Source organism: Actinoallomurus liliacearum, assembly GCF_039542035.1.
Taxonomy (GTDB): domain Bacteria; phylum Actinomycetota; class Actinomycetes; order Streptosporangiales; family Streptosporangiaceae; genus Actinoallomurus; species Actinoallomurus liliacearum.
In genome coordinates, this window is record NZ_BAABHJ010000005.1 from 1 (window position 1) to 55,129 (window position 55,129).

Here is a 55,129-nt window from a genome sequence, read left to right on the forward strand (position 1 = left end):
CCGGACACTTACATAGATCAGGAAAGCCCGCCAGAATTGCTCTGGCGGGCTTTCCTGCGTTTAACGGCAGATCAGGCAGGCGTTTCGTGGTGTCTACCCAGGCGGGACGATTTCCCGCCTGGGTAGACACCACCGAGGGACAGGGCCCCCAGGTAGGTGACTCGTACGGGTTGCCCATCCTGTCCCCGGCGCGGCCGGTCGGGCCGTATCGGCGACCTCCTCGCTCTGCGGAGGACTAGTTTCCGTACTGCTTGGTCTCGGGGCGCTCGAGCATCAGGCCGTGTGCGGGCCGGTCGGCGACGGGGCGATGGCGGACACCCCTCGGTACGACGAACAAGTCACCCCGCGTGAGGGTGACCGGCTCCCGCCCCTCCACCTCGATGCGGAAGCTGCCGTCCCAGCACAGGAACAGTTCGTCCTCGTCGTGCTGGTGCCAGGGGAACTCGCCCTCGAACCGGGCTACGCGCACCACGGCGTCGTTCGCCGTCACCAGGTCCTGCGGCTGGTAGGGGCCCGGCAGGCCGGCGATGACCTCGTCGATCGACACCGGGCTCGTCTCGTTCTGCGTTGTCATGCCTCCCATCCTTCAGCCGTACGGGACCCGGCCACAGCGCCAATCCGGGACAATTGGCGCTGAGATGGAGCCAGATGAGCTGGTCGAACGGCTGGGGCGCTGGTCGGCCGGGCGCGGGCCGCTGTACGTACTCCTCGCGGCCCGGCTGCGCCGGCTGATCGACGACGGCGAACTGCCGTCCGACACCCGGTTGCCGCCCGAGCGCGCCTTCGCGGCCGCGCTCGCGGTGGGTCGGAACACGGTCGTCGCGGCGTACGAGCTGCTGCGGACGGAAGGGCGGATCGTACGGCGGCAGGGGAGCGGCACCCGCGTCGCCGGATTCGCCCCGTCGGCGCCGCCCGGCACGACCGGCGCGCCGGTCTTCCTGCACCTGCTGGAGCCGCGGGACGGCGTGATCCTGCTGGCCTGCGCCGCACCGGACTCCCCACTACCAGAACTCGCGGCGGCGTACGGAGGGATCGCCCCCGCGCTCGCGGAGATCAGCGGCGACATCGGCTACCACCCGGCGGGGAACCTGGGACTCCGGCGGGCCGTCGCCGAACGGTACGCGCGGCGCGGGGCGTCCACGGAGCCGGAACAGATCCTGGTCACCAACGGCGGCCAGCAGGCGCTGTCCCTGCTCGCCCGCGCGTTCGTACGGCCCGGCGACCGCGTCCTCGTCGAGGCCCCCACGTACCCCGGCGCGTTTGAGGCGCTCCGCGACGAGGCGGCCGTGCCCCGTACCCTGCCGCCCGGGCTCGACGGCCTCGAGGCGGCCGTGCGCGAGCACCGCCTCCCCGCGCAGCTCGCCGCCGAACTGCTGCCCCACCTGGACACGGTGGTCCGGCGCCGGGCCGCCGAGCGCCGGGTCCGCCACGACCACCTGCGCGCGGAACTGGCCCGGCGCCTTCCCTCCTGGGAGGCGCAGCCGGTCCGCGGTGGCCAGACCCTGCGGATACGCCTGCCGTACGGCGACGGCGCCTCCTTCCGGCGGCCCGCCGGTGGCGGGCCGCACGGCGGCCACGACCTGTCGTTGATGTGAAGGAAGTCGTCCGGGTAGGTCACGCGCCAGTCGGCGGAAGAATCCGTCCCACGGGTGGTCGTTGTCGCCGTCGGCCCCGCCGCGGTCGTGGACCGGGTCGTCGACGTCGTGCGCCGCCGGGCGGTCGGTGGCGTGCGCCGTGGCGCCGGCGATCCACCCGGCCGTGAGAGCGACCGTGATCGTGGCGGCGATCCCGATGGTCAGGCACCGAAGCGCGGCAGACGGCTGTGTTCTTCGTCATTTCCGTCATGGCGCAGCGGTGAGCACGAGGGAATCGGCTGCTTATGGAATGGCGTGACGGAACATGTTTAGATGCGTAGTTGTCCATTTACCGCTTTCTGCGGACAACACGGCTGCCCGGTCGTCCAAGGGATGCCGCCGGGATCGTCCGAATCCCGGGTGACCAGTACGGAAAGGGGATCGGTCGTATGGGCCGCCCGCCCAGGAAGGTGAGTCCGAACGCCGGTCCGGCGGCCCGGTTCGCGCTCGAACTACGGGCGCTCCGCGAACAGGCGGGGAACCTGCCGTACTGGAAAATGGCGCGTCGCTGCCAGGCGTCGAAGAGCGCGCTGGCCGAAGCGGCCGCGGGCCGGCAGATACCGTCCGAGCGGGTGCTGGACGCGTACGTGAGCGTCTGCGGCGGAGACCTGAACAAGTGGCGCGCCCGCCGCGTCGAGGCGCTCGAAGAACTGGAGGCGGCGGCCCGGCCCGGAACGGCCCTGCTCCCGGCCGGCGACCGGTCACCGGTCGGCGAACCCGGCGACGCGTCGGACTCCGCGGACGGCGAGGAGACGTCGCTACCGGCCCTGCGGCGGCCGGCGAGCGTCGCCGCACCGGCCGGCGCGGGCTCCGTCGCCGCCGCCGACATCATCGACGCCGACGTGGTCGAGGACTCGATCCTCAGCCGCGTCCGGGCATCGATCGCCGGGCACGCCGCCGTCTACCTCGCGGGCCTCGCCCTCCTGGTCGCCGTCGGTACGAGCGCTGCCGTGCTGCTGACGCGGCCGGCCTCGAAGACGGCGATCGTCCGGCCGGGTGTCTCCTCGCCCGCTCCGGCCCGGCTAGCGGCGGCCGGCGGCGGCGCGCCGGCCTCGGCGAGCCCGTCCGCGAGCCCCGATCCCAGCGCCAGCGGCTCGCCCGTCCTGCCGCCCGTCCTGCCGCCCGTCACCGCGCCGACCGACCCGGCGAGCGCCTCGCCGTCGGCGCCCCGGACCGGCCGTACGGACAGCGGCCGGACTCGTCCCACGACCGGAAGGGCCGACGGCACGTCGCACCCGTACAAGGTGACCGGCGCGGACAGCGACGGCCTGGCGGTCCAGACCGAACCGCACGTGAACCACGTCCTCCACTACGTGCCGAACGGCACCACCCTGCACGTCGTCTGCCAGACCAACCACGGCGACTGGGTCAAGGAGGACGACCGCTGGCAGTACGGGCGGCACTTCACCACCTGGGACCGGCTCGCCGACGGCACCTGGGTCTACGACTGGTACATGACCACGCCGCGCGTCGACGCCAGCGGCTACTCGCCGGGCATCTCGCCCTGTCCGGGCGGCTGAACCCGCGCTCGCCCGGCGTCAGACGCGCGGCGTGAATCGGGACAGGTCGTAGATGCCCAGCTCCTTCTCGATCCCGGCGACGCGGTCGACGACCCCGGTGAAGCCCGCGGCGCCGAAGCGGCGGTGCTCCTCGTCCTCGAATCGCTCGCCCATCTCGGCGAACTCCCGGGCCGGCATGATGTCGCGGAACGTCGGGAACACCACCGTGTCCTCGCGGGCCTCGTGCGGCGAGTACATCCGGTCGAAGGACCTCATGGCGTCGATGACCCGGTCGCGGGTACGCGCGTCCGTCAGGCCCTGGGCGGTGGCGCCGGCCAGGATCCGCCGGGTGAGGATCCGGCCCTTGTCGTGCTGGGTCGTCAGCACGCTCACCGTGCCGACCAGCCTCCCGGCCTTCCGCAGGCGCGGGAAGACGAACCTCTCCTCGAGGTGCTCGTGGTACTGCTCGATGAACGTACGGATGATGTCGGCGGAGTCGTGCAGTGCCTCCGGTGGGAGACGCGTCCCGGCGCGCAGCCGCCGCTCCGCCTCCTGGTAGATCAGCAGGATCCGCTTCAGGACACCGTGCTCGCGCATGAGGTCCTCGGTCGGCGGCACCTCCTCCGCGGGAGCCGCGACCGCCGCCGTATGAGCGCCGCCCGCCGAGACCAGCACACCCCCCGCCGTCACCGCGGACAGCCGCAACAGCCGCCGCCGCTCCCACACGGACTCGACCCTGGCCATAAGCCGCCCATACCCATCCGGACCAGGGCGAACGCGTCGATGAGCGGGGTGGTCGCTCGCCGGCGCGTTGTGGTGTCGGGGATACGAGGCGGTCGGCCGCAGGACTGCTCGAGTTCCTTGCCCGCGCTGATGAGGCCGGAGTTGTCGGGGAGTTGCGGGTTGCCGCCGGCCGCCTGCTCAACCTGACCTGTCGGGAAGTCGATCAGGCTAGGACGTCGGTGGCGCGGTGGTCGCGGTCGACTCCGTCGATGAGCAGGATGACGCCTCGGGAGTTGTCCGCGCGCAGCGGGATGATCTCGCGGTAGGCGGCGGAGCCGTACCAGGCCTGGGCCGCCTGCAGGTCGGGGAACTCGATGACGATGAGGTCGCCCGACCAGTCGCCCTCCCGTACGTCGGGCTTGGCGCCGTGGATGATGAACCGCCCGCCGTACGGCTCCAGGGTCGCGTCGATCCGCTCGAGGTACTCGACGATCCCCGGGCCGACGTCGTGCAGGTGTCCGATGGCGTATCCGGCCATGATTCCTCCAGGTCCCTTGCTCGCGGAACGGGATCCGCTTTCGTTGACGACGTCAGTCTGCTGGTCGCCGCGACGCTCGGCGATTACGCGACAGGTAATGCGACGTCTTACGCGTTCGGTATCGGGTTCGCGACGGTGACTCGGTCAGGCCGGCCGGCGTGAGCCGCCGTCGGCAAGGGCGTTCGTGTTCCCCCCGACAAAGATCCATCGAAGGTCGGATCATGGGAGAATCCCGGTCGGTCCCGGTGCGGCTCGCGCGGCGAGCGCGGCCGGGGCGGTATCTCGGGAGGGCCGGCGGTCGGCGGCCTCCCGACGCGCCGACCAGGAGGAACCCATGTCCGAACCGTACGGCCAGCCGCCCTCGCCCAACTGGCAGCCGTCCAGCCCGGTGCCGCCGCCCGGAGCGCACGGACCGGGGCCCGCGCCGTACGGGACGCAGCCTCCACCTCCCGGCCCCGGAATGGCCGGCCCGCAGGCCCCGTACGGCCAGCCGGGAGCGCAGGCGCCGTACGGGCAGCCCGGAGCGCAGGCGCCGTACGGGCAACCGGGAGCGCAGGCCCCGTATGGGCAGCCCGGAGCGCAGGCTCCGTACCCGCCGTCAGGCCCGTACCAGCCCGGCCCGTACGGTGCGCCGCCGTTCGGCGGGCCGACGCCCGCCCAGCGCCGGAAGCGCGCGCTGCTGGTCGTGCCGATCGCGCTCGTCCTCCTGATCGGGTTGATCGTGGTCAGCCGGCTGTCGTCGCACAGCGACGACGTGGCCGTCGGGGACTGCGTCGAGCGGGTGACGAGCGGGGCGACCCAGAGCCGCGACGACAAGATCAAGAAGGTCGGCTGCACGGACGCGAACGCCGGCTACAAGGTCGTCGGCAAGGTCGAGCACGTGTCGAAGATCAGCCTGGACATCAAGGAGAACCTCTCCGGCAACGGCAAGGGGATCTGCGGCCAGTTCCCGACCGCGACCGTCCGTTTCTGGAAGGGCACCAGCAAGGACGGCTACGTGCTCTGCATGGCCCCGAACCAGCACTGAGCGCCTCCCGGCGGGCCGCGGCGAGGGGCGGCCCCGCCGGGCGGTCGTGGGGTCCATCACTCAAAGTTCCGGTAACGCGTACTGAAAGGCGTTGGTGCGGCAGAATCTGACTACTGTCCGCGAGAATGGAGTCACGCATGGAAGCCGAACCTCCGAGTACCCCGTCCTCCAGTGGCTCCCACCCGTGTGTGGTCCGGCCCGATGTCGAGCTCCTGGAGGAGGTGCTGGACCAGCTGGAGGTGAGCTCGTTCCGGGACACCCGGGGCCGCCTGGGCACGCGCTGGCCCTGCTTCAGCCTCTTCTTCACCATCCATGACGAGGACGAGGTCTTCTCCGCCCGCACGATCTACGACCACTTCTTCAGCGTTGAGGACAAGCCGACGCTCTGCGCGGTCCTCGACGAGTGGAATCGCGACACCACGGGGCTGAAGGGCTATACCGCCACCGACGACGACGGCAGTGTGATCATCGTCAGTGAGGCGATGATGCGCACCGACGGCGGCGTGACCCGTGAGCAGTTCGCCGCGTCGGCGACCATCTGGCTCGGGCTGGCCGGGTCGTTCCACCTCTGGCTGACGCAGCGGCTCTCGCTCGCCGGTCTCGCCGGCGAGCCCCTCTGAGGCCACCGGCCGTTCGGTTCCGCTTCCCCCGGAGACATGATCATCGGGCCTATTGTTGATCATGAAGGATCGGGGCATCCGGTCCGTTCGGCGACGAGTCGGTGTGGATGGGAGCGGTATGGACGGGATGAAGAGGATCGCCGCGGCGGGGCTGGGGATCGGCGTGGCCCTGACGGCCTCGGCGGTCGTGGCCAGCGCGGCGCAGGCGCAGACCCTGGCGCAGCCGTACACGCCGGAGCAGATCTGCGGGTCCGGCTTCCAGGTGATCGAGTCGCAGCCGCTGGGCAAGGCCGGTGAGGCGCGCGTCTACTTCCTCAACAACGGGCCGACCAACTGCGTGGTGACGCTCAAGCAGGGGGCGTACGTCGGCAACTCCGTCAAGATCTCGGCCCGCCTGCAGATCGTGGGCGGGAGCACGCAGACCGACGGCCCCGCGGCGTTCAAGTACTACGCCGGACCGCTGAAGGCGGATCCGCAGGGCGGATGCATGGTCTACGGCGGCACCTACGGCTCCTACAGCTACACGTCCCCGTCCACCTGCGGCTGACCTTCCGCTTCGACGACCCGAGGGTCGACCGGCCACCCGGCCCGGTCGGCCCTTTTTTCGTGCCATCGCGGGTATTAGGTTGCTTAGGGCAACCAAGTGGGTTTATAGTTGCTTCAGGCAAGCAAATGATGCCCTACCTCCCCTCCCGACCGGCGGCGCACCGAGGCCCTGACCGGCGGTGGTGAGACCCCACGATCTCCCGCGCGGACGCGATCGCGCGGTCGCCGTACGAACGACCCCCACACCCGTAGGTGGGGGCGAAAGGAATTTGATGACAACCGCAGCACCGGCCGAGGCGCGGGTGACCGGCCACGGATCGGACGCCCCGATGTCGCATCGGCAGATCATGGAAGCGCTGTCCGGTCTGTTGCTCGGCCTGTTCGTCGCGATCCTGTCGTCGACCGTCGTGTCGAACGCGCTTCCGACGATCACCGCCGACCTGCACGCGAGCCAGACCGCCTACACCTGGGTGATCACCGCCACCCTGCTCGCGACCACGATCTCCACCCCCATCTGGGGCAAGCTCGCGGACCTGATGAGCAAGAAGCTGCTCATCCAGCTCGGCCTGCTGGTGTACGTCATCGGGTCGGCGATCGCCGGCCTGTCGCAGAACTCCGGGATGCTCATCGCCGCCCGCGTGGTGCAGGGTCTCGGCGCCGGCGGCCTGACCGCCCTGGCCCAGACGATCATGGCGGTCATGATCGCGCCGCGTGAGCGCGGCCGTTACTCCGGCTACATGGGCGCGGTGTTCGCGCTGGCCACGATCGGCGGCCCGCTGATCGGCGGCGTCATCGTCGACACGTCCTGGCTGGGCTGGCGCTGGTGCTTCTACGTCGGCGTGCCGTTCGCGGTCCTCGCCCTCATCGTCCTGCAGAAGACCCTGCACCTGCCGACCACCAAGCGGAAGGTCAAGGTCGACTGGCTCGGCGCCACACTGCTCGCCGCCGCCGTGTCCCTCCTGCTGATCTGGGTCTCCTTCGCCGGGACCAAGTACGACTGGCTGTCCTGGCAGACCGCCGTCATGGTCGGCGGCGCCCTGGTCCTCGCCGTGATCTTCGTGGTCGCCGAGAACATGGCCGCCGAGCCGATCGTGCCGCTGCCGCTGTTCCGCAACCCCACCATGAGCCTGGCGGTGGTGGCGAGCCTGTTCATCGGTGTCGCGATGTTCGGCGCGACCACCTTCCTCAGCCAGTACTTCCAGCTCGCCCGTGGCGACTCGCCGACGAAGGCCGGCCTCATGACCCTGCCGATGATCGCGGGTCTGGCCCTGGCGTCGACCATCAGCGGCCGGATCATCACCCGCACCGGCCGGTACAAGGGCTTCATGATCGCCGGCGGCATCCTCATGACCGCCGGGTACGGCCTCATGAGCGTGCTGCGCCACGACACGGCGTACTGGGAAGTCTCGATCTTCATGTTCTTCATCGGCGTCGGCCTCGGCACGACGATGCAGAACACCGTCCTCGCCGTGCAGAACCAGGTGCGCCTCGAGCAGATGGGCGCGGCCAGCTCCTCCGTCTCGCTGTTCCGTACGCTCGGCGGTGCGGTCGGCGTCTCGGCGCTCGGCGCGCTGCTGTCCAACCGGGTCACCCACTACACGACGGACGGCCTGGCCCGTCTCGGCATCCACCAGGCCGCGTCCAGCGGCGGCGAGGCCATCCCCAACCTGTCCGCGCTGCCCGCCCCGGTCCGCGCGGTCGTCGAGGCGTCCTTCGGCCACGGCATCGGCGACGTGTTCATGTTCGCCGCCCCCTGCGCGTTCGTCGCGCTGCTCGCCATCCTGTTCATCAAGGAGGTGCCGCTGCGCACCTCGCGCACCGAGGAGCAGAAGCCCGAGCCCGCCCCGGCCGCCCCGCGCGGCCAGCACGCCCGGCGTGAGGACTGGCAGCCGGCCGCCGCGACCGCGGCGGTGGCGAACGGCACGACCCGTCCCTTCACCACCCAGCCCGGCGCGGCCCCGGCCGTCGCCGAGTCGGCCGCGGCGCAGTACGGCACGACCGCCTCGGCCGCGCCGATGGCGACCCTGGCCGACGTGACGGCCGCTTCCAACGGGAGCACGCCGACCGGCGGCGGTGTGATCCGCGGCTTCATCCGGAGCCCCGAGGGCAACCCGGTGCCGCACGCCGCGATCACGCTGATCGACGTGCGCGGCCGCCAGATCGGCCGTGCGACGGCGCGGCCGGACGGCCGGTACGAGGTCGGCACCCCCGGCAGCGGCACGTACGTGCTGATCGCGGCGGCCGGTGACCACGACCCGCAGGCCGCCACCCTGGTGACCGGCGACCAGCCGCTCGACTACGACCTGGTCCTCGCCGGCAACGGCGGGCTCACAGGGACCGTGCACGACACGAACGGCTCGCCGATCGGCGGCGCGATGGTCGTCGTGACCGACGTCCGCGGCGAGGTCGTCGCGAGCGGCGTGACCGACGCCGCGGGCGGCTACTCCTTCAACCAGGTCGTCGCCGGGACGTACACCGTCGCGGTCAGCGCCGACGGGCACCGCCCGGCCGCGGTGCTCACCGAGGTCGGCGGCGACGGCGGGACGAAGGTGACCCGGCAGGACGTCGAACTGCAGCCGGGCGTCCGCATCGCGGGCACCGTCCAGGCGCGCGGTCGCGGCCCGCTCGAGGACGCCCGCGTCACCCTGCTCGACGCGGCCGGCAACGTCGTCGCCGTCACCACGACCGGCCCGGACGGGCGCTACTCCTTCGCCGACCTGACCGGCGGGCAGTACACCGTCACCGCGACCGGGTACGCGCCGGCGGCGAGCTCGGTCAGCCTGAACGGTCACGACGTGGACGAACACGACGTATGGCTCGGCCACGCCACCAACTGACCACGATGACCGGGTCGGCCCGCCCCGGCCCGGTCATCGTTCCGACCTGTCATCCTGGAACAGACGGCACGACGGGGACCGCCGGGGCACGAGGAAAGCGAGCGATGACCGAAGCACCAGTCGCGATCAGCGCCGGAAAGGACCAGGCGTACCACGCGCTCGAGCACGAGCTCGGCGTGCTGATGCGCCGCGCGCGAGCGCTGTCGAACGAGTTCATGCGGGAGATCCACCCGGACCTGGACGCCGCCGCGTACGGGCTGCTCGCGGGCCTGCGTGAGTGCGCTCCGGCCCGCCCCAGCGACCTCGCGGAGTACTTCAAGGTCGGCAAGGCCACCATGAGCCGCCAGCTCAAGGTGCTGGAGGAACTCGGCCTGATCGAGCGGCGGCCCGACCCGGGGGACCGGCGGGCGCACCTGTTCGACCTCACCCCTGAGGGGCGCCGGCGGATGGACGCCGTCAGCGCTTCGCGCCAGGACACCTTCCACCGGCTCCTCGCGGCCTGGCCGGTGGAGGACGTCCGCGTCCTGGCCACGATGCTGGCCCGGTTCAACCGGCTCACCGAGACCGCCGTGAAGCCGATCCGGTCGCGGGCCGACGCCGCCTGTGACCCCATCGGGTAAAGGTCCATTAACCCGCGGTTGCCACTAATCTTCGGCGGATGCGGCGAATACTGATCATGTGCACCGTTGCCGGGATGCTCGCGTCGGCCACCGCCTGCGGCGGCGGGTCGAAGGGCGACGACGCGAAGACCGCTTCGGCCAAGCCGACCGACACGGCGGACACCGGCACCGGGAAGACCTCGGAGGAACCGACGTCCAAGCCCGCCGGCGGCACTCACGCGGTCGTCCTGGAGGTGCTCGGCACCGGGGAACTGCCCGGGATCCTCTACAACGCGAAGACCAGCGGCAACGCCACCAACGTGAAGCTGCCGTGGAAGAAGACCGACGAGGTGCCGGCCGGTCACCTGCTGGCCGTCCTCGCCAGCTCGGGCTCGGAGAAGGTGACCTGCAGCATCACGGTCGACGGGAAGGTCGTCGTCAAGAAGACCGGCACGGTCGCCCAGTGCCGCTACACGCTGAAGAAATGAGCGCTCGACGGGCTCTGTACGAACCTCCGGTCGCGGCCTACCGTCTGTTTGGGATCGCTCCAAAAGACGGCGGCTCGCGAATCTGAAGGAGACGGTGTGGCGCAAGCAGTCGGGCAGCTCGGCATCCCCCGCATCCCCGTGTCGTTGCGGTGGGATGGAGAGCCGGCCAGTTCCTACCGGATGACGGACGACGGACTGGAGATCTCCGCCGGCCCGGACACGGACCTGTTCATCGACCCAGAGCGTACGGCCGTGAAGATGAACGCGCCGCACCTTCTCGCCTGCGCGGAGGGTGACTTCCTGCTCAGCGCCCGCGTCCAGGTCGGCTTCGAGTCGACGTTCGACGCGGGCGCGCTGCTCGTGTGGCTCAACGACCGCGCCTGGGCCAAGCTGGCCTTCGAGCTGTCCCCGCAGCGTGAGCCCACGGTGGTGTCCGTGGTGACGCGCGGCACCTCCGACGACTGCAACTCCTTCGTCGTCGACGACGGGCACGTCTGGTTGCGGGTGGCGCGGGTCGGCACCGCGTACGCGTTCCACGCCTCCACCGACGGGGTGTACTGGCGGCTCATCCGCCACTTCGCGCTGTACGCGTCGGAGCGGACGACCCCGTCGTACGGCTTCTCGGCGCAGTCGCCCACGGGGGTCGGCTGCACCGCGGCCTTCGACGCGATCGCCTACGAGCCGAGGCGCCTGATGGAGCTGCGCGACGGCTCCTGAGCCGCCGCCATCCGTCGATCCAGCTCGACGGGGTCGTGTGCGGAGAACATCGTGACGTCACCGCTCCGGGCCAGCTCCCGGAGCCGGTCGACGTTGTGCAGCCGTGTCGTACGGTCCGCCTGGACGAACGTCTGGAAGAGCCGCATGCCCGGCGGGCAGCCGCCCGACTCGACCTGGTCGTGGTGGAAGTAGGCGTCCCCGGCGTGCAGAATCCAGCCGTCGCCGGTGTCGACCGCGACGCCGGCGTGGCCGCGGGTGTGCCCGACCAGCGGGACGAGCAGCAGCCCGCCGGGCAGGCCGCGTACGGACTCGAACCCGTGCCAGCGGTCGCCGCCGTCCTGGTGCTCGACCCAGCGCGGCCGGTGCGACCACACCACGGGCCGGTAGCGCTCGCGCTCGAACCAGGTCACCGGCCGCCGCGCGGCGTCCAGTTCGGCGGCGTACACGTGGACCTCGGCCTCCGGGAAGTCGATCAGCCCGGCCGTGTGGTCGACGTCGAGGTGGGTCAGCACGATGTGGCGTACGTCGGCGGCCGTGTGGCCGAGCGCCGCGATCTGCCGGACGGCGGTCTCCGCGACGTCGAGCCGCGGCCGGCTCATCGCGACGAACGGCCGGCCGAGGATCTCCTTCGGCCGGGCGACGGCCTGCGTCCCGATCCCCGTGTCGACGAGCACGAGGCCCTCGTCGGTCTCGATCAGCAGGCAGTGGCAGACCCACCGCGCCGTCGTCCGGTCACCGCTCTCGTTGAGGAGCCGCCCGCCGAACGGCCGCATCGTGCCGCAGTTCAAATGATGGACACGCACGCGGACCCTCCAGGACGTCGCCGGCAGCCGCCTCATGGTAGGACAGCGTGATCATCCGTGACGATCCCTGAGTCCGGGGATAGGGCGCCTCGTGACGCCCGGCGGAGCCGCCTGGCGGCGGGCACCGAGAGGGCCGCGATGATGCCGAGGGCGATGGCGACGACGTGCTCGCGGCCGGCGAGGTTCGGCAGCAGGGTGACCTCGGTGACCATCGAGGTGAGCAGCACGGTCAGCGCCCGCGGCGCGCGGCGGACGCAGCAGACGTACGCGACGAGGGCGACGACCGCCGCCGACGGGCCGGTGTCGGAGACGTACCGGGAGATCCACGGCAGGCCGACGACGGTGCCCGGTCCGAGGTAGCACATGATCCGGCCGCTGAGCGTGCACAGGAAGGTGGCGGTCAGCGCGACCGTCAGCGTACGGCGTCGGCCGACGCACGCCTCGGCGATCCCGAAGACCGCGAACACCTGCAGCAGCGAGCCCCAGACCGGAAGGTTCGGCGCCGGCGCGTACATCGAGGCGGGTAGCCGGACGATGACGAGGTAGAACGGAGTGGAGGCGGAGACGTCACTGATCAGCCGGAGGACGTAGGTGCCCAGGGCGGAGAAGTGCAGCGACCAGAGGACGAGCACCGCCGCGGCCGAGCCGAACGCCAGCGGCAGCCGGCCACGGCGCAGCCGCGCCAGCGGCTCGGCCGTCAGCCGATGCGCCTCCGCGACCGTGCCCGTGATCCAGGCGGGGCGGGGGCGTCCGGCGCCGTGGCCGGTGCGAAGCCCGCCGACATTGCTCACATCACTACCTCGTGAGGGGGAATCTTGACCGTGGGCTTAATGGTCTCTCCAGGACGGCTTCGCGTCCTCACACCGCAGGCTGATTCTGGCTCCGCCGCGAGGGTGAACGTTCTTCGCGGGGGTCGTTCGATGTGACGACGATCCCGAAATCCGACGGAACTGGATGAAACAGTCAAATTTGGGGAGGAGGGGAACGTGTCAGCCTCTAACGTGTCAACTTCCAGCATGTCAAAATCCACGAAGAACGAGTTCGTCGTCGTCGCCAACCGGCTGCCCGTCGACCGGGTGGTCGATGAGGACGGCGAAGCGTCCTGGCGGCGAAGTCCCGGCGGCCTGGTCACCGCGATCGTCCCCGTCATGCAGCGACGTGGCGGCGCGTGGGTCGGCTGGGTCGGCGCGCCGGACGAGGACCTGGAGCCGTTCAGCGCCGAGGGTCTGGACCTCGTCCCCATTCGCCTGTCCGCGGAGGAGGTCGAGCGGTACTACGAGGGGTTCTCCAACGCCACACTCTGGCCCCTGTACCACGACGTCGTCGCCACCCCGGTCTACAAGCGGACCCTGTGGGACGCGTACGTCCGGGTCAACCGGCGGTTCGCGGAGGCGGCCGCGGAGGTCGCCGCCGAGGGCGCCATCGTCTGGGTGCAGGACTACCAGCTCCAGCTCGTGCCGAAGATGCTCCGGGAGCTGCGCCCCGACCTGCGCATCGGTTTCTTCCTGCACATCCCGTTCCCGCCGATGGAGCTGTTCGTCCAGCTCCCCTGGCGCAAGCAGATCCTCGAGGGCCTGCTCGGCGCGGACCTGGTCGGCTTTCAGACCGCCGACGCCGCCGCCAACTTCTCCCGGCTCTGCAGACGCCTGGTGGGCGCGAAGACCCATCGGAACGAGATCCGCGTCGAGGACCGGGTCGTACGGGCGGAGGCGTTCCCGATCTCGGTGGACGTCAAGGAGCTGATCGACCTGATCGGCCGGCCCGAGGTGCGGCAGCGGGCCGCGGAGATCCGCGAGGACCTCGGCAACCCCGGCACGATCCTGCTCGGCGTCGACCGTCTCGACTACACCAAGGGCATCCGCCAGCGGCTGCAGGCGTTCAGTGAGCTGTTCCGCGACGGCCGGCTGAAGAGCGGCGACGCGGTGTTCGTGCAGATCGCCACGCCGAGCCGGGAACGCGTCGAGCAGTACCGCCTGCTGCGCGACGACATCGAGCTGTTCGTCGGCCGGGCCAACGGCCTCTACTCCGAGCTCGGCGCACCGGTCATCAACTACCTGCACACGTCGTACACGCGCGACGAGTTGGCGGCCCTCTTCCTCGCCGCCGACGTGATGGTCGTGACGCCGCTGCGCGACGGCATGAACCTCGTGGCCAAGGAGTACATCGCCTGCCGCGCGGACCTGCGCGGCAGCCTGGTGCTCAGCGAGTTCGCCGGGGCGGCCGAGGAGATGAAGCGCGCCTTCCTCGTCAACCCGTACGACATCGACGGCATGAAGCAGACGCTGCTGGACGCCATGAAGGCGAGCCCGGCCGAGCAGCACCGCCGAATGCGAGCCCTGCGCAAGCGGGTCATCGAGTACGACGTCGACCGGTGGGCGCACGACTTCCTCGTGTCCCTGGAACGGCCGCACGCGTCCGAACGCCCCGTCGAGGAGGTGGCGTCCGCCGTCTAGCGCCCTCGGCTCAGAGGCGGTCGACGGCGGTGACGTGGACGACCGCGCGGCCGGCCTCGTCGGAGGCGCGCAGGTCGACCTCGGCGCTGATGCCCCAGTCGTGGTGGCCGGCCGGGTCGTCGAAGACCTGCCGGACCCGCCACAGGTCCGTCTCGCGCTCGATCTGCAGGAGCTTCGGCCCGCGCGCGTCCGGCCCGGTCCGGATCTCGTCGTGCTCCTCGAAGTAGGCGTCGAGGGCGTCGGCCCACCGGTCGGCGTCCCAGCCGTCCTCGCCGTCCAGCTCGCCGAGATCGTGGTACCGCTCGAGGGCGGCGAGTTCGACGCGGCGGAACATGGCGTTGCGGACCAGCACCCGGAACGCCCGCTCGTTGGCGGTGACGACGGTGGGCGTCTCCTCGATCCGGGTGTGCTCCTCGGCGGTCTCGGGGTGCTGGAGCTGCTCCCACTCGTCGAGGAGGCTGGAGTCGACCTGGCGGACCAGCTCGCCCAGCCACTCGATCAGGTCCTGCAGGTCCTCGGTCTTCACCGAGTCGGGGACGGTCTGCTGCAGGGCCTTGTACGCGCTGGCGAGGTAGCGCAGCACGATGCCCTCGGTGCGGGCGAGCTGGTAGTAGGCGACGTACTCGGTGAACGTCATCGCCTGCTCGTACATGTCCCGTACGACCGACTTGGGCTCCAGCGGGTAGTCCGCCACCCACGGGTGCCCGCGCCGGTAGATCTCGTACGCGCCGCCCAGGGTCTCCTCCAGCGGCTTGGGATAGGTGATGTTCTGGAGGAGCTCCATCCGCTCCTCGTACTCGACGCCGTCCGCCTTCATCTGCGCGACGGCCTCGCCCTTGGCCTTGTTCTCCTGGGCGGCCAGGATCTGGCGCGGGTTCTCCAGGATCGACTCGATGACCGACAGCACGTCCAGGGCGTACGACGGGGAGGACGGGTCGAGCAGCTCCATCGCGGCCAGCGCGAACGTCGACAGCGGCTGGTTGAGCGCGAAGTCCTCCTGCAGGTCGACGGTGAGGCGGGCGTACCGGCCCTCCTCGTCCGGCTCCTCGAGCTGCTCGACGACGCCGCCGGCCAGCAGGCTGCGGTAGATCGCGATCGCCTGGGAGATGTGGCGGCGCTGCTTCGCTCGGTCCTCGTGGTTGTCGGTGAGCAGCTTCTTCATCGCCTGGAACGCGTTGCCCGGCCGGCCGATGACGCTGAGCAGCATCGCGTGGCTGACCTGGAACCGCGACTGCAGCGGTTCGGGGTCGGCGGCGATGAGCTTGTCGAAGACCCCTTCGTCCCAGCCGACGAAGCCGTCCGGCGCCTTCTTGCGCACGACCTTGCGGCGCTTCTTCGGGTCGTCGCCGGCCTTGGCGAGGGCCTTCTCGTTCTCCACGACGTGCTCGGGGGCCTGCGCCACGACGTACCCGACGACGTCGAACCCGGCGCGGCCCGCCCGCCCGGCGATCTGGTGGAACTCCCGGGCCCGCAACCGCCGCACCCGGCTGCCGTCGTACTTGCTCAGCGCGGTGAACAGGACTGTGCGGATCGGGACGTTGACCCCGACGCCGAGGGTGTCGGTGCCACAGATGACCTTGAGCAGCCCGGCCTGCGCCAGGCGCTCGACCAGGCGGCGGTACTTCGGCAGCATCCCGGCGTGGTGGATGCCGATCCCGTGCCGGACGAGCCGGGACAGCGTCTGGCCGAACTTCGTCGTGAAGCGGAAGTCGCCGATCAGCTTGGCGATCTCCTCCTTCTCGGCCTTGGTGGAGACGTTGATGCTCATCAGCGCCTGCGCGCGCTCGGCGGCCGCGGCCTGCGTGAAGTGCACGACGTAGATCGGGGCCTTCTGGTCCTGCAGCAGCTCCTCGATCGTCTCGTGCAGCGGCGTCACGCGGTACTCGTACTTCAGCGGCACGGGCCGCTGCGCCGAGGTCACGACGGCCGTGGGACGGCCGGTGCGCCGGGTGAGGTCCTCCTCGAACCGTGACACGTCGCCGAGCGTCGCCGACATCAGCAGGAACTGCGCCTGCGGCAGCTCCAGCAGCGGGATCTGCCAGGCCCAGCCGCGGTCGGGCTCGGCGTAGAAGTGGAATTCGTCCATGACGACCTGGCCGATGTCGGCGGCGGCGCCCTCGCGCAGCGCGATGCTGGCCAGCACCTCGGCGGTGCAGCAGACGATGGGCGCGTCGGCGTTGACGCTCGCGTCGCCGGTCATCATGCCGACGTTCTCGCTGCCGAACATGTCGATCAGGTCGAAGAACTTCTCCGACACCAGGGCCTTGATGGGCGCGGTGTAGAAGGTGACCTTGTCCTGGGCGAGCGCGGCGAAGTGCGCCCCGGCCGCGACCAGGCTCTTTCCGGAGCCGGTGGGGGTGTTCAGGATGACGTTCGCGCCCGAGACGATCTCGATGAGCGCCTCCTCCTGCGCGGGGTAGAGCGTGATCCCGCGCTCGGTCACCCACTCGCTGAAGGCTTCGAACACGGCGTCGGGGTCGGACCCCTTGGGCAGACGGTCGATGAGGCGCACAGGTCAATACTGCCCGTCCCCGCCAAATCACGGGACCGCGCCTTGCGCCTGGGGGCTCGTCCGGCTTAAAGTGATATCACTTTGCTACACCGTAGTTAGCACGTTGGAGGAGCTGTGACCGAGGTCGAGATGCCGAGGCCCAAGGTCGGCGAGCGGACCGCCGCCGGAGTTTCGGGCTGGCCCATGCTGGGGGCGGTCATCGTGGCGCCGGCCGCCGCCGTCGCCCTGTTGTTCACCCGCCAGCCCGTCTTGATCGCGCTGGCGATCGTCCTCATCGTCGCCGCGGCCTTCGTGTCCGTCGGGCTGACCGCCGTCGCGCCGGGTGAGGCCCGCGTCGTGCAGCTGCTCGGCCGGTACGTCGGGACGATCCGCACGGACGGCCTGCGCTGGGTCAACCCGCTGACCACCCGGCGGAAGATCTCCACCCGGATCCGCAACCACGAGACCGATCGGACCAAGGTCAACGACGCCGAGGGCAACCCCATCGAGATCTCCGCCGTCGTCGTCTGGAAGGTCGAGGACACCGCCAAGGCGGTGTTCGAGGTCGACGACTTCGAGGAGTTCGTCGCGATCCAGACCGAGACCGCCGTCCGTCACATCGCGGGGATCTACCCGTACGACGCGCACGGCGACGAGCGGCTGTCCCTCCGCGAGAACGCCGACGAGATCACCGGCAGGCTGTCCGAGGAGATCGCCGCACGCGTCGAGTCGGCGGGCGTACGGGTCATCGAGTCGCGCATCACCCGCCTGTCGTACGCCCCCGAGATCGCCCAGGCGATGCTGCGCCGCCAGCAGGCCGGGGCCGTCGTCGCCGCCCGGCAGCGCATCGTCGACGGCGCGGTCGGCATGGTCGAGACCGCGCTCAACCAGCTCGCCGAGCACGACGTGGTCGACCTGGACGAGGAGCGCAAGGCCGCCATGGTCAGCAACCTGCTCGTCGTCCTCTGCGGCGACCGCGACGCCCAGCCCGTCGTCAACACGGGGTCCCTGTACCAGTGACGGAGCGCAAGAAGGTCCTGCTGCGGCTCGACCCGGCCGTCCACGAGGCCCTGGCCCGGTGGGCGGCCGACGAGCTGCGCAGCACCAACGCGCAGATCGAGTTCCTGCTGCGCCGGGCGCTCACCGACGCTGGGCGGATGCCACGTGACGCCACCCGCATGCGAAGACCAGGACGGCCTCCGAAGGAGGAGGAACCATGACCGAACGAAGCGAGGGAATCAATGAGCAGAGCATTTGGTCATGAGGCCGACGAAGGAGGTCTCATGAACCTGCCCCGATCGTTGCCCGCTCGCCTCTACCTGCTCGCCTACGACCTGGACAAGGAGCGGGTGACCGGGCGCACCCAGCTCGGCCTCGTGCTGCGCGCCGCCGCCCTGGCCGACCTCTACCTCGAGCGCCGGCTGGCCGACGAGGACGGCAAGGTCAAGGTCACCGCGGCCCGGCCGACGGGCGATCCGGTCCTCGACGCCGTGCTGCGTCAGATCGCCGACGCCCGGCCCCGGTCCTGGCGGCGCTGGGTCCGCGCCGACGAGCGCCACATCGTCCGCGAGGTGCGCGACCAACTGGAGAAGGAGCGCTGGATCAAGGTCGAGCGGCGCCGGATCCTGCCCGACCGGGTCCGCCTGCGCGAACGCCGTCCGGTCAAGCGGTACGCGGCGGAGGTCAAGGCCGTGCTGCGGCCCGCCGCGCAGCCCGACGACCGCATGACGGCCGCCCTCGTACTGGCCGCCCGCGGCGAGCTGTCGACCGTGCTGAGCCGCCGCGAGCGGCGCGAGCACCGCAAACGCCTGGAGGAGCTCGCCGACCCGCTCTGGCCGATCGCCCGCGCCCTGGAGTACGACCTGCGCCAGAAACGCACCACCATGAGCGGCGCCTGACCCCGCCGCCTTCGACGGTCACCGCTTCCGGCAGCGGAGCTTGACGGCGGCCTCTACGATCTCCGGCATGGCGACGAGACTGGTGCAGATCAATATGAAGGCCCATGACGCCCCCGCGCTCGGCCGGTTCTGGGCGGAGGCGCTCGGCTGGGCCGTCGACAGCGAGGAGCCCGGCTTCACCGGCCTCACACCCGTCGGCTTCGCCTACCCCGACCCCTCCGCCGTCTGCATCGACCTCATCACCCGCCCGGAACCCAAGACGGTCAAGAATCGGGTGCACGTCGATCTGGCCACCACCTCGGCCGCCCACCGGGCGGAGCTGGTCGCGCGCCTCAAGGAGCTCGGCGCGACTCTCGCCGACGTGGGCCAGGGCGACGTCCCCTGGACGGTCCTGGCCGACCCGGAGGGCAACGAGTTCTGCGTCCTGGAACCCCGGCCGATCTACCAGGACACCGGCCCGATCGCCGCGGTGGTCGTCGACTGCGCCGACCCGCGCGCCATGGCCCGCTTCTGGGGCGAGGCGATGGACTGGACCCTGCACGAGGTCACCGACGACCACGCGGTCATGCGCTCCGCCAAGGCCGTCGGCCCCTACCTGGAGTTCGTCCGCACCCCCGAGCCCAAGACCGTGTGGAACCGCGTCCACCTCGACATCTGTCCCTACCCCGGCGACGACATGGTGGGGGAGGAGGCCCGCCTGCGCACCCTGGGCGCCACCGACCCCGACATCGACCAGTCGGACCTCCACTGGAGGGTCCTCGTCGACCCCGAAGGCAACGAGTTCTGCCTCCTCACCCCCCGCTGACCAATCCTGGAATGGTGCTCGCGGGAGCCGCCGATTCTGGATTCGCTGATTCGACCAGTGGGAATGAGCGCGAGCGGAGAATCAGCGACGGGAAAGCGGGGCGCTCAGATGTCCATTCGGAATATCGCCGGGTTCGTCGGAATGGCGGGAATCGTCGTCGGGGTCGCGGCGACCACCGGGCCGGCGGCCGGGGCGGCGGTCCGCCCGGCCGTACGGGCCGTGGCCGGGTGCGACGTGCTGCAGCCGGGGGCGTCCCCGGTGGCGCAGCAGGCGGTGCGGGCGGCGTGCTCGCAGCTCGGTGTCTGGTACAGCTGGGGCGGCGGCCACGGTCCCGTTCCCGGCGCGACGTACGGCCATTACGACGGGCAGGATCCGGCCAGCAAGGACGACGGGAAAAAGCTCGGATTCGACTGCTCGGGATTGGTGCGATACGCCTATTACCGGGCGACCGGCCGCGATATTCTCAACGGCACCGCCGACAATCAATTCCATACCGGGCAGGCCGTCGCGCGATTCTCCCCTGCGCAGGGCGCCGGCCCCCTTCTCCCCGGCGACCTGCTGTTCTGGGGGCGCGGCTGGGTGCACCACGTCGCCATCTATGTCGGGGCCGGCCAGATGGTCGAGGCCTTTCAGTCCGGGACGCACGTCCGGATGACGCCGGTCCGCCTCGGCGGCGACTACGCCGGCGCCGTCCGGGTCAACGGCAGCGGTGGCGGCGGGGGACAGCCCGGCCAGGTGAAGTACTGGGTGAACACCTTCGCCGACGCCGTCGGCTACCGGGAGCCGAACACCGGCGACGCCCAGGGCGTGCTGAACAAGGGGAACAACTACGTCTACTGCAAGGTGTGGGGCGCGCAGGTCGGCAGCGGCGGGCAGTACAACCACTGGTGGCTGCGCACCGACCTCGACCGTACGTACCCCGGCAAGAACGGCCGGGGCGCGTACGTCTCGGCCTACTACCTGTCCCGCTGGGGCAACGACGAGGCCCGCGACGTGAACGGCGGCCCCATCTCCACCTGCTGATCAGCTCTCGCGGGCGGCCCGCATCTCGGCCTTGCGCTTCTGCCACTCGGCGAGGAACCGCGGGAGCTCCTCGTGGATGTAGTCGAAGAACGCCAGCGTCTCGGCGAGTCGTTCGCCGGCGGGGGTGTCGGGGCCCAGCGCCTCGACGCCCTCGCGGATGCTCTTCTGCCAGCGGGGGATGATCCGATCGCGGTTGAGGATCGCCTCGAACCAGATGTCGGCGTCCGAGACGTAGACGTCGCGGCGGGATCCCGGCTCGCGCTCCCGCCGGATCATGTGGACCTGGGAGAGGTAGCGCACCGCGCCCGAGATCGCCGCGGGGCTCACCTGAAGCGTTTCGGAGAGCTCGGCGGCGGTGAGGCGACCGGAGTCCGAGCCGAGTAGGGCCGCGAAGACGCGCGCGGGCATGCGCGGCACACCCGCCTCCACCAGGTCCGAGGCGAACCGCTCGACGAACCGGCGCACGGTTTCGGGGTCCCGCTCGGCCACGCGCTCACGCTCCTCTCAGTCCACGGCCAGTTTATCGAAGGTTCACTCTATTCACGATTTTGTGAAAATAGTGTACGTTCTGAAGGTATGACAGACGCGATATCCGTGTCCGGCCTCGTGAAGACCTTCGGCCGGACGCGTGCGCTGGACGGCCTCGACCTGACCGTCCGTTCCGGCGAGGTGCACGGCTTCCTGGGCCCGAACGGCGCGGGCAAGTCGACGACCATCCGCGTCCTGCTCGGCCTCCTGCGGGCCGACGCGGGGACCGCGCGGCTGCTGGGCGGTGACCCGTGGCGCGACGTCACCGAGCTGCACCGCCGGCTCGCGTACGTCCCCGGCGACGTGGTCCTCTGGCCGAACCTCACCGGCGGCGAGGTCATCGACCTGCTCGGCCGGCTGCGCGGCGGCCACGACCCGGACCGCAAGGCCGAGCTGCTGGAGCGGTTCGAGCTGGACCCGAAGAAGAAGGGCCGGGCGTACTCCAAGGGCAACCGGCAGAAGGTCGCCCTCGTCGCGGCCTTCGCCTCCGACGTCGAGCTCCTGATCCTCGACGAGCCGACCTCCGGCCTCGACCCGCTCATGGAGGAGGTCTTCCAGCGGTGCGTCGAGGAGGAGCGCGAGCGCGGCCGTACGGTGCTGCTGTCCAGCCACATCCTGTCCGAGGTCGAGGCGCTCTGCGACCGGGTGAGCATCATCCGCCGGGGCCGCACCGTCGAGAGCGGCACGCTCGCCGAGCTGCGGCACCTGACCCGCACGTCGATCACGGCCGAGCTGGCGAGCCCGCCCGACGGGCTGGCGACCCTGCCCGGCGTGCACGACCCCGACGTCCAGGGCACCCGCGTCCGGCTCGAGGTCGACACCGACAAGCTCGACGAGGTGCTGAAGCACCTCACCCGGGCCGGCGTCCGCAGCCTCACGAGCACTCCGCCGACCCTGGAGCAGCTGTTCCTCCGCCACTACGAGGACGAGGCGCCCGCGGGGATGGCCCGATGAACGCTCTTGCCGGCACCGGGCAGTTGCTCAAGCTCGGTCTGCGGCGCAGCCGCATCATGCTCGCCGTCTGGGTCTACGCCCTCGTCGCGTACCTGGCGAGCACCGCGTACGGCTTCAAGAAGCTGTACGACACGCCCGCGTCGCTGCGCGACTTCGTCTCCGGCATCAACGGCAACGGCGCGACGGTCGCCATGTACGGCCGGATCCACGTCGCCGGCTCGGTCGGCGGCATCACCGCCTGGCGGATGGCGGCCACCGGCGGCGCGCTCGTCGGCGTGATGAGCGTCCTGCTGGTGGTCAGGCACACGCGGGGGGACGAGGAGGCGGGCCGCCTCGAACTGGTCGGCGCGGGCGCGGTCGGCCGCCGGGCGCCGCTGACCGCCGGCCTGCTCGTCGGGGTGGTCGCGAACCTCGCGCTCGCCCTCGTCTCGACCATCGCGTTGATCGCCTTCGGCCTGCCGGTGGCGGGCTCGCTCGCGACCGGGCTCGCCTGGACGGTCCCGGGCCTGTGCTTCACCGCCGTCGCGGGCGTGACCGCCCAGCTCGCCGAGACGGCCCAGGCGGCGCGCGGCATCGCGCTCGCCGTCGTCGGCGTCGCCTACCTGCTGCGCGCGGTGGGGGACGCCGGCCGCGTCTCCTGGCTGACGTGGCTGTCGCCGATCGGCTGGGCGCAGCAGGTCCGGCCCTACGGCGCGGAGCGGTGGTGGGTCATCGGCCTCGGAGTGGTCGTCGCGGTCGCGGTGGTGTTCGCGGCGTACGCGCTGGTCGAGCGCAGGGACCTGGGCGCCGGTCTGCTGCCGGCCCGGCCGGGCCCGGCCGACGCGGCCCCGTACCTGCGCAGTCCGCTGGCGCTCGCGTGGCGGCTGCACCGGGGCGCGCTGCTCGGCTGGCTGGCCGGGTTCGTCGTGTACGGCGCGGCGATCGGCGCCGTCCTCAGGGGCCTCGGGGACCTGCTCAAGAACAGCTCCGGCGCGGCGGACCTGCTCGCCAAGATGGGCGGGCAGCGTGGCCTGGAGGACTCCTACGTCGGCACGGTCATGGGCGTCCTCGGGCTGATCGCCGCGGCGTACGCCGTGCAGGTGGTGCTGCGGATGCGCACCGAGGAGACCGCGCAGCGCCTCGAACCGCTCCTGGCGACGAGGGTCCGCAGGCTGCGGTGGTCGGTCGGCCACCTGCTGTTCGCGGCGGCGGGGCCGGTCGTGCTGCTCGGTGTCGCCGGCCTGGCGGCGGGGCTGGCCCACGGGCTGCGTACGCACGACCTCGGCACCCAGGTGCCCCGGCTGCTGGGCGCGGCGGTGGTGCAGGCGCCCGCCGCGTGGGTGGCGGCCGCGATCGCGGTGCTGCTGTTCGGCGCGGCGCCCCGGCTCGCGCCGGCCGCCTGGGGCGTGCTCGGCGTCTTCCTGCTCCTCGGCCAGCTGGGGCCGGTCCTCAAGCTCGGCCAGGCGGTGATGGACCTCTCGCCGTTCACGCACGTGCCCAAGCTGCCCGGCGCGGAGCTGACGGCGACGCCGATCCTCGCGCTCACCGCCGTCGCGGTCGCGGTCACCGCCGCCGGTCTCGCGGGCCTCCGCCGCCGCGACATCGGCTGATCACGAGGAGCTGAGAGCGGCGTCCACGATCGCCTGCAGCCGGCGGTGGTGGGCGCCCTTCCAGTAGAGGCGGCCGCATTCCTGGCACTGTGCGTAGCCGTCGTAACTGCGCAGGGTGCCGGGCTGGAGGAGGTGCTCGATGATCTCCTTGGCGACCGGCGCCAGCAGACCGTTGCAGGCGGTGCACCGGGTCCACGGGGCGAGCGGCGGCGCGAACCGGTCCAGGACGTCGCGGAACTGCTCCTCCGGCCGGGCGCCGCGCACGTACGCCCCGAACCACAGCCGCCGGCGGCGGAGCAGGCCGCGGTCCTGCGTCAGCAGGATCCGGTGCTCGCGGCCGGCCAGCTCGACCAGGGCGTCGTCGTCGATGTCGTTGTGGTAGTCCGTGTCCACCCCGACGAGCCGCAGCCGCCGGGCCAGCTTCCCGAGGTGGACGTCGAGGGTGAAGCGGGGCGGCCCCGCGGGCAGGCGCTGCGGGCGGCGTACGGCCCGCACCTGGATCACGTCCCCGTCCCGTGGCCGGTACGACGGCGGCACCGGCCGGTCGGCGACGAGCAGGTCGCCCACCTCGGGCAGCGGAACGCCGGCGGACTCGACCACGTGCCCGAGGGAGGAGGTTCCGTCGAGCGGGGCGAGGACCGTACCGCCGCGGGCGGCGGGTGCGAGGAAGAAACGGAGTTCGGCGGCGAACTCCAGCCGGGCGTGCCCCATGGGTGCTGCTATCCCCGGTCTCGCGCCGGGCATTCGGGCTCCGCGGCCGGGGCGGGCGCCGGAACGGTGAACCGCGCCGGGCGGAACGGCCGGAGCAGCGCCGACTCCTTGCCGTACACCTCCCCGGCCACCAGGTCGCCGAGCAGCGGCGCGAGCGTGATCCCGCTGTGCGTCACGACGGTGTACACCCGAGCGGCGGAGTCCGTGAACCCGGCGACGGTGCGACGGTCGGCGGGCATGGCGCGCTGCCCGACGCGGGTCCGCTCGACCCGCGCGCCCTCCGTCGCGGACAGGGCCTCGGGCAGCCGGGCGAGCAGCTCCGCGCCGACGTCGTCCGGCGGCGGCGTCTCGGGGTCGGCGGCCTCGTCGAGGTCGAGCGCCTGGAGGAGCAGGCGGCCGCCGCCGTCGGGGCGGACGTTCAGGCGGTCGCTCGTGAGCACGCGGCCCAGCCGGGCGGGGACCGGCGTGGTCGTGACGAGGAATCCGTTCGTGACCGTGCCCGAGACCCGTGGGTCGAGCACGGGGACGTCGACGAGCCCGCCCGTCCACCGGCCGGCGCAGCAGACCAGGATGTCGGCGGCGCGGACGCCGCCGTCGGCCAGCGTGACGCTCACCCCGCCCCGGCCCGACGTGATCTCGCGGACGGCGGCGCCGGTCTCCACGCGGGCGCCCCGGTCGCGCGCCTCGCCGAGGAGGCGGGCGAGGAGCACGGCCGGGATCACGTGTCCTTCCTCCGGGAAGAAGACGTAGTCCGTGTCGTCGGGCTGGGCGGCCAGGTCGGGTTCGAGCTCGGCGGCGCGCCGGGCGGTGATCCGCTCGGCCGCGTACTCGCGGTCGCGCAGTCGCTCGACGCGGGCGCTGAGCTCGAGGCGGCGGGTCTCGCCGTTCGCCCACTCGAGGTGCCCGGTGGGGACGAAGCCGTCTCCGCCCAGGGCGTGGTAGGCGTGGACCGCCGTGTGGTTCAGCGCGAAGTAGTCCTCGGGGTCCTTGTCGTTGGCGTTGACCCAGGCGAAGGACGTGCCGGTGGTGCCGGCGCCCGGGAAGCGCTGTTCGAGGACGGTCACCCATGCGCCTCGGCGGGTCAGCCCGGCGGCGACGGCGGCGCCGATGACGCCGGCACCGATCACCAAGACTCGCACGTCGGGCTCCTTCCGTCCCAGGTGACGCGTTCGCTGACCGCGACGGTAGCGAAGTCGGCCTCTCAGGTCAGGGAACGGCTCCGTCCCTGTCGGGTTCTTCACCATCACTTGGACGAAAGAACTTGAGAGTTCAACTAAATCAGGTAGGCTGGGGACGTAAGTTGAGCTTTCAATCATCTGGTCGATCATCTGGAGGGTCACGATGTCCGAACGGATGCCGGTGATCTACCTCAGCCACGGCGCACCGCCGCTCGCGGACGACGCGATCTGGCCCGGCCAGCTCGCCGCCTGGTCAGCCGACCTGCCGCGCCCCGAGGCGATCCTCGTCGTCTCGGCGCACTGGGAGTCGGCGCCGCTCGCCATCGGCGCCACCCGCCCGGTGCCGCTGACGTACGACTTCTGGGGCTTCCCCGAGCACTACTACCAGGTCACCTACCCCGCGCCGGGCGCGCCGGAACTCGCCGACAAGGTCCGCAAGCTCGTGGGCGGCCCGGTCCACGAGGACCCCGAGCGCGGCCTGGACCACGGCGCGTACGTCCCGCTGGTGGAGATGTACCCGGACGCCGACGTCCCGGTCCTGCAGATCTCCATGCCGACGCTGGACCCGGAACGGCTGCTGGCCCTCGGCCGCCGCCTCGCGCCGCTCCGCGACGAGGGCGTGCTGATCGTCGGAAGCGGCTTCTTCACCCACAACCTGCGCGCCCTCAGCATGGACCCGGACCCCGCGAACGCGCCCGGCTGGTCCAAGGAGTTCGACGCGTGGGGACGGGAGACGCTCGCGGCCGGCGACCTCGACGCGCTGCTCGACTTCGAGCACCGGGCGCCGGCCGGCCGGCTCGCGCACCCGCGCACGGAGCACTTCGCGCCGCTGTTCGTCGCCCTCGGCGCCGGCGAGGCCGAGCTGGACACCCAGCGCAGCGTCATCGACGGCTTCTGGCTCGGCATGGCCAAGCGCTCCGTCCAGCTCGGCTAGACCAGGACCCCGGCTAGATCTGGAACAGGCCGTCCGGGTCGTATGCGGCCCGGAGGCCGGCCAGCCGCCGATAGGTCTCCGGGGCGAACGCCGAGCGCAGTTCGTCCTCCTCCAGCGGCCCATAGCTGAAGTTGAGCGAGCGGCCGAGCGCGTCGGCGGCGAACGGCGCGAGGACCTCCTCGTGCAGCGCCCGCGCCTTGTCCTCCTCGCCGGATTCGACGAGGGACAGAACGTTCAGCAGGTAGGCGGCCTCCCGGTGTCCGACGGCGTTCGCGACGCGGGGCGGCCGTGCCAGCGCCCCGCCGAGGTGCCGGAGCCCGACCACGCACATCATCGGGGCCGCCGGGCCTGCCGATCCCGGCAGCGAGGCGAGCGCGGCCGGATCGAGCCCGCGCAGCAGGCGGTTCTGTGACCGGTACGCGTGCGGCCGGTCCGGCTCGGCGAAGACCATGCTCGACTCGGTGTAGGGCAGATCGCGCAGCGTGTCCCGCAGCTGCGGGCCGACGGCGCGCAGCGGCTCGACCAGCTCCCGGCCCTCGGTCTCGGTGCCCAGGTGGGCGATCTGGATGTGCGCCACGTGCCGTCCGCGCAGCTCCTCCGGCACCATCGGCAGGTCCGGATAACACAGCGCCGTCAGGCCCGAGGTCAGCTCCTCCGGCACCGTCTCCGTCCACCGCCGCCAGGCCTCGAACACGTCGGGCACCCGCGCGATGTCGAAGTACAGGCCGCCGCCGAAGAGCCGGGTGATGGGCAGCAGTTCGACCACCATGCCGGTGACCACCCCGAGGCCGCGGCCACCGCCGCGCAGCGCCCAGAACAGGTCCGGTTCGGCGGCCGTGGTGACCGTACGGAGGCGCCCGTCCGCCGTGACCAGGTCGAACCGGCGCACGTGGTCCGCGGCGAACCCGTGCCGGCGCGCCACCAGGCCGACGCCGCCCCCAAGCGTGTAGGAGACCGCCCCGACGCCGGGAAAGCTCCCGGACAGCGGGGCCAGGCCGTACGGCGCCGCCGCCTCGACGACGTCGCGCCAGGTCGCCCCCGCCGCGACGAACGCCGTACGCGCCTTGGGATCCACCCGGACCTCGGACATCCGGCGGGTGCCGATCAGCACTCCGTCCCGCAGCGTGCGGCCCAACCCGTGGCCCGTGGCCTGGACCGCGACGCGCAGACCGCGCGCCGCGGCGTACTCGACCGCGGCCCGTACGTCCTCCGCGCCGGCCGCGCCGACGATCACCGCCGGCCGGTGCGGCCCCAGCCGCTGGTAGCCGAGGCGTTCGCCGTCGTAGCCGTCGCTCTCCGGAAGGTGGACCGGCCCGTGCGCGCGGTCCCGCAGGTGGTCGAGGTCCCCACTCGTCGTCTCGTTCATGCCCGCCACCGTAGGAGGCCTTCCGGACGCATCTTGTCCGGAACGGATGGCAGTCTGAGATCGTGACCGAGACGCGCAAGAATCTGCCCGGCCGGCTGCTGCGCCTGCTGGCGTTGCTGCAGAGCAGACGGGAGTGGTCCGGCGCCGAGCTGGCCGAACGCCTGGGCGTCACCGACCGCACCCTGCGCCGCGACGTCACCCGGCTGCGCGGGCTGGACTATCCGGTGGAGGGCGTGACCGGTACGGCCGGGGGCTACCGGCTGATCTCCGGCCGCAACCTCCCGCCGCTGCTGCTGGACGACGATGAGGCCATCGCGGTCGCGCTCGGCCTGGTGACGGCGGCGGACGGCAGCGTGGCCGGGATCGAGGAGAGCTCCGCTCGGGCGCTCGCCAAGCTTGAACAGGTGTTGCCGGCCCGATTGCGGCCCCGCCTGGCCGCCTTGAGCGACGCCGCCGTCGCCGTACGGCACGGCACCGCGCCGCGTGTGTCTCCTGATGTGCTCGCCGTGATCGCGGCGTGCCGCCGCGACGGGCGGCTGCTCTCCTTCGACTACCGGAACCGCGCGGACGAGGTCGGCGCCCGCCGGGTCGAGCCGCACCATCTCGTCGCCCTGCGGGGATGGTGGTATCTCATCGCGTACGACCCGGAGCGAGCGGACTGGCGCACGTTCCGGGCCGACCGGATCGAGCGACCGACGCCCGCGCACGCCCGGTTCGAGCCGCGCGAGTTGCCGGCGCCGGATCCCGCCGCGTACCTCACCCGCGGCCTCGCCCGTGCCACCTACCGCCATACCGCGCGGATGACGGTCCGGCTGCCCGCCGACGCCGTACGCGCCGGCCGGTTCTTCTCGATCCCCGGCGAGATCGAGGACCGCGGAGCGGACGGGTGCGCGATCCGCCTCAGCGCGGACTCCGTCGATCTGGTGGTGCAGTGCATCGCCGTGATCGCGGCCCTCGGTGCCGAGTTCACCCTCGACGCCCCGCCGGAGATCGCCGATCGGGTGCGGACTCTCGGACGCCGACTGACCCGGTCGTCGGCACCTTCCTCCTGAAACGAGAGATCAGGCATTGACTCTCGGTCGCGGTCGGCCGGAAAGCGCCGGTCAGGACAGGTCGTTCGGTGTGCTCGGCCGTCCGGCGGCAGGAGTGATAGAACGAGCCTATAGGAGCTGTATTTGAGGACTCATTACCTATTAGTAGTGGTGCCCGCCGATTAGCGAGGGATGATGGCAATTACGGCGCCCCTGGCTTAGTGATTCCCGGGCCGTCGTCTTCCGGGCTCTATGCCATTCCAAACCCGAAGGAGGCACGACTGTGGTGAGGAAAGCGTCTGTTAGCGGCCTGGCGGTCGCGGCAGTGGCGAGCGGTCTGCTCATGGCCGCGCCCGCATACGCCCAGACTCGTTCCGCCCCCTCGACCGGCAGTCAGGTCGTCACGGCCACGGCCGGGGAGCTCGTCTCCGCTCTGCCCGGCGACGACGGCCGGCGACGCCGCGAGCGTGAGCGAGAGCGCATGCGCAGGCAGCGCGAGCGCGAGCGCGAGATGCGCCGGGAGGAGCAGATGAGGCGCAGGCACCACGGCCGGCAGTACGGTCGGGAGTACGGCACGGAGCGGACCCGGGGCGGCCTCACGCGGACCGAGCACGGCCGGGAAGAGATCCCCCGCGAACGCGGCACCACCGAGCGGACACGGGTCGGCACGCACGAACGCGGCCGGACCGGCACGCACGAACGCGGCCGGACCGGCATGGAGGAGCGCGGCCGGACCGGCATGGAGGAACGCGGCCGGACCGGCATGGAGGAGCGCGGCCGGACCGGTACCGGCAATATCTCCGGCATCGCGGGCAGCTGAAAGACATACCGATCGATCGATTCGAGGGCACAGGCGATGCCTGTGCCCTCGACCTGCGCGAGCCGATGCCGATCGACGGAACCTATCGGCGTAGCGATCTAAAAAGACGTTACCGGCTCATTGTGGTGTATTCAGGTCATGTAGCAATAATGGCTGGTGTAGGCCTTCCGTGGATGCGATCAAGACGGTCATCACCTCAGAACGTTATGCGCTTTTGGTAAAAGGAGGCTCAACGTGTTGAGGAAAGCGTGGGTCGCTTCCGGCCTCGCCACCGCCGCCACCGCAGGCGCGCTGATGCTGGCGTCGCCCGCGAGCGCACAGAGCGGCGCGATGGCGTCCGCTCACAGCCAGATCGTGGCGATGGCGCAGAGCAACGCCGGCCATGTGTCCGCGTCCGACCACCATCGACGCCATCACTACCGGCATCACCGCCATCACTACCGGCATCACCGCCATCACTACCGGCACCACCGCCACGGCCGCGGCGAGTTCCGCCACGGGCGTGGGGAGTTCCGCCACGGGCGGCGGTAGTTCCGGCCGCGTGTCGAACAGCGACCAGTCGGGATGGGTTCGGGCCGCCGATTCGCTCGGCGGCCCTCGCTCACCCGGCCTGGAAGGCCGTGACGCCGTTCGGGGTGCCCAGGCCCGTAGGGCCGTCGTAGCCGGGCCCCGCCGTGCACAGGTACTCCGGGGTGCACGAGCCGTTGCTGCCGGACGTCACGTCGTGGAGCGCGCCCGCGCGCCCGTACGGGAAGGACGCCGGGTCACTGTCCGCGGGCGGCGTTCCGGCCAGCGCGTACGCCGCGGCGATGATCGGGGCGGAGGCGCTTGTGCCGCCGACGACCAGCCAGCCGCCGACGCCGTACGTGTCGTAGACCGCCACGCCCGTGGCCGGATCGGCGACGGCGGACACGTCGGTGATCGTCCGCCGCTCGCAGCCGGTGTCCCGCTGCCGGCCCGGTTTGGCGGTGAACGCGGAACAGCCGGACCCCGCGCCGCTCCAAGCGACCTCCGTCCACCCGCGCGGCCCGCCCGACCGGCGCAGCGCGGTTCCGCCGACCGCCGTGACCCGCGGTGAGGTCGCCGGGTACATGGTGCCGTACCCGCTGTCCCCCGACGCGGCCGTGATCGCGACCCCGGGGTGGGTGAAGTACGCGGCGTCGTAGCGGGTGGTCGATGCGTCCTCCCGTCCCCCGTAGCTGTTGGAGATGTAGCGCGCGCCCAGGCGCGCGGCCGTGTTGACGCCGGCGCCGAGCGCCTCCATGTCCGGCTCGCTCGCCTCGACGAGGAGGATCCGGCAGTTCGGGCAGGCCGCCGAGACCATGTCCAGGTCCAGGGCCGCCTCCTCACCCCAGCCGACGTCGGCCGCTGGCAACCGGGTACCGCCGTTCTGGTCGACCTTCCGCAGGCAGCCGTTCGCGGTGGTGCAGGGCGGCAGCCGGTACTGCGCCCGGTAGGTGGCCAGGTCCGCCTCCGCCCGCGGGTTGTCGAAGGCCACGACGATGGCGACCGTCTGCCCGCTCCCGCGCGCCGCCGTGGGCAGGCCGTACGCGTGCTGCAGGTCGGCCGGCCCGAGACCGGCCGGGGCCGCGGACAGCATGCCCTGCTGTGGCGCGACGTCGGCGCGTACGAGGGCCAGGCAGGACATGCGGTCGCCGGTGGGGGCACCGCAGGCGGGAACCACCGAAAGCCGGGGGTGGGCCTCCGCCGGGGCGGCGTTCACGGGCTGCGCGGCCAGGACACCCGATGCGGTGAGCGCGGCCGCGAGGGCCGACGAGAGCCGTCGACGCGGCGGGAGAGTGAGCGATGACACCCTGCTATTGACAGCACAGGCGGTGGTTCGGCTTCGATCACCGACGAGCCGCCCTCGTCGATCGGTCGACCATCGTTTACCCGCCCTTGCCCGGACGCTCGGTGATCACCAGCCGTACGCTTTGCGCAGCCGAGAAGAGGAGTCCGATGGTGCCGCGGCCGTTGCATGTGGTGAACGAGGGACTGGCGTTCGCACTTGAGATCGCCGCACTGGCCGTGCTCGCCTGGTGGGGTGCCGACGTCGGCGACGGGGTGGTCCTGAGCGTCCTGCTGGGCGTGGGCGTTCCACTGGTCACCGCCGTGGTCTGGGGGCTCTTCGCCGCGCCGAAGGCCAGGGTCCGGCTGCCGCTGGCCGGCGTCCTGCTCGTCAAGGTCCTCGTGTTCGGCGCCGCCACCGCCGCTCTGTACGCGCTGGACCACGGTGCCCTGGCCCTCGTCGGTGCGGTGATCGTGGTCGCCAACCTGGTGCTCGCGACCCTGGACCGGAACGCCCTGGTGCGGAACCGCGCATAGCCGTCCCGTCCACTGGGGGCCTTCTCTCCGGCCAGGTGGCTATCTGGACTACGTGGAATGCGTAGCGATACGGGGGATTGTCCCGGCGCGGAGATGGGGGTCCCGGGAGCATGCTCGTGGTCATAAGCCCACTCAGATCCACTCAGCGGTAGGCGGAGGGACGATCAAAGGTACGAGAACGATGTGTCAGCGGCAGCCCACGTGCCCGCCCGCAGACGCGGCCAGGTACGTGACCCCCCATCCGAGACGGGACCGGCCCCTCCACGAGGAGTGGGCGACATGAATCGGCCCTTTCTCACCAGCACCCCCATGAGAACCCCTGCGAGTGTGCAGCAGCGGCAGCCCTCGTCGCCGTCGGTCGCACTCGCCCCTGGGAGCGGAGGCGTCCACCGGCGGCATGGGCCCACTGCCGCCGCCCGCCGTGGTGAGCCCACCCGTCCTCCCAAGGGACCGGGGAGCGGTCAGGGCGGCACCGCCTCATGGCCGCTCCCCCCTTCGACCGCCGCGGTTCCACCGGCCCGCCGGCTCGCCGGCGAACAACTGGAGTACTGGGGCCTCGGCCACCACCGTGACACCGCCGAACTGCTGGTCAGCGAGCTCGTCACCAACGCCGTACGCCACGGAAAGGGACAGATCGACCTGACCGTGCACGCGGAGGAGGGCACGCTGCGGTTCGAAGTGCACGATGAGGCCGCCGAGTCGATCGCCCGGGTGCGCCCGGTCGACGAGATCGACGAGGGCGGGCGCGGGCTTCACCTGGTCGGCATGCTGTCCAGCCGCTGGGGAGCCGCGCGTACCGCGACCGGGAAGACCGTCTGGTTCGAACTGCGGACGCACCGGCCGCCTCAGGACACCGATGTCGACAAGTGAGGGAGGTGCCAGCGAATACAACACAGCGATACCCGTTTGATGCCTCGCAAGGATCCGGGGGCCGGAAGGCGGGCCCCCTCGCCAGGACGCTGCCGGCCCCCGGATCCGCCCGCCAGCGGGACGGGTGACCCGGTCGCCAGGACGCTGCCGGCCCCCGGATCCGCCCGCCAGCGGGACGGGTGACCCGGTCGCCAGGACGCTGCCGGCCCCCGGATCCGCTTCACTTCCGTCCGTTCGGGCGTCTCAGTCTGAGGTTTTCCGTTGTCCCATCCAGGCCGCGATCTGGGCACGGGAGTTGAAACCCAGCTTGTTCAGGATGTGCTCGACGTGGCCCTCGGCGGTGCGCTGGGCGATCACCAACTTGGCCGCGATGTCCCTGTTGCTCATGCCCTCCGAGACCAGGTGGGCGATCTCCTCCTCGCGGCGGGTGAGCAGCGAGCCGTCGGAACCGGCGGCCGTGGCGAGCCGCTCGCCCAGTGCGTAGGTGAGGGCCGTGCCGAGCGGCATCACGGCGCCCTCCTCACAGGCCGCCGCGAAGGCGCGGTCGCCCAGGGCCGTCCGCACACAGGAGACGCACTCGTCGTGACAGCCCGCCAGGTGGCCGTACCCGGACGGCGGTGCGCCGATCAGCCGCCAGGTCGTCCGCAGGATGCCCAGCAGCCGGGCGGCCCGCTCGTGGTCCTCTTCGGCCGCGGCGATCCAGGCGAGGACCTCGAAGTCGACCCCCATCCCCAGCGGGTCGTCGAGCTCTCGGTGGAACCGCAGGCTGCGCCTCTCCAGCTCCGCCGCGCGTCGCAGGTCGCCCTGCCGCCGGCTCTCGACGCCCAGCGCCATGGTCACGTACGCCCGGTGCCAGCGCTCGCCGCTCGCCTCACAGACGGCCAGACCCTCCTCCCCGTACGCCATGGCGGACTTGGAATCGCCACGGAAGGAGCAGGCGAGGGAGAGCCAGATCAGCCCCAGCGCCAGACCTTCGCGGTCCCCGGTCGCCCGGTGCGCGGCCACGCCGTCCTCGTAGTACCGGATCGCCGAGTCGGCGTCTCCCGCGTACATCGCGATCATCCCGCAGCACAGCGCGACGTACGCGTTGACGGATCGGCACCCGAGACGATCGGCGATGGTCCTGGCCTCGTGCAGCATGCTCATGGCCTGGCCGCTCTGTCCCTGCATGACGGCCATCCAGGCGTCGGCCCACAGCGCTCCGGCCCGCTCGGCGGTCGGCTCCCTCGCCGCGGCGAGTCCGCGATCCAGCCAGTCGCGTCCCTCGGTGAGGTAGTAGTTGACGATCCAGTGATGACGCAGGCGGGCGGACATCTCCAGGCCGACGGCGCTCTGGCCCGGCGTGGCGAAGGAGTACTCCAGGGCCGCACGCAGGTTGGGATGTTCGGTCCGCAGGCGGGTGAGCCAGGCGACCTGGTCGGGGCCGAACCACTCGCGGTCCGCCCGGGCCACCAGGTCGCGGTAGTGGTCGCGGTGGCGTCGTTGGACGTGGGCCTCGCCGTCGGAGGCGATGAGGCGTTCGTGGCCGTACTGGCGGATGGTCTCCAGGAGGCGGTAGCGGACGGTCTCGGCGTGTTCCTCGCGCAGCAGGACTGATTTGTCGACGAGTCCGATGACGAGGTCGAGGACATCTTGGCGGGCGATGCCGTCACCGGCGCAGACGGATTCGGCGGCTTCGAGGTCCAGGCCGCCGGAGAAGACCGAGACGCGTTCCCACAGGAGGCGTTCGGGCTCGGTGCACAGGCCGTAGCTCCAGTCGATCAGCGCGCGCAGGGTCTGGTGGCGGGGCAGGACGGTGCGCGATCCGCAGGTGAGCAGCCGGAACCGGTCGTCCAGGCGGGCCAGGAGCTGGGTGACCGACAGGGCCCGCAGCCGTACCGCCGCCAACTCGATCGCGAGCGGCAGCGCGTCGAGCCGGCGGCAGATCCGTTCGACCGTCTCGCGGTTGTCCTCGGTGACGATGAAGCCGGGCACGACCGCCTCGGCGCGTTCGGCGAACAGCCGGACGGCGTCGCCGGCGACGACGCCGGTGTCGGGGCTCGTCAGGGCGCGGCCGGTCACCGGGAGGCTGGGCACCGACAGGGTCTGCTCGCTGACGATGCCGAGGGCCTGGCGGCTGGTGGCCAGGATCCGCAGGCGGGGGCACTCGTGCAGCAAGGTCTCGGCCAGCGACGCGGACTCCGGCAGCAGGTGTTCGCAGTTGTCCAGGATCAACAGGCCATGGGCGTCGCGGATGTGGTCGATCAGCACCTCGAGGGCGGGCCGAGTCGAGACGTCATCGATCCGCAGAGCGTCGCACACCGCGGGCAGCAGCAGGTTCCGGTTGTTCAGCTCGGCGAGCTCGACCAGCCACACACCGTCGGGGAAGGACCGGTGGATCAGCATGCCCACGCGGAGGGCCAGCCGGGTCTTGCCGACCCCGCCGACCCCGATCAGCGTGACGAGCCGGGAGACCGACAGGAGTCGTTTGACCTCGGCCACCTCGTGCCGACGTCCCACGAAACTGGTCAGCTCGGCCGGCAGGCGCGGCCTGTGCGGTCGAGACCCGACTCGATCGGAGTTCAGGGCGTTCATCGGAGCCTCCCAGCGGCTCCTGACCGGCCAGACCACGGCAGAAGCTGCGGCTACGCGCAAACACGAGTCTAGCCATCTGAACGGTCGTTAACGCAGAGTCACCGTCAAAACGGCTTTGCACTCCCTGGAGGTCACATGAACCGTCCCCCGGCGATCTCCAGGACGGCGCCCGTCATGTAGCTCGACAGGTCCGAGGCGAGGAACAGCGCGACGTTCGCCACCTCCTCGGGCTCTCCCGCCCGCCCCATCGGGATCTCCCGCATCTTCCCCTCCCAGACGTCCTCGCGCATCGCCTCCGTCATCGCCGTCCTGATCAGTCCGGGCTGGACCGCGTTGACGCGTACGCCCAGGTAGGCGAGCTCCTTGGCGGCGGCCTTGGTCATGCCGACGATGCCCGCCTTGGCGGCGCTGTAGTTGGTCTGGCCGGCCATCCCGACCTTGCCGGAGATCGAGGAGACGTTCACGATCGCACCCCGGCGCTGCTCCCGCATGACGAGCGAGGCGGCGCGGGTGCCGTTCCAGGTGCCCTTGAGGTGAACGTCGATCACGGCGCCGAAGTCCTCCTCCGTCATCTTGCGCATGGTGGCGTCCCGGGTGATGCCCGCGTTGTTCACCATGACGTCCAGCCCGCCGTACTCGGTCACGCACCGGTCGACCAGCGCCGAGACCTCGGCGGCCGAGGTGACGTCGCACGCCACGGCGAGGCCGCCGACCTCTTTGGCCGCCGCCCGAGCGGCGTCCAGGTCACGATCGCCGATCACCACGCGCGCGCCGTTCGCGGCGAACACCCGCGCCGTGGCCAGCCCGATGCCCTGCGCCGCGCCGGTGATCACGGCGCTCCGTCCCTCCAGCAGCCCCACGGATCCTCCTCGAGTCGGGCGACTTCCGCCGTCATGCTCGCACGCCGCTACGGTGGGAGACCGAGGAGGCCTGACCGTGCCCGAGCTGACCGAGGAAGAACGCGCCATCGTCGAGGTCGTCGCCGACTTCGTCGACCGGGAGGTACGCCCGGTCGTCCGCGACCTCGAGCACGCGAACACCTACCCCGAGCGCCTCATCGAGCGGATGAAGGAGCTGGGCGTCTTCGGACTGGCCGTGCCCGAGCCGTACGGCGAGGTCGCCGTTTCCAAGCGGTGCTACGTCCTCGTCACCGAGGAGCTGGCCCGCGGCTGGATGAGCCTGGCCGGGGCCTTCGGCGGCCACACGGTCGTCTCGCACCTGATCAGTGTCTTCGGCACCGAGGAGCAGAAGCGCCGCTACCTGCCCCGCATGGCGACCGGCGAGCTGCGGGCCACCATGGCGCTCACCGAGCCGTCCGGCGGCTCCGACCTCCAGGCGATCACGACCACCGCCCGGCGAGACGGCGATCACTACGTCGTCAACGGCGCGAAGATCTGGATCACCAACGCGCGCCGCGCGGGCCTCATCGCCCTGCTCTGCAAGACCGACCCCGAGGCGACCCCACGACACCGCGGCATCAGCATCCTGCTGGTCGAACCCGGCCCCGGCCTGACCGTCTCCCGCGACCTGCCCAAGCTCGGCTACAAGGGCGTCGAGAGCTGTGAGCTGGCGTTCGACGACCACCGCGCGCCCCTCGACGCCGTGCTCGGCGGCGTGGAGGGCAGCGGATTCGCGCAGATGATGCGGGGCCTGGAGGTCGGCCGCATCCAGGTGGCCGCGCGGGCGCTCGGCGTCGGACGCGCCGCGCTGGAGGACTCCCTGAGGTACGCCCAGGAGCGCGAGGCGTTCGGCCGGCCGATCTGGCAGCACCAGTCGATCGGCAACTACCTGGCCGACATGGCGACCCGGCTGCGGGCCGCTCAGTTGCTCACGCTCGACGCCGCCGACCGCCTGGACAGTGGTGAACGCTGCGACCTCGAGGCCGGAATGGCCAAGCTGTACGCGTCGGAGGCCGCGATGCGCATCGCCCTCGACGCCGTCCGCATTCACGGCGCGGCCGGCTATTCGACGGAGTTCGACGTCGAGCGCTACTTCCGCGACGCGCCGCTCATGATCGTCGGCGAGGGCACCAACGAGATCCAACGAAACGTCATCGTCAAGCAGCTCATCGACCGCCACCGCCTCCACTGACCAGCTTGCGCGCTCCTTCGCACTCCGGACGGTTTCCGTCGTAAGGGACTAAACCAGATGAAAGACGGCGTGGTAAGCCACGTCGTCCCCGTCCAACCAGGAGGCAGCTATGGCCGCCCAGCTCACGATCAAGTCCAGCACCAAGGAGTTCACGGTCGAGGTGGCCACCACCATCCCGCCCGTCGCGCTGGATGTATGGGCGACCACGCCCGAAGGAGAAGCGGACCTGCAGGAGCGCGTGCGCGGAATGCTGGACCGTGCCGGCGTCGAGAGTGCTTCGGCCGTCTTCACGGTGAGGGGCCGGCGGACCTCCGACGGTGGGTGCACCATCGAGGCCGAGGGCACGTTCACCGAGATCCGGGTCACGACCACGATCGACGAGTGAGCGGACCCCGCTGAAGCGGGAGTCTCCTCTCCACCACCAGCGGCCCTCCACCTCCCGGTCACGGGAGGCCGGAGGGCCGTATGCGTTTTCTGGCGCGGCGGTGACTTCGCCGCCGTCGTGGTCACCCTGCCGCCGACGTTGCCGGGCCGATGACCGGTTCGCCGGGTCTGCTACGTCGATACCGACGTCAAAGCCACTGATCGATCGGACCAGATGGCCCAAGGGTCCGATTGAGCCGGCCTTGCACTCGGGGTCGGGCATAACGCTCGGCGAAAGTCCGCGCTGCCGGGTGGTTCATCCTGATAAAGGACCTGCTCCGGGTGGCTTCACCGAGCGTTATGCCCACCCAGTACGAATCGCCGAGTTACCTGGCAGCACGAGAACATACGTCCGGGCTACTACTTGTCTGTTCAGTCGCTTTCCGGGATAGCTGTCTCTTCGGCTTGCGCGGCGTACCCTGGCCGCAGGGTCATCGCTATTCGTTGGGAGCCCCCCATGCCCGAGACTCTTCCCCCTGAGCTGACGCGTGGCGAACGTATCCGTGTCCTTCGTGAACGTCGGGGCATGTCCCGTACGGTGCTCGCCAATCTGGTCGGCCGTGGCCCCGACTGGCTGAAGAAGATCGAGAGGGGCGAGCGGGAGCTACGCGATTACACGCTTCTCGTGCGGCTCGCCGTAGCTCTTCGCGTCAATGACCTGTCCGTAATCACTGGTGGAACGACTCCGGTTCCGGTTGACGCCTCTTCGCGCCTCATGCTGCCGTTCGTCGGTGAGATCCGCGATGCCGTGCGGGGGGCGCTGTTCTCGCCTCCGTCACAGGACGACCCGCCGTCCGTGGACGTACTTCGCGGGCGGGTCTCGGAACTATGGCGGCTGTGGCACTCCTCGCGCTTCCAGCGCTCGGAGGTCGGCCAGATGTTGCCCACTCTCATTCGAGATGCTCAAGTGTCGACGCGGCACTTCGACGGGCCGGACCGACGCAAGGCGTACGCGGTGCTCGCCGACGTCTACCACCTGGCGCAACAGGTGCTTGCATACGCCTGTGAGCCGGAGCTGTACTGGATCATCGTCGACCGTGGCCGTCTCGCTGCCCAGGAAGCGGACGATCCAGTGAGCCTCGCGGGAGCCGCATGGACGTACGGCAACGGGCTCCGAGAGACCTACGCCGAAGAGGCCATTCGCGAGGTGGAGACGGTCGCGACCGCACTCACACCGCTCCTGGAGGAGGGCTCCGACGATCTCCGGGCCATGTACGGTGCGCTGCATCTGCACGCCGCGATCACCTACGCGCGGGACGGAAGAGACGGTGACGCATGGCGTCACTGGGACGAAGCCAAACGCGTCGTCGAGCGGCTTCCCGCTGACTACACGCACGCCTGGACCGTCTTCGGGCGGGCGAACGTCGACATTCACGGGATCTCCGTCGGGGTCGACCTCCGCACACCCGGTGCCGCTCTGCAGCGCTCCGAAGATATGAACCTCGACACGGTCCCGTCCGTGGAGCGCCGGTCGCGTGTCCTCATCGAACTCGCTCGGGCACAGCACCAACGGCATGACCATGCGGGCACCCTGCATTACATGAACCGTGCGCACGCAGCGTCGCCGGAGTCCGTGCGCTACACCCCTCTTGCCCGAGGACTCGTGTCCGACCTGCTACGCGAGGCACGGGGACCGCTCAAGAGCGACGCCGTCGCACTCGCTGACGCGGCGGGGGTGCTTGCGGGGTAGGGGTACACAGTGTCCCCATCTGATAACTCTCGGTTGCCTATCGTTCGGGTATGACACAAACGGGAACACGGCCAGAGCTCTCGGAGGACGCGCACACGGTCGCAGACCGTTTGGCGCGGGCCTGCCGGATGGAGGGGTTAAGCGCCGACGTGCTCGGCCCTACGCGAGTGCGGGCCTGCGTGCCAAAGACGCATGCGGGGCTGACGGAGATCATCAAAATCATGCCCGATGAGGGCGAGGTTCTGTCCTTCTACTGGAGCTGGGGCGAGCGCATCTGCCCGGCCGCCGACATCACCAGGGCGGTTGCCGCGATCAAGCACGTCGTCACCCCACCGCTTCATTCGGCATTCTGATGACGTCACCGGACGAGCTGATGCGCTCCGTGCACAACTTCCACGCCACCATGAACCGGATGCGCCGACCGGGCGTCTCGTGGATCGCCGAGGTCGCACAGCTCAAGATTCTCGTCGGCAAGTATCCAGTCCACGCTCGGGAATTCCTGGCGCATCTGGGCGAACCGGCTGACGGTGACGGAACACCGCTCGGCGCAACAACAGAAAAGGGAAGGACGTGACCGCCGTGGTGCCGGGCCGCGGCCTGTCGGAGTGGACTCGTGCCGGGACCGATATGGACGGTATCCCGCTGTGGCAGTGGAACGGGGAGCCGGTGTATGCCGCGACTCGTGACACGGATCAGCTCATTTTTCTTGGCGCCGCTCTGGCGTGGTTCGACGAGATGAGCGCCGAGGATTTTCATGCGTTCATCTCTTCGGCACCGGTCCCGGCCCACAGCGCGACAACGGACGGCGCCGAAACCGATAGTGAGCGTGCGGCGAATGCCGCAGGCAGCTCTTCGCCTGGCAGAAGGGCTAGCACCCGCACCCAGTGGGTGATTCCGCCGACTCGGAGCATCGACCTCTAGGAGCGCCTAAGACGCGTAACGATGAAGATGGGAGGTGAGCATGGGCAGGCACGGTGGAGGCAACAGCGACAGCAACACGCCGACGGACGGCAGAGACCCGCAGGGCGGAAAGCGCGGCACCGGCGGCAACACCAACGACAATCCGAGCGACGGTAAGCGAGGTAAGTGAGTGATGAAGTCCCCTGACCCGCGTGCACGCGCAGAAGCCCTTGCTGACCTGCTCGCGGGTCAAGGGGACCTCACGGATGAGCGGTGGCGGCAAGCGCTGGTGGAGGTGCCACGGCACCTGTTCGTGCCAGACGTCGCCTGGGCGAACCCGGACGGTCCTGCCCCCGGGTACCCCGTCGACCGGACCCACGACGAAGCAGCCTGGTGGGACGCCGTGTACTCCGATGCGTCGTTGGTCACCCAACGCGACGACGGCGGCTCTGACGTGCTAGGCGACGGGCTGGCCAGCTCGTCCTGTTCGGCTCCGGGGGCGGTCTTCGCATTTCTGGAGTCGCTCGTGGTCAAGGATCACGATCGAGTCCTGGAGATCGGCACGGGAACCGGTTGGACGGCCGCACTGTTGTCGCACCGCATCGGCGACCGGAACGTCACCACCATCGAGATCGATCCGGTGCTGGCGGAGCGGGCGGCGGCGAACCTCAAGACGGCCGGATACGCGCCCCGCCTGGTCGTCGGTAACGGTGCCGAAGGGTGGCCGGACGGTGCGCCGTTCGACCGCGTCCACGTGACCTGCGCGGTCGCGACGATTCCGTACGCCTGGGTGGAGCAGACCCGTCCGGGTGGGCTGATCCTCACCCCCTACAGCCCTGGCTACGGGTACGGCTGGTTGGCCCGCTTGGCCGTCGTCGGCGACGGAACGGCCGTCGGGCGGTTTCCGAGCTCGGCCGGATACATGCTGATGCGCTCGCAGCGCCCGGCACGCGGAGCCGCGTTCGACTGGGTGCACGAGTCGGACGACCCGGCCGAGTCGACGACCCGCCTCGACCCGCGGCACCTGCACGACGACACCGACGCGGACCTGTTCATCTGCGCCAGCACGCCCGGCGTGCACAAACGCCTCTACTACGACGAGGAGACGGACTCCGGGGAGGCGACATTCTGGGTGCTCGAGAATGCCGGGCACGATGGGTCCTGGGCGTCGGTGGACTACGTGCCCGGCAAGACCGAGTTCCTCGTCCAACAGCATGGGCCGCGCCGCCTGTGGGATGAAGTCTCCGCGGCGTATCTCCGGTGGCTGTCCCTCGGACGTCCAGCCCGGGATCGGTTCGGGCTGACGGTCTCACCAGAAGGCGAACGTGTGTGGCTCGATGATCCGATCAACCTGATCGGACCGTAGCGGAAGCGGGTTGGGCAGTGTCCGGGAGGTGTGTCGTGACTGCCGACATGGTGGTTCCCCTGTGGATGCACGAGCAGATCACGGCGGAGCAGTACGACTTCTGGTCCGATGAGCAGTGCGCCGGCATCGAAATCGTGGACGGGATGGTCGTCGTCGGCCCGAGTGCGTCCAAGCGGCACAACCGGCTGGCCCGTATTCTGGCGAACACCCTGGACACCGCCGCGGGCCCGGACTGGAACGCGGACACGGACTTTGACGTGCGGCTTCAGGACGTGCCGCTCACCAATCGCCGTCCGGATGTCGTGGTGTATCGGGCGGACACGATCGACATCACGCCTACTCGTCCCGAGCATGTGCTGCTGGTGGCGGAGGTCGTGTCACCGGGTTCGGAGACGACCGACCGGATCGTGAAGGTCGACCAGTACGCCAAGGCCGGGATCGCGTTCTACTGGCGCGTCGAGCAGGCGGCAACGGGCGTTCCCCTGGTGTACACGTATGTCCTCGATCCCGCGACCAAGACCTACCGTGACGGCGACGTGTTCACCGGCGTCGTCAAGGTCGTGGCCCCCTTCCCAACGGAGATCGACCTCGGCCAGATCTGAGCCGCGCACTGTCGGCTGGACTTGGGCTCCAGCGATCAGAGGCGCGGGCCGCACATCGGCGAAGTCGCATCGGCGAGGTGGAAGGGGAGGGCCCGGCGCGGCGGCCGGACCCTCCCACGGCAGACAACAGGGCGGATCTAGGCGATGCGTTCGAAGACGGCGGCGAGGCCCTGGCCGCCGCCGATGCACATGGTCTCCAGGCCGTAGCGGGCGTCGCGGCGGCGCAGTTCGTACAGGAGCGTGGCGAGGATGCGGGCGCCGGTCGCGCCGACCGGGTGGCCGAGGGAGATGCCCGAGCCGTTGACGTTCAGCTTCTCGAGGCCGGCCTCGGCCAGATCCCACTCACGCAGGACGCCGAGCACCTGCGCGGCGAACGCCTCGTTCAGCTCGATCAGGTCCATGTCGTCCAGGCTCAGCCCGGCGCGGCCGAGGGCCTTCTCGGTCGCGGGCACGGGGCCGAGCCCCATGAGGTGCGGGGGCACGCCGGCGACGGCCCAGGAGACCAGCCGGGCCTGGGGGGTCAGGCCGAGCGCGGTGGCCCGCTCCCGCGTCGTGACGAGGCAGACGGCGGCGCCGTCGTTCTGGCCGCTGGAGTTACCCGCCGTGACGGTCGCGCCGTCGACGCGCATGACCGGCTTCAGCGTGGCGAGCCGGTCGAGGGTCGTGTCGGCGCGGGGGTGCTCGTCCCGGTCGACGACCTGCACGCCCTTGCGGTCGCGGACCTCCACGGGCACGATCTCGTCGGCGAACAGACCCTTGTCCTGGGCGCGTACCGCCCGCTCGTGGGAGCGCAGTGCCAGCTCGTCCTGCTCCGTACGGCCGATCCCGTAGCGTTCGCGGACGTTCTCGGCGGTCTCCAGCATGCCGCCCGGCACGGGGTACTGCTCTCCGCCCGCCGTGACACGGGCGCGGGCCAGCCGGTCGGTCAGCTTGATCTCCGGGCCGGGACGGCCCCAGCGCAGGTCGGTGGCGTAGTACTCGACGCCGCTCATGCTCTCCGTGCCGCCGGCGATGACCATGTCGCTCACGCCGGTCGCGACCTGCATCACCGCGTTGACGATGGCCTGCAGCCCGGATCCGCACCGCCGGTCCACCTGCACGCCGGCGACCTCGACCGGCAGGCCCGCGTCCAGGGCGGCGACGCGGCCGATGGCGGGCGCCTCGCCGTTCGGGTTGCAGTTGCCGAGGATGACGTCGCCGATCTCCTGGGGGTCGACGCCGGTGCGCTCCACCAGCGCGCGGATCACCGTCACCGCGAGCTCCTGCGCGCTGACGTCCTTCAACGCCCCGCCGAACCGCCCCACCGGCGTACGAACCGGTGCACAGACCACAACCTCGCGCATGTCACCACTCCTCTCGCGATAACCCTACGTTTCGGGTCGCGAGAGGGATCGCCGGGTCTTCCGGCAGGTGAGAACCTCAGCCGGCCTGGTCGCCGGGCGGCAGCTGCGGGCTCTCCTCCTCGGCCGTCTCGTGTGCGCCCACGCCGGTGCCGTGCTCGGCCGTCGCCTTACCGGCCGGGCGGTCGGCCCCCTCGGCGGGTTCGGCCTTCCGCCCGGAGGCCATCTCCTCCGCCCGCGCGCTCTCGCTCGTGCCGACGCCCAGCGGACTCCGCGCGTCCATGTCGGTCGACGGGACGCCCTCTTTCTCCTCCTCGGACGGGATGCGGCCCGGCCACTGCGGCTCGGACGGAGGCGTCTGGAAGGCCTTGTCACCGGCCTGCCTCGTCTCCTCGCTCGCGGTGCCGACGTCGGGCGCGGAGCCGTGCTGCTCTTCGTCCTCGGGGAACCGGCCCGGGCGGTCGGCCCCCTCTGACTCCTTCACCGGGGAACCCTCCTTCTCCCATCGCGGTCAGCAGATCCGGGGCAGCGGATCACCGACCAGCACATCGACGATGCGGGTGCCGCCGAACGCGGTCCGCAGCAGGACCAGCCCCGGCGGGTCCGCTCCGACCCGGCCGATCACGGCGGCCTCCGCGCCGAGCGGGTGGGACCGCAGGGCGGCGAGCGCCGCGTCGGCGGCCGGCTCGGCCACGACGGCGACCATCCGGCCCTCGCAGGCGACGTACAGCGGGTCGATGCCGAGCAGCTCGCACGCTCCGCGCACGGCGGTGCGGACCGGGATGGCGTTCTCCTCCAGCACGACGGAGACCTTGGACGCCTCGGCCAGCTCGTTGAGGATGGTCGCGACGCCGCCTCGGGTCGCGTCCCGCAGGAACCGGACCCGCCCGTGCGGGCAGGCGTCCAGCAGGGGCGCGGTGAGCTCGCTGAGCGGCGCGGTGTCGGAGGTCAGGTCGGCCTCGATGTCGAGTTCGCCCCGCGCCAGCATGATCGTGATGCCGTGCTCGCCGATGGGGCCGGAGACGATCACCACGTCACCGGGCTGGGCGGCGGACACGCTCAACGTCGAATCACGGTCGAGCACACCGATGCCCGTCGTGTTGATGTAGCACCCGTCGCCCTTGCCGCGCTGCACGACCTTGGTGTCGCCGGTGACGATGTTGACGCCCGCCCGCTCGGCCGCCGTCGCCATCGCCTCGGTGATGCGCCGCAGGTCGGCGATGGGGAAGCCCTCTTCGAGGATGAACCCGGCGGACAGGTGCCGCGGCCGGGCCCCGCACATCGCCAGGTCGTTCACCGTGCCGTTGACGGCCAGGTCACCGATGTTGCCGCCGGGGAAGAACAGCGGCGTCACTACGAACGAGTCGGTGCTGAAGGCGAGCCCGTTCACGGTCGCGCCGTCCTCGAGGGGCTCCAGCAGCGGGTTGCGGAACGCCTCCATGAACACCGCCTCGATCAGGTTGTGCGTGGCCTTGCCGCCGGCGCCGTGGCTGAGGTTGATGTACTCCTCCCGGACGCGCGCCTTCCGGTGCCGGGCCCGCTCGATCCGCTCGAGGACCTGCGCCTCCCGGTCCCCGGGAACCTCCCGTACGGCCTCCGCCCGTGGCCGCTCGTCCCGTACGGCCGCTCCGGTTCGCTCGTCCCGTACGGCCGCCGGTGGCCGTTCGTCGCTCATCGGCTCGTCGCCTCCTTCACCCGCTCGCGGGCGAACCGGCCGTAGTTGTAGTACGCCGCGCAGGCGCCCTCGGACGACACCATGCAGGTGCCGATCGGCGTCTCCGGCGTGCACGCGGTGCCGAAGACCTTGCACTCCCACGGCTTGAGGACGCCCTTGAGCACCTCGCCGCACTGGCAGGCCTTCGGGTCGGCCACCCGGCTGCCCGGGATCTCGAAGATCCGCTCGGCGTCGAAGGCGGCGTACCGTTCCCGCACCCGCAGCGCCGAGTGCGAGATGAAGCCCAGGCCGCGCCACTCGAAGTACGGGCGCAGCTCCATGACCTCGTTGATCGCCATGAGCGCCCGGCGGTTGCCGTCCCACGGGACGACGCGGGAGTACTGGTTCTCCACCTCGCTGCGGCCCTCGGCGAGCTGCAGCAGGATCATGTAGATCGACTGGAGCACGTCCAGGGGCTCGAACCCGGACGTGACCAGCGGTTTGCCGTAGTCGCGGGCGATGAACTCGTACGGTCGGCAGCCGATGATCGTCGAGACGTGGCCCGGTCCGATGAACCCGTCCAGGCGCAGGTCGGGCGAGTCGAGGATCGCCTTGATCGCCGGGATGATCGTCACGTGGTTGCAGAAGATCGAGAAGTTCTCGATCCCCTCGGCCTTGGCGCGCAGCACGGTCATCGCGGTCGACGGCGCGGTGGTCTCGAAGCCGATGGCCATGAAGACGATCCGTCGGTCCGGGTTCTGCCGGGCGACCTTGAGGGCGTCCAGCGGGCTGTAGACCATGCGGATGTCGGAGCCCTCCGCCATCGACTCGAAGAACGAACCGCGGCCGCCCGGCACCCGCATCATGTCGCCGAACGAGGTCATGATCACGTCAGGCTGCTCGGCGATGTGGATCGCGTCGTCCACCCGGCCCATCGGGATCACGCAGACCGGGCAGCCCGGCCCGTGCACCAGCGTGATCGTCTCGGGCAGGTAGTCCTCCAGGCCGTGTTTGTAGATGGTGTGCGTGTGGCCGCCGCACACCTCCATGAACTTGTAGCGCCGGCCCGGCTCGCACAGCGAGGCGATCTTCGCGGCCAGGGCCTGCGCCTTCTCCGCGTCGCGGTACTCGTCCACGAAGCGCATCGGGGCTCACCCCTTCTCGATCGTCGAGTCGCGCAGGGCGGCCATCTCGTCGGCGTACGCCTGGCCGATGCCCTCGAGGAAGGCCAGGGCCGCCTTCGCCTCCTCCTCGTCGATCTTCGACAGGGCGAAGCCGACATGGATGAGGATCCAGTCGCCGGGCGCGAGGTGCTCGCCGTCCAGCAGGCCGATGTTGATGGCGCGCCGGACGCCGCTCACGTCCACCTTGGCGAGGTCAGGCCGATCCGGAAGGATCTGCACGATCTCGCCGGGAATTCCCAGGCACATGTGCCGCCTCCACCAGCTCGATTGACTCAAGGACGAGCTCGTCGCCGCCCTCGATCGCCAGGTCGGTCCCGCCGCACGCGGGGCACACCGCCACGAGGCCGTCCGAGGTCGTGGTCCGGTCGCACCGGCCGCAGGTCAGCCGGACCGGGTCCACGATCAGCTCCACGTGCGCGCCGTCCGCCACCGTCCCGTCGGCGGCCAGCGCGAACGCCTGGTCGAGGGCGTCCGGGCTGATCCGCAGCAGGACTCCCGCCCGTACGCGCGCCCGCCGCACCGGACGGCCGTCCGCGCGCCGCTCCACGGCCGCCAGGACCGCCTCCGCGATTCCGAATTCATGCATGTGGGCTCCTCACATTCGCCGGATCTTCAGGTAGCGCCTGATGTCGGGCAGCGACTGGACGAACAGGAACGTCAGCCCGGTCAGCGCTCCCGCCACCGCGGTGCCGAGAAGCAGGCGTTTCACCACTGATCACCCCTCCTTCCGGTCGAGGGCCTCACGTCGGAGACCGGCTCTTCGCGGATCAGGTCGAGGACGAGGTCGGCGGCCGGGGCGACCGCGTCGGCCACCGGGGGGCTCAGGTCCATGCCGGGGGAGGTGTCGGCCGGCTCGCAGCCGACGAGGAGGACCCGCCCGGTCGTGCCGTCGAGCGTCGCGGCCAGGGCCAGCACGGCCTCGGGCGTCATGTCGTGCGCGTCGACGGAGCCGTCCGTGACGTCGTCGGGGGCGGGCCGCAGCACGTAGAGCGTGCCGGGCCGGCCGCCGCGCGGCACCGCGTCGATCAGGATCGTGGCGGCGTATCCGCCGGTCAGCTCGTACGCGAGGTGGATGCCGCCGATGCCGAAGTCGGTGACCGTCACGCCCTCGGGCAGGACCATGCCGGCGAGCCGGCGGGCGACCACGCTGCCGAACCCGTCGTCCCCGAGGAAGATGTTGCCGCAGCCCGCGACCAGGATCGTCATGAGCCGCCTCCCGGTCCGGCGCCTCCCTGCCCGGCCTCTCCCGGTTCGGCGCCGCCGGGCAGGGGCTCCACCTCGTCCGGGGCGAAGTAGCGGAACCTGCCCTGCGCACGCGCCAGGTCGGCGCCGGGGTCGTCCTCGAGCGTCACCGCGAGGTACCGGACGCCGTCGACGTCCTGGAAGACGGCCTCGACCAGGGCCGCGCGCCCCGCCAGGAACATGTCGTGCGCGTCCGCCCGCCGCCGGCCCGGCCGGAGCCGTACGCGGCTGCCCCGGGCGACGCGGACACCGGAGACGACCACGCTGTCGGTCTCCGGCGCCACGCTCCGGTCCGCCCCGGGGTTCCACCAGGGCGGCTGCCCCTCGGACGGGGCGTCCTCGGGCCGGGTGACCTGCCGGATCGCGCCGTGCAGCCGCTCCATCAGCTCCGGCGGGAGGCCGCCGACGCGTTCGATCAGCTCGGCCGCGCGCGGGTCGGTCGCCCGCGCCTCCGCCCGCTCCCGGTCGGTGAGGGTGAGGGTGCGCAGGCTGAGCAGCTCGTCGATCTCGGTCGAGTCGAACAGCGGTCCCGGGCTCTCCGGCGCGATCGCCGGATGGTCGTACAGGATGATCGGTGCGGACAGCACGACGTCGTGCTCGCCCGGCTCGCCCGCGAGCACCGGCCAGGTGTGCCGGTTCCGGCAGCCCGCCGCGGCCGGGGCCGCCCACTCGGGCGGATCGATCAGTGAGATGAAGTCGCCGCCGCTCAGTCCGATGATGAGGTGGGTGGCGAGCAGCGAACGCCGCAGCGCCTGCTCGCGCGGCGCGCTCGCGTCCGCCCAGCCGTGCGTGTTCGCGACCGTGACGCGGAGCCGGGTCAGTCCGTACGGTCCGGGCAGCCGCTCGGCCCGGACCCGCAGGGCGGCGCGCAGGGACAGGTGGTCCAGAACGACGTGGCCGCGCTGCTCTCCCCGCGCGTCCGTGATCGGCTCCGTCGCCCGCTCCCCGCACACTCCGATCACGATGGTCCGTTCGACGCCGATGACGTCCCCGAGGCGGAGCACGACCTCCGCCTCGCGTTCCGCCGCGTCCTCGTAGGTCAGGTACGTGGCGTCGCCGACGGTGAGACCCATGACCGGTTGGAACCGGCCGCCCACCGCCTCCTCGACGGTCCGGGTCCGCAGGTGGAGGAAGCGGAGCAGCACCCGGAGTTCGGCCTCCGGGTCGGCGGTCAGCAGGCACTCGGTCACGCTCGCCGACGGTTCGGCGGTCGCCGGGTAACCGGTCGGCACGAGCACGCCGAACTGCCAGCGCACGCGGTTCTTGGCGGCCGAGGCGCGGTACGGGTACAGCAGGTAGCCCTCGTAGAGGATCGCGTCGGCGACCCGCCGAGCCCGGTCCATCGCCGAGCGGGGCGGCGTGTCGGCGGGTTCGTGTCGCCTCATCGGTCTCCGGCCTCCTCGAGCAGCCGTTCGACGGTCTCGTCCCAGGTCGCCAGCGCGCGGGCGGACTTGTAGCGCAGGAGACCCCGCAGGGTGTCCCGGCGCAGCCGCAGCCAGCCGGTGCCGGGGAAGTACAGGTCCATCACCTCGTGCCACAGCGCCACGGGCAGCCGGTAGCGCGCCTCGCGGTCCCAGGGCACCGGCGTGACCTCGAAACCGCGCTCCGTACGGCAGAACACGGTGCCGCTGAACAGCAGCAGCAGCGGGATCTCCCCGTCCTCCAGCGAGGCGAAGTACTTGCCCGCGGCGACCTCGAGGTCGTACCCGCAGGGCACCGGCACGTCGACGTCGGTGCTTCCGGTGAACGGCGGAACCGTGACGGAGAGGGTGGCGAGCTGCATCGCCCGGACCGTGTCGCGCCAGCGGGCGACGGGGCCGAACAGGTCGCCGAGCAGCTCCGCCTCACCCGTCGTGTACTGGCGCCGCGCGGGCTCGATCCGGATCTGGCAGCGCAGCGTGATGGCGTGTACGCCGCCGGGCGTGTCGTCGGTGATGCGCAGCCGCAGGACGAGCGTCGGGACGGCGGCGTACGGGTCCGCCTGCGCGCCCACGCACGTGAATTGCGGGGCGCAGGGGAATCGCGGATCATCCATCGCCCGCCTCCTCCGGGAGGACCTCACGGGCGCGACCACGAAGCGCGGCGAAGTAGTCCTCGATCGCCTCCCACGCCTCCTGGCCGCCGGCGAAGCCGCGCCAGTGCAGCCGTACGATCCCGACCAGCTCGTAGCAGGCGTCGATCGGCACGAGGTAGCAGGCGAACCGGTCTTCGGCGGCCCGGTCGACCAGCAGCGCCTCGACGTCGGGCCGTACACCGGCGAGCGCCGGGTTGGCGGCGAGCACGCGATCCCAGGTGCCGAGGGGGAGCTGCGACTCGGTGGCGCCGCCGGGACTCGGGTAGAAGGCGACGTTCCGGCCGAGCGTGGAGTTGTGGAAGAAGAAGGCCATGCGGACGGGGATCTGGAGCTCGTCCCAGTCGGCGGCCGACATCCGGAAGTCCCGGGTGTGGAGGTAGCGGTCGGGCACCGAGCGGAACCGCCCCCGGCCCGCGCCGTCCTGGGTGAACAGCAGGTGGCAGGGCGAACACGTGCACAGCAGCGCGCGGGACTCCAGGTTCACGACGTGGCCGTGCCCGTCGCCGAAGGGCTCGGCGCACAACTCGCAGCGCTCCACGTCCGCGGCCGGAGGCTCGCGGAACCGGCGGAGTCCGCCCCAGGTCACCGGACCGCCTCCTCCGGCACCGGGCAGGGACCGGGCGGCGTACGGGGCCGGGTGCCGATCTGGAGCAGCCGGGGCTCGGGCTCCGGCTCGGGGACCAGGCCCTCGACGTCGACGCGCGAGATCTCCGGGGCCGCGCCGGCGATGGCGCGCTCGATGGCCTGGGTCACGGTGACCCGCGAGGACGGGCAGCCGTGGCACGTCCCCTCCAGCCGCAGCCGTACGACGCCCTCCGCGTCGATGCCGAGCAGCTCCACGCCGCCGTCGTGCAGGCCGAGGTACGGGCGCACCTGGTCCAGCGCGGCGCGGACCCGCTCCTCCGCCGTCAGCGGGTGCAGGTCGTGGAGGACCAGCAGACCGGAGACGAGCTCGTCCGAGGCGAGCCGGCGCAGTGTCTCGGCCGCGTCCGTCTCGGTGACGATCTCCATGACGCGTTCGAGCCCGGCGCCGTACAGGCCGACCACGGAGCGCAGCAGCTCCTCGACCTTCGCCGCGGTCGCGGCGTCGCCGAGCCGGCCGAGCTCGGCCAGCAGCGCGTCCACCCGGTCGCCCGCCGCGCGGACGTCGTACGTGCCCGGCATGTCGGCCCCCTTTCCGCGACCTGCCGGCTCCGGTCACAACGGACCGAAGGCGTGTGGACTGTGCAGTGTGCGCAGCTCCTTGCCCTTGCCGAGGTACATGTGCACGCCGCAGGGCAGGCACGGGTCGAAGCTGCGGACGGTCCGCATGATGTCGATGCCCTTGAACGTCTCCGGTGGGTTCTCCTCGAAGATCGGGGTGTTCTGCACCGCGTCCTCGTACGGCCCCGGCGTCCCGTAGGAGTCGCGGACGCTGGCGTTCCACGGCGTCGGCGGGTACGGGTGGTAGTTGGCGATCTTGCCGTCCCTGATCACCATGTGGTGGGACAGGACGCCGCGGACGGCCTCGGTGAAGCCGCAGCTGATCGCCTCGTCCGGCACGGTGAACGGCGACCAGGTCTGCGTGTGCCCCTGCCGGACCTCGTTCATGGCCTGCTCGCAGAAGTACAGCGCGCACGCGGCGGAGTACGCCTGGAAGTAGGTGCGGGCCCGGTTGCGCTCGATCGCGTTGGACAGCGGTTCGCCGTTCCACTGCGGGATCCGCCACTCGAACGTCGTCTCCGGCAGCGTCGCCGTCTTCGGCAGGTTGATCACTACGCTGTGGCCGGTCGACCTGACGTAGCCGATGTCCAGCAGCCCGGACAGCGCCGTCGACCAGAGCCGCGCGAGCGGCCCGCCGCCGGTGTCGAGGGCGAGGAGGTTCTCCCCGTCGAACCAGCGCGGCGACATCACCCAGCTGTACTTGTTCTTGAAGTCGCGCTTCTGCGGCTTCGGGATCGTGTGCTGGTTCCACGGGTGCCGGATGTCCACCGGGTTGCCGAGCGGGTCGGTCCGCACGAACGGCTCCTGGTCCGCCCAGTCGTCGTAGTACGAGCTGCCGAGCAGGATCCGGATGCCGAGGTTGATGTCGACCAGGTCGTTGGTGACCAGGCTCCCGTCGACGATCACGCCTGGGGTGACGAACATCCGCCGGCCCCAGTCGGACATGTTCTCGTACCGGAAGTCGCAGTGCTCCGGGTCGTTCAGGCTCCCCCAGCAGCCGAGCATCACCCGCCGCCGGCCCACCTCCTGATAGCCGGGCATCGCGTCGTAGATGAAGTCGAACAGGTCGTCGTGCATGGGCACGACTCGCTTCATGAACTCCACGTACTTGGTGAGCCGGGTGAGGTAGTCGGTGAACAGCTGGATCGTCGCGACCGTGCCGACGCCGCCCGGATACAGCGTGGACGGGTGGACGTGCCTGCCCTCCATCAGGCAGAACATCTCCCGCGTCGTACGGCTCACGGCCAGGGCCTCGCGGTAGAAGTCCCCTTCGAGGGGGTTCAGCGAGCGCATGATGTCGGCGATCGTGCGGTAGCCGTGCTCGCCGGCGTGCGGGGCCTCGGTGCGTTCGGCCTGGGCCAGCACGCCCGGGTTGGTCTCGCGGATCATCTTCTCGCAGTAGTCGACCCCGACCAGGTTCTCCTGGAAGATGTTGTGGTCGAACATGTACTCGGCGGCCTCGCCGAGGTTGATGATCCACTCGCCGAGGGCCGGCGGGCGCACGTCGTAGGCCATGTTCTGCGCGTACACCGAGCAGGTGGCGTGGTTGTCGCCGCAGATCCCGCAGATCCGGCTCGTGATGAAGTGCGCGTCGCGCGGGTCCTTGCCCTTCATGAAGATGCTGTAGCCCCGGAAGATCGACGAGGTGCTGTAGCACTCGGCGACCTCCCGGTTGGCGAAGTCGACCTTGGCGTAGATGCCGAGGCTCCCGACGATGCGGGTGATCGGGTCCCACGCCATCTCGACGAGGTTGCGCTCCCGCTGCTCGGCGGGCTTCGCGCGCTGCGGTGCGGTGGTCATGGGATCACCTCCAGGGCGGCTCGTAACCGGTGAGCAGGGCGCGGCCCTTCTGCCGCCACCTCGGCTCCTTGTCGACGGTGTCGAGAGTGATCTTTCGCAGCCTGCGGATGGCCTTCCCGTACAGGCTGCTGGCCCCCGAGGAGACCTTGGCGCCGGGCGGCTCGTCCATGAACGGCATGAACTTGTCCGGGAAGCCGGGCATCGTGCAGGCGATGCAGATGCCGCCGACGTTCGGGCAGCCGCCGACGCCGTTGATCCAGCCGCGCTTGGGCACGTTGCACTTCACGACCGGGCCCCAGCAGCCGATCTTGACCAGGCACTTCGGCGAGCCGTACTCGGTGGTGAACTGGCCCTGCTCGTAGTACCCGGCGCGGTCACAGCCCTCGTGGACGGTCTGGCCGAACAGCCAGGTCGGGCGGAGCATCTCGTCGAGCGGGATCATCGGCGCCTGTCCGGCGACCTGGTACAGCAGGTACGTGATGGTCTCCGCCAGGTTGTCCGGGTGGACCGGGCAGCCCGGCACGTTCACGATCGGCAGGCCGGCCTTCGACTTCCAGTCCCAGCCGAGGTAGTCGGCCACGCCCATCGCGCCGGTCGGATTCCCGGCCATGGCATGGATGCCGCCGTACGTCGCGCAGGTGCCCGCCGCGAGGAGGGCCGTCGCCTTCGGCGCCAGCCGGTCCAGCCACTCGCTGGTGGTCATCGGCTGGCCGGTCTCCGGGTTGTTGCCGAACCCGCACCAGTAGCCGTCCAGCTTGATCGACTCGTTCGGGATCGACCCCTCGACGACCAGGACGAACGGCTCGAGCTCACCGCGCTCGGCCTTGAAGAACCACTCGATGAACGTGTCGGCCCCCTGCATCGGCCCGCACTCGAAGTCGATCAGCGGCCAGTGCACGGCGACCTTGGGCAGCCCCGGCAGCGCGCCGAGCACGATGTCCTCGATGCTGGGCTGCGTCGCGGCGGTCAGGGCGACCGAGTCGCCGTCGCAGCTCAGCCCCGCGTTGATCCACAGGATGTGGACGACCGGTTCCTCCGTCGCCTCGGGTTCGGCCGTCGGTGGTGCGGTCGGCGCCGTCATGTCGTCGCCTCCTGGACTGAGAGCGTCCCGAGGGCGTGCTGCGTCAGCTCCCACAGGACGTGGTAGACGGTCGTCTGCGCCTCCTGGATGCGGTGCACGGACGACGACGGGATCACGAACAGGTAGTCGAGGGACTCCAGCTCGGCCAGCCTGCCTCCCTGGTAACCGGCCAGCGCGATCGTCAGCATGCCGCGCCGCGCCGCCTCCTCGACCGCCCGGATGACGTTCGGCGACCCGCCGCTCGTCGACAGGCCCAGCGCGATGTCGCCCGTGCCGCCCAGCGCGGCGAGCTGGCGGGCGAACACCACCTCGAAGCTCACGTCGTTGGACAGCGCGGTCAGCACCGCCACGTCATTGGTCAGGCACAGCGCGGGCAGGGCCCGCCCGCGTGGCGGATACGAGAACGCCTCGGCGACCTCCTGGGCGTCGGTGCTGCTGCCCCCGTTGCCGAACGTGAACAGCCGGCCGCCCATGGCGAACCGCTTGGCCATCGCCTCGGCGCACTCGGCGAGCAGCACTCCCGACCGCTCGGCGACCTCCCGCCGCAGGGCGACGATCTCGTTCGCCTTCTCCGCCGTCGACCGGCCGACCTCCGCCAGGACGTTCTCCAGCTCGGACTCTCCCGCGTACAGGAAGGGGTACAGCTCCTGCATCCCCTCCGGTGGCTCACTTCCGGTCATGGACCCTCCCCCCTGCGACTCCGCCGGCGTCCGCGCGTGTCACCACCGCGAGGGCCTCTTTCGCGTGGACCAGGATCGTGTCGCCGACGGCCGCGTCGACCAGCGCGACGCTGACCTCCTCATGCGCGCCGCCGCCGACGTCCGCGACCGCGAGGCCGTCCTCGAGCAACCGCACCACCGTGACGGGCACGGCCTCGTCGGAGCAGGTGACGCACACC

The 55,129-nt window shown here is 71.0% G+C and carries 60 protein-coding genes (1 of these 60 cut by a window edge); 31 read left to right on the plus strand and 29 right to left on the minus strand.

The genetic code is table 11. The features are described from left to right. Positions 1 to 235: 235 nt before the first annotated feature. Positions 236 to 574 carry a cupin domain-containing protein gene (locus tag ABD978_RS07665; protein WP_345350630.1) on the minus strand — a complete coding sequence of 113 codons (339 nt, stop codon included), beginning with the start codon at positions 572 to 574 and terminating at the stop codon, positions 236 to 238. Positions 575 to 638: 64 nt separating this feature from the next. On the opposite strand from ABD978_RS07665, the gene ABD978_RS07670 reads away from it, so the two are divergent. After that, on the plus strand, positions 639 to 1,595 hold the full coding sequence (locus ABD978_RS07670) for an aminotransferase class I/II-fold pyridoxal phosphate-dependent enzyme (protein ID WP_345350633.1): 957 nt from the start codon (positions 639 to 641) through the stop codon (positions 1,593 to 1,595). 449 nt (positions 1,596 to 2,044) lie between these two features. Then, on the plus strand, positions 2,045 to 3,154 hold the full coding sequence (locus ABD978_RS07675; RefSeq protein WP_345350636.1) for a helix-turn-helix domain-containing protein: 1,110 nt from the start codon (positions 2,045 to 2,047) through the stop codon (positions 3,152 to 3,154). Between the two features lie 18 nt (positions 3,155 to 3,172). Here the strand turns inward: ABD978_RS07675 and ABD978_RS07680 are convergent, their stop codons facing one another. Both ABD978_RS07680 and ABD978_RS07685 read right to left on the minus strand, forming a co-directional pair. Then, complete coding sequence (locus tag ABD978_RS07680) at positions 3,173 to 3,877, minus strand: hemerythrin domain-containing protein (RefSeq protein ID WP_345350639.1); 705 nt, start codon at positions 3,875 to 3,877, stop codon at positions 3,173 to 3,175. 202 nt (positions 3,878 to 4,079) lie between these two features. Continuing rightward, a complete protein-coding gene (locus ABD978_RS07685; protein ID WP_345350642.1) occupies positions 4,080 to 4,394 on the minus strand; it encodes a DUF1330 domain-containing protein in 315 nt (104 codons plus the stop codon). A gap of 334 nt (positions 4,395 to 4,728) precedes the next feature. Here ABD978_RS07685 and ABD978_RS07690 point away from each other — a divergent pair, with 334 nt between their 5' ends. The 7 genes from ABD978_RS07690 (at position 4,729) to ABD978_RS07720 (ending at position 11,228) form a co-directional block, all read left to right on the plus strand. Further along, on the plus strand, positions 4,729 to 5,421 hold the full coding sequence (locus ABD978_RS07690) for an LppU/SCO3897 family protein (protein ID WP_345350645.1): 693 nt from the start codon (positions 4,729 to 4,731) through the stop codon (positions 5,419 to 5,421). Between the two features lie 137 nt (positions 5,422 to 5,558). Then, positions 5,559 to 6,041 carry a YbjN domain-containing protein gene (locus tag ABD978_RS07695; RefSeq protein ID WP_345350648.1) on the plus strand — a complete coding sequence of 161 codons (483 nt, stop codon included), beginning with the start codon at positions 5,559 to 5,561 and terminating at the stop codon, positions 6,039 to 6,041. A gap of 127 nt (positions 6,042 to 6,168) precedes the next feature. Beyond that, the gene (locus ABD978_RS07700) at positions 6,169 to 6,588 is read left to right on the plus strand and encodes a hypothetical protein (RefSeq protein ID WP_345350651.1); all 420 of its coding nucleotides are present in this window, start codon (positions 6,169 to 6,171) and stop codon (positions 6,586 to 6,588) included. A 271-nt stretch (positions 6,589 to 6,859) separates the two neighbouring features. Further along, positions 6,860 to 9,424, plus strand: coding sequence for an MFS transporter (locus ABD978_RS07705; RefSeq protein WP_345350654.1), 2,565 nt, complete (start codon positions 6,860 to 6,862; stop codon positions 9,422 to 9,424). Between the two features lie 104 nt (positions 9,425 to 9,528). Continuing rightward, positions 9,529 to 10,044 carry a MarR family winged helix-turn-helix transcriptional regulator gene (locus tag ABD978_RS07710; protein ID WP_345350657.1) on the plus strand — a complete coding sequence of 172 codons (516 nt, stop codon included), beginning with the start codon at positions 9,529 to 9,531 and terminating at the stop codon, positions 10,042 to 10,044. Between the two features lie 38 nt (positions 10,045 to 10,082). Continuing rightward, entirely contained in the window at positions 10,083 to 10,511 is a 429-nt protein-coding gene (locus ABD978_RS07715) for a hypothetical protein (protein ID WP_345350660.1), read from the plus strand. A 96-nt stretch (positions 10,512 to 10,607) separates the two neighbouring features. Further along, a complete protein-coding gene (locus tag ABD978_RS07720; RefSeq protein ID WP_345350663.1) occupies positions 10,608 to 11,228 on the plus strand; it encodes a DUF1349 domain-containing protein in 621 nt (206 codons plus the stop codon). Here ABD978_RS07720 and ABD978_RS07725 read toward each other — a convergent pair. Next, positions 11,186 to 12,031: an MBL fold metallo-hydrolase gene (locus tag ABD978_RS07725; protein ID WP_345350666.1), complete on the minus strand. Its 846-nt coding sequence runs from the start codon at positions 12,029 to 12,031 to the stop codon at positions 11,186 to 11,188. The two genes, ABD978_RS07720 and ABD978_RS07725, sit on opposite strands and share 43 nt — an antisense overlap. A gap of 32 nt (positions 12,032 to 12,063) precedes the next feature. Beyond that, a complete protein-coding gene (locus tag ABD978_RS07730; protein WP_345350669.1) occupies positions 12,064 to 12,822 on the minus strand; it encodes a hypothetical protein in 759 nt (252 codons plus the stop codon). 225 nt (positions 12,823 to 13,047) lie between these two features. Here ABD978_RS07730 and ABD978_RS07735 point away from each other — a divergent pair, with 225 nt between their 5' ends. Next, positions 13,048 to 14,484: an alpha,alpha-trehalose-phosphate synthase (UDP-forming) gene (locus tag ABD978_RS07735; protein WP_345350672.1), complete on the plus strand. Its 1,437-nt coding sequence runs from the start codon at positions 13,048 to 13,050 to the stop codon at positions 14,482 to 14,484. A gap of 10 nt (positions 14,485 to 14,494) precedes the next feature. On the opposite strand, the gene ABD978_RS07740 is transcribed toward ABD978_RS07735, so the two are convergent. Further along, positions 14,495 to 16,996: a DEAD/DEAH box helicase gene (locus ABD978_RS07740; RefSeq protein WP_345350675.1), complete on the minus strand. Its 2,502-nt coding sequence runs from the start codon at positions 16,994 to 16,996 to the stop codon at positions 14,495 to 14,497. Positions 16,997 to 17,125: 129 nt separating this feature from the next. Between ABD978_RS07740 and ABD978_RS07745 the strand changes: the two genes are divergently transcribed. From ABD978_RS07745 to ABD978_RS07765, 5 genes are all read left to right on the plus strand, one after another. Continuing rightward, positions 17,126 to 17,995 (plus strand): SPFH domain-containing protein, encoded by an 870-nt coding sequence (locus tag ABD978_RS07745; protein ID WP_345353651.1) that lies wholly within the window; start codon positions 17,126 to 17,128, stop codon positions 17,993 to 17,995. Then, entirely contained in the window at positions 17,992 to 18,195 is a 204-nt protein-coding gene (locus ABD978_RS07750; RefSeq protein ID WP_345350678.1) for a type II toxin-antitoxin system antitoxin, read from the plus strand. Before ABD978_RS07745 ends, ABD978_RS07750 begins: the two co-directional genes overlap by 4 nt. Positions 18,196 to 18,258: 63 nt before the next feature. After that, a complete protein-coding gene (locus ABD978_RS07755) occupies positions 18,259 to 18,873 on the plus strand; it encodes a GOLPH3/VPS74 family protein (protein WP_345350681.1) in 615 nt (204 codons plus the stop codon). Between the two features lie 67 nt (positions 18,874 to 18,940). Next, a complete protein-coding gene (locus ABD978_RS07760; RefSeq protein ID WP_345350684.1) occupies positions 18,941 to 19,678 on the plus strand; it encodes a VOC family protein in 738 nt (245 codons plus the stop codon). 108 nt (positions 19,679 to 19,786) lie between these two features. Further along, positions 19,787 to 20,701 carry a C40 family peptidase gene (locus ABD978_RS07765; protein ID WP_345350687.1) on the plus strand — a complete coding sequence of 305 codons (915 nt, stop codon included), beginning with the start codon at positions 19,787 to 19,789 and terminating at the stop codon, positions 20,699 to 20,701. Here the strand turns inward: ABD978_RS07765 and ABD978_RS07770 are convergent, their stop codons facing one another. Then, the gene (locus ABD978_RS07770; RefSeq protein WP_345350690.1) at positions 20,702 to 21,190 is read right to left on the minus strand and encodes a GbsR/MarR family transcriptional regulator; all 489 of its coding nucleotides are present in this window, start codon (positions 21,188 to 21,190) and stop codon (positions 20,702 to 20,704) included. Between the two features lie 87 nt (positions 21,191 to 21,277). On the opposite strand from ABD978_RS07770, the gene ABD978_RS07775 reads away from it, so the two are divergent. Next, the gene (locus ABD978_RS07775; RefSeq protein ID WP_345350693.1) at positions 21,278 to 22,183 is read left to right on the plus strand and encodes an ABC transporter ATP-binding protein; all 906 of its coding nucleotides are present in this window, start codon (positions 21,278 to 21,280) and stop codon (positions 22,181 to 22,183) included. After that, on the plus strand, positions 22,180 to 23,772 hold the full coding sequence (locus ABD978_RS07780) for an ABC transporter permease (protein WP_345350696.1): 1,593 nt from the start codon (positions 22,180 to 22,182) through the stop codon (positions 23,770 to 23,772). The genes ABD978_RS07775 and ABD978_RS07780 overlap by 4 nt, the downstream gene beginning before the upstream one ends. On the opposite strand, the gene ABD978_RS07785 is transcribed toward ABD978_RS07780, so the two are convergent. Further along, positions 23,773 to 24,483 carry a Mut7-C RNAse domain-containing protein gene (locus tag ABD978_RS07785; RefSeq protein WP_345350699.1) on the minus strand — a complete coding sequence of 237 codons (711 nt, stop codon included), beginning with the start codon at positions 24,481 to 24,483 and terminating at the stop codon, positions 23,773 to 23,775. A gap of 8 nt (positions 24,484 to 24,491) precedes the next feature. Beyond that, positions 24,492 to 25,622, minus strand: coding sequence for an NAD(P)/FAD-dependent oxidoreductase (locus tag ABD978_RS07790; protein ID WP_345350702.1), 1,131 nt, complete (start codon positions 25,620 to 25,622; stop codon positions 24,492 to 24,494). Between the two features lie 202 nt (positions 25,623 to 25,824). Between ABD978_RS07790 and ABD978_RS07795 the strand changes: the two genes are divergently transcribed. After that, positions 25,825 to 26,595 (plus strand): dioxygenase family protein, encoded by a 771-nt coding sequence (locus tag ABD978_RS07795; protein WP_345350705.1) that lies wholly within the window; start codon positions 25,825 to 25,827, stop codon positions 26,593 to 26,595. Between the two features lie 13 nt (positions 26,596 to 26,608). Here ABD978_RS07795 and ABD978_RS07800 read toward each other — a convergent pair whose 3' ends face one another. After that, positions 26,609 to 27,961 (minus strand): FAD-binding oxidoreductase, encoded by a 1,353-nt coding sequence (locus ABD978_RS07800; RefSeq protein WP_345350708.1) that lies wholly within the window; start codon positions 27,959 to 27,961, stop codon positions 26,609 to 26,611. 62 nt (positions 27,962 to 28,023) lie between these two features. Here ABD978_RS07800 and ABD978_RS07805 point away from each other — a divergent pair, with 62 nt between their 5' ends. The 3 genes from ABD978_RS07805 to ABD978_RS07815 all read left to right on the plus strand — a co-directional run bounded on the left by ABD978_RS07805 (position 28,024) and on the right by ABD978_RS07815 (position 30,343). Next, entirely contained in the window at positions 28,024 to 29,013 is a 990-nt protein-coding gene (locus ABD978_RS07805) for a helix-turn-helix transcriptional regulator (RefSeq protein WP_345350711.1), read from the plus strand. A 265-nt stretch (positions 29,014 to 29,278) separates the two neighbouring features. Further along, positions 29,279 to 29,812 (plus strand): hypothetical protein, encoded by a 534-nt coding sequence (locus tag ABD978_RS07810; RefSeq protein WP_345350714.1) that lies wholly within the window; start codon positions 29,279 to 29,281, stop codon positions 29,810 to 29,812. A 234-nt stretch (positions 29,813 to 30,046) separates the two neighbouring features. Next, entirely contained in the window at positions 30,047 to 30,343 is a 297-nt protein-coding gene (locus ABD978_RS07815; RefSeq protein ID WP_345350717.1) for a hypothetical protein, read from the plus strand. 70 nt (positions 30,344 to 30,413) lie between these two features. On the opposite strand, the gene ABD978_RS07820 is transcribed toward ABD978_RS07815, so the two are convergent. Continuing rightward, positions 30,414 to 31,625, minus strand: coding sequence for a S53 family peptidase (locus ABD978_RS07820; RefSeq protein ID WP_345350720.1), 1,212 nt, complete (start codon positions 31,623 to 31,625; stop codon positions 30,414 to 30,416). A 146-nt stretch (positions 31,626 to 31,771) separates the two neighbouring features. Here ABD978_RS07820 and ABD978_RS07825 point away from each other — a divergent pair, with 146 nt between their 5' ends. Together ABD978_RS07825 and ABD978_RS07830 are read left to right on the plus strand one after the other, a co-directional pair. Continuing rightward, on the plus strand, positions 31,772 to 32,137 hold the full coding sequence (locus ABD978_RS07825) for a YrdB family protein (protein ID WP_345350723.1): 366 nt from the start codon (positions 31,772 to 31,774) through the stop codon (positions 32,135 to 32,137). Positions 32,138 to 32,446: 309 nt separating this feature from the next. Then, complete coding sequence (locus tag ABD978_RS07830) at positions 32,447 to 33,007, plus strand: ATP-binding protein (RefSeq protein ID WP_345350725.1); 561 nt, start codon at positions 32,447 to 32,449, stop codon at positions 33,005 to 33,007. 243 nt (positions 33,008 to 33,250) lie between these two features. Here ABD978_RS07830 and ABD978_RS07835 read toward each other — a convergent pair whose 3' ends face one another. Continuing rightward, positions 33,251 to 35,581: an ATP-binding protein gene (locus ABD978_RS07835; RefSeq protein ID WP_345350728.1), complete on the minus strand. Its 2,331-nt coding sequence runs from the start codon at positions 35,579 to 35,581 to the stop codon at positions 33,251 to 33,253. Positions 35,582 to 35,712: 131 nt separating this feature from the next. Continuing rightward, on the minus strand, positions 35,713 to 36,441 hold the full coding sequence (gene fabG / locus ABD978_RS07840; protein WP_345350731.1) for a 3-oxoacyl-ACP reductase FabG: 729 nt from the start codon (positions 36,439 to 36,441) through the stop codon (positions 35,713 to 35,715). Positions 36,442 to 36,517: 76 nt separating this feature from the next. Here fabG and ABD978_RS07845 point away from each other — a divergent pair, with 76 nt between their 5' ends. From ABD978_RS07845 to ABD978_RS07880, 8 genes are all read left to right on the plus strand, one after another. Beyond that, positions 36,518 to 37,672, plus strand: a complete 1,155-nt coding sequence (locus ABD978_RS07845; protein WP_345350733.1) for an acyl-CoA dehydrogenase family protein — start codon at positions 36,518 to 36,520, stop codon at positions 37,670 to 37,672. Between the two features lie 109 nt (positions 37,673 to 37,781). After that, entirely contained in the window at positions 37,782 to 38,057 is a 276-nt protein-coding gene (locus ABD978_RS07850) for a hypothetical protein (protein ID WP_345350735.1), read from the plus strand. A gap of 495 nt (positions 38,058 to 38,552) precedes the next feature. Continuing rightward, positions 38,553 to 39,785 carry a helix-turn-helix domain-containing protein gene (locus ABD978_RS07855; RefSeq protein ID WP_345350737.1) on the plus strand — a complete coding sequence of 411 codons (1,233 nt, stop codon included), beginning with the start codon at positions 38,553 to 38,555 and terminating at the stop codon, positions 39,783 to 39,785. Positions 39,786 to 39,835: 50 nt separating this feature from the next. Next, positions 39,836 to 40,138 carry a hypothetical protein gene (locus ABD978_RS07860; RefSeq protein WP_345350739.1) on the plus strand — a complete coding sequence of 101 codons (303 nt, stop codon included), beginning with the start codon at positions 39,836 to 39,838 and terminating at the stop codon, positions 40,136 to 40,138. Continuing rightward, complete coding sequence (locus ABD978_RS07865) at positions 40,138 to 40,359, plus strand: hypothetical protein (RefSeq protein WP_345350741.1); 222 nt, start codon at positions 40,138 to 40,140, stop codon at positions 40,357 to 40,359. Before ABD978_RS07860 ends, ABD978_RS07865 begins: the two co-directional genes overlap by 1 nt. Beyond that, entirely contained in the window at positions 40,356 to 40,706 is a 351-nt protein-coding gene (locus tag ABD978_RS07870; protein WP_345350743.1) for a hypothetical protein, read from the plus strand. The genes ABD978_RS07865 and ABD978_RS07870 overlap by 4 nt, the downstream gene beginning before the upstream one ends. 172 nt (positions 40,707 to 40,878) lie before the next feature. Next, positions 40,879 to 42,051: a methyltransferase domain-containing protein gene (locus tag ABD978_RS07875; RefSeq protein WP_345350746.1), complete on the plus strand. Its 1,173-nt coding sequence runs from the start codon at positions 40,879 to 40,881 to the stop codon at positions 42,049 to 42,051. Positions 42,052 to 42,086: 35 nt separating this feature from the next. Further along, positions 42,087 to 42,653, plus strand: coding sequence for a Uma2 family endonuclease (locus tag ABD978_RS07880; protein WP_345350749.1), 567 nt, complete (start codon positions 42,087 to 42,089; stop codon positions 42,651 to 42,653). Between the two features lie 137 nt (positions 42,654 to 42,790). On the opposite strand, the gene ABD978_RS07885 is transcribed toward ABD978_RS07880, so the two are convergent. From ABD978_RS07885 to ABD978_RS07955, 16 genes are all read right to left on the minus strand, one after another. Continuing rightward, positions 42,791 to 43,996, minus strand: coding sequence for an acetyl-CoA C-acetyltransferase (locus ABD978_RS07885; protein WP_345350752.1), 1,206 nt, complete (start codon positions 43,994 to 43,996; stop codon positions 42,791 to 42,793). A 76-nt stretch (positions 43,997 to 44,072) separates the two neighbouring features. Continuing rightward, positions 44,073 to 44,477 carry a hypothetical protein gene (locus ABD978_RS07890; RefSeq protein WP_345350756.1) on the minus strand — a complete coding sequence of 135 codons (405 nt, stop codon included), beginning with the start codon at positions 44,475 to 44,477 and terminating at the stop codon, positions 44,073 to 44,075. 27 nt (positions 44,478 to 44,504) lie between these two features. After that, positions 44,505 to 45,668: a hydrogenase expression/formation protein HypE gene (gene hypE, locus ABD978_RS07895; protein ID WP_345350760.1), complete on the minus strand. Its 1,164-nt coding sequence runs from the start codon at positions 45,666 to 45,668 to the stop codon at positions 44,505 to 44,507. Beyond that, on the minus strand, positions 45,665 to 46,792 hold the full coding sequence (hypD, locus tag ABD978_RS07900; RefSeq protein ID WP_345350763.1) for a hydrogenase formation protein HypD: 1,128 nt from the start codon (positions 46,790 to 46,792) through the stop codon (positions 45,665 to 45,667). Before hypD ends, hypE begins: the two co-directional genes overlap by 4 nt. A gap of 6 nt (positions 46,793 to 46,798) precedes the next feature. Then, a complete protein-coding gene (locus ABD978_RS07905) occupies positions 46,799 to 47,077 on the minus strand; it encodes a HypC/HybG/HupF family hydrogenase formation chaperone (RefSeq protein ID WP_345350766.1) in 279 nt (92 codons plus the stop codon). Continuing rightward, positions 47,025 to 47,417 (minus strand): hydrogenase maturation nickel metallochaperone HypA/HybF, encoded by a 393-nt coding sequence (locus tag ABD978_RS07910; RefSeq protein WP_345350769.1) that lies wholly within the window; start codon positions 47,415 to 47,417, stop codon positions 47,025 to 47,027. Before ABD978_RS07910 ends, ABD978_RS07905 begins: the two co-directional genes overlap by 53 nt. A gap of 9 nt (positions 47,418 to 47,426) precedes the next feature. Further along, positions 47,427 to 47,543 (minus strand): DUF6893 family small protein, encoded by a 117-nt coding sequence (locus tag ABD978_RS43795; RefSeq protein WP_425550685.1) that lies wholly within the window; start codon positions 47,541 to 47,543, stop codon positions 47,427 to 47,429. Then, entirely contained in the window at positions 47,537 to 48,037 is a 501-nt protein-coding gene (locus ABD978_RS07915; RefSeq protein ID WP_345350772.1) for a hydrogenase maturation protease, read from the minus strand. Before ABD978_RS07915 ends, ABD978_RS43795 begins: the two co-directional genes overlap by 7 nt. Further along, a complete protein-coding gene (locus ABD978_RS07920) occupies positions 48,034 to 49,458 on the minus strand; it encodes a hypothetical protein (RefSeq protein WP_345350775.1) in 1,425 nt (474 codons plus the stop codon). The genes ABD978_RS07915 and ABD978_RS07920 overlap by 4 nt, the downstream gene beginning before the upstream one ends. Then, complete coding sequence (locus ABD978_RS07925) at positions 49,455 to 50,108, minus strand: DUF6084 family protein (protein ID WP_345350778.1); 654 nt, start codon at positions 50,106 to 50,108, stop codon at positions 49,455 to 49,457. Before ABD978_RS07925 ends, ABD978_RS07920 begins: the two co-directional genes overlap by 4 nt. Next, positions 50,101 to 50,733 (minus strand): DUF5947 family protein, encoded by a 633-nt coding sequence (locus tag ABD978_RS07930; protein WP_345350781.1) that lies wholly within the window; start codon positions 50,731 to 50,733, stop codon positions 50,101 to 50,103. Before ABD978_RS07930 ends, ABD978_RS07925 begins: the two co-directional genes overlap by 8 nt. Then, a complete protein-coding gene (locus ABD978_RS07935) occupies positions 50,730 to 51,311 on the minus strand; it encodes a NifU family protein (protein WP_345350784.1) in 582 nt (193 codons plus the stop codon). The genes ABD978_RS07930 and ABD978_RS07935 overlap by 4 nt, the downstream gene beginning before the upstream one ends. A gap of 33 nt (positions 51,312 to 51,344) precedes the next feature. Beyond that, positions 51,345 to 53,150 carry a nickel-dependent hydrogenase large subunit gene (locus ABD978_RS07940; protein ID WP_345350787.1) on the minus strand — a complete coding sequence of 602 codons (1,806 nt, stop codon included), beginning with the start codon at positions 53,148 to 53,150 and terminating at the stop codon, positions 51,345 to 51,347. A gap of 4 nt (positions 53,151 to 53,154) precedes the next feature. Beyond that, entirely contained in the window at positions 53,155 to 54,231 is a 1,077-nt protein-coding gene (locus ABD978_RS07945; RefSeq protein WP_345350790.1) for an NADH-quinone oxidoreductase subunit B family protein, read from the minus strand. Continuing rightward, positions 54,228 to 54,911, minus strand: a complete 684-nt coding sequence (locus ABD978_RS07950) for a D-sedoheptulose-7-phosphate isomerase (RefSeq protein ID WP_345350793.1) — start codon at positions 54,909 to 54,911, stop codon at positions 54,228 to 54,230. The genes ABD978_RS07945 and ABD978_RS07950 overlap by 4 nt, the downstream gene beginning before the upstream one ends. Beyond that, positions 54,898 to 55,129: the 3' portion of a HypC/HybG/HupF family hydrogenase formation chaperone gene (locus tag ABD978_RS07955; RefSeq protein ID WP_345350796.1), read on the minus strand. The gene runs 29 nt beyond the window's last position; 232 of the gene's 261 nt are visible here — the last part of the coding sequence; the start codon falls outside the window, past its right edge; its stop codon occupies positions 54,898 to 54,900. The genes ABD978_RS07950 and ABD978_RS07955 overlap by 14 nt, the downstream gene beginning before the upstream one ends.

Bases quoted from the DNA above. Each gene is read 5' to 3' on its own strand.
- ABD978_RS07665 (WP_345350630.1), bottom strand. From the start codon at position 574: ATGACAACGCAGAACGAGACGAGCCCGGTGTCGATCGACGAGGTCATC.
- ABD978_RS07670 (WP_345350633.1), top strand. From the start codon at position 639: ATGGAGCCAGATGAGCTGGTCGAACGGCTGGGGCGCTGGTCGGCCGGG.
- ABD978_RS07680 (WP_345350639.1), bottom strand. From the start codon at position 3,877: ATGGCCAGGGTCGAGTCCGTGTGGGAGCGGCGGCGGCTGTTGCGGCTG.
- ABD978_RS07685 (WP_345350642.1), bottom strand. From the start codon at position 4,394: ATGGCCGGATACGCCATCGGACACCTGCACGACGTCGGCCCGGGGATC.
- ABD978_RS07690 (WP_345350645.1), top strand. From the start codon at position 4,729: ATGTCCGAACCGTACGGCCAGCCGCCCTCGCCCAACTGGCAGCCGTCC.
- ABD978_RS07695 (WP_345350648.1), top strand. From the start codon at position 5,559: ATGGAAGCCGAACCTCCGAGTACCCCGTCCTCCAGTGGCTCCCACCCG.
- ABD978_RS07700 (WP_345350651.1), top strand. From the start codon at position 6,169: ATGAAGAGGATCGCCGCGGCGGGGCTGGGGATCGGCGTGGCCCTGACG.
- ABD978_RS07705 (WP_345350654.1), top strand. From the start codon at position 6,860: ATGACAACCGCAGCACCGGCCGAGGCGCGGGTGACCGGCCACGGATCG.
- ABD978_RS07710 (WP_345350657.1), top strand. From the start codon at position 9,529: ATGACCGAAGCACCAGTCGCGATCAGCGCCGGAAAGGACCAGGCGTAC.
- ABD978_RS07715 (WP_345350660.1), top strand. From the start codon at position 10,083: ATGCGGCGAATACTGATCATGTGCACCGTTGCCGGGATGCTCGCGTCG.
- ABD978_RS07735 (WP_345350672.1), top strand. From the start codon at position 13,048: ATGTCAAAATCCACGAAGAACGAGTTCGTCGTCGTCGCCAACCGGCTG.
- ABD978_RS07745 (WP_345353651.1), top strand. From the start codon at position 17,126: ATGCCGAGGCCCAAGGTCGGCGAGCGGACCGCCGCCGGAGTTTCGGGC.
- ABD978_RS07755 (WP_345350681.1), top strand. From the start codon at position 18,259: ATGAACCTGCCCCGATCGTTGCCCGCTCGCCTCTACCTGCTCGCCTAC.
- ABD978_RS07760 (WP_345350684.1), top strand. From the start codon at position 18,941: ATGGCGACGAGACTGGTGCAGATCAATATGAAGGCCCATGACGCCCCC.
- ABD978_RS07765 (WP_345350687.1), top strand. From the start codon at position 19,787: ATGTCCATTCGGAATATCGCCGGGTTCGTCGGAATGGCGGGAATCGTC.
- ABD978_RS07775 (WP_345350693.1), top strand. From the start codon at position 21,278: ATGACAGACGCGATATCCGTGTCCGGCCTCGTGAAGACCTTCGGCCGG.
- ABD978_RS07780 (WP_345350696.1), top strand. From the start codon at position 22,180: ATGAACGCTCTTGCCGGCACCGGGCAGTTGCTCAAGCTCGGTCTGCGG.
- ABD978_RS07785 (WP_345350699.1), bottom strand. From the start codon at position 24,483: ATGGGGCACGCCCGGCTGGAGTTCGCCGCCGAACTCCGTTTCTTCCTC.
- ABD978_RS07795 (WP_345350705.1), top strand. From the start codon at position 25,825: ATGTCCGAACGGATGCCGGTGATCTACCTCAGCCACGGCGCACCGCCG.
- ABD978_RS07800 (WP_345350708.1), bottom strand. From the start codon at position 27,961: ATGAACGAGACGACGAGTGGGGACCTCGACCACCTGCGGGACCGCGCG.
- ABD978_RS07825 (WP_345350723.1), top strand. From the start codon at position 31,772: ATGGTGCCGCGGCCGTTGCATGTGGTGAACGAGGGACTGGCGTTCGCA.
- ABD978_RS07830 (WP_345350725.1), top strand. From the start codon at position 32,447: ATGAGAACCCCTGCGAGTGTGCAGCAGCGGCAGCCCTCGTCGCCGTCG.
- ABD978_RS07835 (WP_345350728.1), bottom strand. From the start codon at position 35,581: ATGAACGCCCTGAACTCCGATCGAGTCGGGTCTCGACCGCACAGGCCG.
- ABD978_RS07850 (WP_345350735.1), top strand. From the start codon at position 37,782: ATGGCCGCCCAGCTCACGATCAAGTCCAGCACCAAGGAGTTCACGGTC.
- ABD978_RS07855 (WP_345350737.1), top strand. From the start codon at position 38,553: ATGCCCGAGACTCTTCCCCCTGAGCTGACGCGTGGCGAACGTATCCGT.
- ABD978_RS07860 (WP_345350739.1), top strand. From the start codon at position 39,836: ATGACACAAACGGGAACACGGCCAGAGCTCTCGGAGGACGCGCACACG.
- ABD978_RS07865 (WP_345350741.1), top strand. From the start codon at position 40,138: ATGACGTCACCGGACGAGCTGATGCGCTCCGTGCACAACTTCCACGCC.
- ABD978_RS07875 (WP_345350746.1), top strand. From the start codon at position 40,879: ATGAAGTCCCCTGACCCGCGTGCACGCGCAGAAGCCCTTGCTGACCTG.
- ABD978_RS07885 (WP_345350752.1), bottom strand. From the start codon at position 43,996: ATGCGCGAGGTTGTGGTCTGTGCACCGGTTCGTACGCCGGTGGGGCGG.
- hypE (WP_345350760.1), bottom strand. From the start codon at position 45,668: ATGAGCGACGAACGGCCACCGGCGGCCGTACGGGACGAGCGAACCGGA.
- hypD (WP_345350763.1), bottom strand. From the start codon at position 46,792: ATGCGCTTCGTGGACGAGTACCGCGACGCGGAGAAGGCGCAGGCCCTG.
- ABD978_RS07905 (WP_345350766.1), bottom strand. From the start codon at position 47,077: ATGTGCCTGGGAATTCCCGGCGAGATCGTGCAGATCCTTCCGGATCGG.
- ABD978_RS07910 (WP_345350769.1), bottom strand. From the start codon at position 47,417: ATGCATGAATTCGGAATCGCGGAGGCGGTCCTGGCGGCCGTGGAGCGG.
- ABD978_RS07915 (WP_345350772.1), bottom strand. From the start codon at position 48,037: ATGACGATCCTGGTCGCGGGCTGCGGCAACATCTTCCTCGGGGACGAC.
- ABD978_RS07920 (WP_345350775.1), bottom strand. From the start codon at position 49,458: ATGAGGCGACACGAACCCGCCGACACGCCGCCCCGCTCGGCGATGGAC.
- ABD978_RS07925 (WP_345350778.1), bottom strand. From the start codon at position 50,108: ATGGATGATCCGCGATTCCCCTGCGCCCCGCAATTCACGTGCGTGGGC.
- ABD978_RS07935 (WP_345350784.1), bottom strand. From the start codon at position 51,311: ATGCCGGGCACGTACGACGTCCGCGCGGCGGGCGACCGGGTGGACGCG.
- ABD978_RS07940 (WP_345350787.1), bottom strand. From the start codon at position 53,150: ATGACCACCGCACCGCAGCGCGCGAAGCCCGCCGAGCAGCGGGAGCGC.
- ABD978_RS07945 (WP_345350790.1), bottom strand. From the start codon at position 54,231: ATGACGGCGCCGACCGCACCACCGACGGCCGAACCCGAGGCGACGGAG.
- ABD978_RS07950 (WP_345350793.1), bottom strand. From the start codon at position 54,911: ATGACCGGAAGTGAGCCACCGGAGGGGATGCAGGAGCTGTACCCCTTC.